Annotated in this window: 59 protein-coding genes and 12 tRNA genes (1 of these 71 only partly in view); 37 read left to right on the forward strand and 34 right to left on the reverse strand. The window is 45.1% G+C overall.

Translation table 11 applies throughout. From position 1 onward, the window contains the following. From HYY55_03105 to rpsO, 7 genes are all read right to left on the reverse strand, one after another. Window positions 1-1,184, reverse strand: partial view of a YifB family Mg chelatase-like AAA ATPase gene (locus HYY55_03105; GenBank protein QQG45945.1) — the 5' portion only. Its footprint begins 334 nt before the window's first position; the window shows 1,184 of its 1,518 coding nt (coding positions 1-1,184); its start codon is at window positions 1,182-1,184; the stop codon falls past the left edge of the window. An 86-nt stretch (window positions 1,185-1,270) separates the two neighbouring features. Continuing rightward, window positions 1,271-1,477 (reverse strand): hypothetical protein, encoded by a 207-nt coding sequence (locus tag HYY55_03110; GenBank protein ID QQG45946.1) that lies wholly within the window; start codon window positions 1,475-1,477, stop codon window positions 1,271-1,273. Between the two features lie 151 nt (window positions 1,478-1,628). After that, window positions 1,629-1,991, reverse strand: coding sequence for a hypothetical protein (locus tag HYY55_03115; GenBank protein ID QQG45947.1), 363 nt, complete (start codon window positions 1,989-1,991; stop codon window positions 1,629-1,631). 84 nt (window positions 1,992-2,075) lie between these two features. Further along, window positions 2,076-2,942 carry a hypothetical protein gene (locus HYY55_03120; GenBank protein QQG45948.1) on the reverse strand — a complete coding sequence of 289 codons (867 nt, stop codon included), beginning with the start codon at window positions 2,940-2,942 and terminating at the stop codon, window positions 2,076-2,078. Window positions 2,943-2,951: 9 nt separating this feature from the next. After that, complete coding sequence (locus tag HYY55_03125; GenBank protein ID QQG46652.1) at window positions 2,952-5,054, reverse strand: polyribonucleotide nucleotidyltransferase; 2,103 nt, start codon at window positions 5,052-5,054, stop codon at window positions 2,952-2,954. Between the two features lie 4 nt (window positions 5,055-5,058). Beyond that, the gene (locus HYY55_03130) at window positions 5,059-5,583 is read right to left on the reverse strand and encodes an NYN domain-containing protein (GenBank protein ID QQG45949.1); all 525 of its coding nucleotides are present in this window, start codon (window positions 5,581-5,583) and stop codon (window positions 5,059-5,061) included. 6 nt (window positions 5,584-5,589) lie between these two features. Further along, a complete protein-coding gene (rpsO, locus tag HYY55_03135; protein ID QQG45950.1) occupies window positions 5,590-5,856 on the reverse strand; it encodes a 30S ribosomal protein S15 in 267 nt (88 codons plus the stop codon). A 91-nt stretch (window positions 5,857-5,947) separates the two neighbouring features. Here rpsO and HYY55_03140 point away from each other — a divergent pair, with 91 nt between their 5' ends. Together HYY55_03140 and clpP are read left to right on the forward strand one after the other, a co-directional pair. Beyond that, window positions 5,948-7,075 (forward strand): hypothetical protein, encoded by a 1,128-nt coding sequence (locus HYY55_03140; GenBank protein QQG45951.1) that lies wholly within the window; start codon window positions 5,948-5,950, stop codon window positions 7,073-7,075. 2 nt (window positions 7,076-7,077) lie between these two features. Beyond that, window positions 7,078-7,686 carry an ATP-dependent Clp endopeptidase proteolytic subunit ClpP gene (clpP, locus tag HYY55_03145; GenBank protein QQG45952.1) on the forward strand — a complete coding sequence of 203 codons (609 nt, stop codon included), beginning with the start codon at window positions 7,078-7,080 and terminating at the stop codon, window positions 7,684-7,686. A 522-nt stretch (window positions 7,687-8,208) separates the two neighbouring features. On the opposite strand, the gene HYY55_03150 is transcribed toward clpP, so the two are convergent. Then, window positions 8,209-9,804 (reverse strand): 2,3-bisphosphoglycerate-independent phosphoglycerate mutase, encoded by a 1,596-nt coding sequence (locus tag HYY55_03150; protein ID QQG46653.1) that lies wholly within the window; start codon window positions 9,802-9,804, stop codon window positions 8,209-8,211. A gap of 102 nt (window positions 9,805-9,906) precedes the next feature. On the opposite strand from HYY55_03150, the gene rny reads away from it, so the two are divergent. The 3 genes from rny to HYY55_03165 all read left to right on the forward strand — a co-directional run bounded on the left by rny (window position 9,907) and on the right by HYY55_03165 (window position 12,289). Next, on the forward strand, window positions 9,907-11,436 hold the full coding sequence (gene rny, locus HYY55_03155; protein ID QQG45953.1) for a ribonuclease Y: 1,530 nt from the start codon (window positions 9,907-9,909) through the stop codon (window positions 11,434-11,436). A 74-nt stretch (window positions 11,437-11,510) separates the two neighbouring features. Further along, window positions 11,511-11,783 (forward strand): HU family DNA-binding protein, encoded by a 273-nt coding sequence (locus HYY55_03160; GenBank protein QQG45954.1) that lies wholly within the window; start codon window positions 11,511-11,513, stop codon window positions 11,781-11,783. A 107-nt stretch (window positions 11,784-11,890) separates the two neighbouring features. Continuing rightward, a complete protein-coding gene (locus tag HYY55_03165; protein ID QQG45955.1) occupies window positions 11,891-12,289 on the forward strand; it encodes a hypothetical protein in 399 nt (132 codons plus the stop codon). Between the two features lie 72 nt (window positions 12,290-12,361). Here HYY55_03165 and HYY55_03170 read toward each other — a convergent pair whose 3' ends face one another. The 4 genes from HYY55_03170 to HYY55_03185 form a co-directional block, all read right to left on the reverse strand. After that, window positions 12,362-12,676, reverse strand: coding sequence for a hypothetical protein (locus HYY55_03170; GenBank protein ID QQG45956.1), 315 nt, complete (start codon window positions 12,674-12,676; stop codon window positions 12,362-12,364). A 253-nt stretch (window positions 12,677-12,929) separates the two neighbouring features. Continuing rightward, window positions 12,930-13,139, reverse strand: coding sequence for a hypothetical protein (locus tag HYY55_03175; GenBank protein ID QQG45957.1), 210 nt, complete (start codon window positions 13,137-13,139; stop codon window positions 12,930-12,932). Window positions 13,140-13,267: 128 nt separating this feature from the next. Then, window positions 13,268-14,572 carry an exo-alpha-sialidase gene (locus HYY55_03180; protein QQG45958.1) on the reverse strand — a complete coding sequence of 435 codons (1,305 nt, stop codon included), beginning with the start codon at window positions 14,570-14,572 and terminating at the stop codon, window positions 13,268-13,270. 268 nt (window positions 14,573-14,840) lie between these two features. After that, entirely contained in the window at window positions 14,841-15,227 is a 387-nt protein-coding gene (locus tag HYY55_03185; protein QQG45959.1) for a hypothetical protein, read from the reverse strand. 24 nt (window positions 15,228-15,251) lie between these two features. Here HYY55_03185 and HYY55_03190 point away from each other — a divergent pair, with 24 nt between their 5' ends. After that, a complete protein-coding gene (locus HYY55_03190) occupies window positions 15,252-15,440 on the forward strand; it encodes a hypothetical protein (GenBank protein QQG45960.1) in 189 nt (62 codons plus the stop codon). Between the two features lie 95 nt (window positions 15,441-15,535). Here the strand turns inward: HYY55_03190 and HYY55_03195 are convergent, their stop codons facing one another. Both HYY55_03195 and HYY55_03200 read right to left on the reverse strand, forming a co-directional pair. Continuing rightward, window positions 15,536-16,003, reverse strand: a complete 468-nt coding sequence (locus HYY55_03195) for a hypothetical protein (protein QQG45961.1) — start codon at window positions 16,001-16,003, stop codon at window positions 15,536-15,538. A gap of 242 nt (window positions 16,004-16,245) precedes the next feature. Next, entirely contained in the window at window positions 16,246-16,554 is a 309-nt protein-coding gene (locus tag HYY55_03200) for a hypothetical protein (GenBank protein ID QQG45962.1), read from the reverse strand. 170 nt (window positions 16,555-16,724) lie between these two features. On the opposite strand from HYY55_03200, the gene HYY55_03205 reads away from it, so the two are divergent. Together HYY55_03205 and HYY55_03210 are read left to right on the forward strand one after the other, a co-directional pair. Next, complete coding sequence (locus HYY55_03205; protein QQG45963.1) at window positions 16,725-17,000, forward strand: hypothetical protein; 276 nt, start codon at window positions 16,725-16,727, stop codon at window positions 16,998-17,000. Window positions 17,001-17,485: 485 nt separating this feature from the next. Continuing rightward, the gene (locus HYY55_03210) at window positions 17,486-18,358 is read left to right on the forward strand and encodes a hypothetical protein (GenBank protein QQG45964.1); all 873 of its coding nucleotides are present in this window, start codon (window positions 17,486-17,488) and stop codon (window positions 18,356-18,358) included. A 251-nt stretch (window positions 18,359-18,609) separates the two neighbouring features. Here HYY55_03210 and HYY55_03215 read toward each other — a convergent pair. From HYY55_03215 to HYY55_03255, 9 genes are all read right to left on the reverse strand, one after another. Beyond that, window positions 18,610-18,680, reverse strand: a tRNA-Gly gene (locus HYY55_03215). Window positions 18,681-19,229: 549 nt separating this feature from the next. After that, entirely contained in the window at window positions 19,230-20,063 is an 834-nt protein-coding gene (locus HYY55_03220) for a trypsin-like peptidase domain-containing protein (GenBank protein ID QQG45965.1), read from the reverse strand. A 240-nt stretch (window positions 20,064-20,303) separates the two neighbouring features. After that, window positions 20,304-20,374 (reverse strand) — tRNA-Pro (locus HYY55_03225). A gap of 46 nt (window positions 20,375-20,420) precedes the next feature. Continuing rightward, window positions 20,421-20,816 (reverse strand): YraN family protein, encoded by a 396-nt coding sequence (locus HYY55_03230; protein ID QQG45966.1) that lies wholly within the window; start codon window positions 20,814-20,816, stop codon window positions 20,421-20,423. Window positions 20,817-21,051: 235 nt separating this feature from the next. Further along, window positions 21,052-21,122: transfer RNA gene (locus HYY55_03235), tRNA-Ala, on the reverse strand. A 78-nt stretch (window positions 21,123-21,200) separates the two neighbouring features. Next, window positions 21,201-22,076, reverse strand: coding sequence for a hypothetical protein (locus HYY55_03240; GenBank protein ID QQG45967.1), 876 nt, complete (start codon window positions 22,074-22,076; stop codon window positions 21,201-21,203). 234 nt (window positions 22,077-22,310) lie between these two features. Continuing rightward, window positions 22,311-22,381 (reverse strand) — tRNA-Pro (locus HYY55_03245). 19 nt (window positions 22,382-22,400) lie between these two features. Then, a complete protein-coding gene (locus HYY55_03250; GenBank protein QQG45968.1) occupies window positions 22,401-23,861 on the reverse strand; it encodes an HD domain-containing protein in 1,461 nt (486 codons plus the stop codon). Between the two features lie 31 nt (window positions 23,862-23,892). Beyond that, on the reverse strand, window positions 23,893-24,654 hold the full coding sequence (locus tag HYY55_03255) for a class I SAM-dependent methyltransferase (protein ID QQG45969.1): 762 nt from the start codon (window positions 24,652-24,654) through the stop codon (window positions 23,893-23,895). Between the two features lie 168 nt (window positions 24,655-24,822). Here HYY55_03255 and HYY55_03260 point away from each other — a divergent pair. The 3 genes from HYY55_03260 (at window position 24,823) to HYY55_03270 (ending at window position 26,076) form a co-directional block, all read left to right on the forward strand. Further along, a tRNA-Arg gene (locus HYY55_03260) sits at window positions 24,823-24,895 on the forward strand. Then, entirely contained in the window at window positions 24,869-25,171 is a 303-nt protein-coding gene (locus tag HYY55_03265) for a hypothetical protein (protein QQG45970.1), read from the forward strand. Before HYY55_03260 ends, HYY55_03265 begins: the two co-directional genes overlap by 27 nt. 59 nt (window positions 25,172-25,230) lie before the next feature. After that, window positions 25,231-26,076: a hypothetical protein gene (locus HYY55_03270; GenBank protein QQG45971.1), complete on the forward strand. Its 846-nt coding sequence runs from the start codon at window positions 25,231-25,233 to the stop codon at window positions 26,074-26,076. 38 nt (window positions 26,077-26,114) lie between these two features. On the opposite strand, the gene HYY55_03275 is transcribed toward HYY55_03270, so the two are convergent. Both HYY55_03275 and HYY55_03280 read right to left on the reverse strand, forming a co-directional pair. Continuing rightward, a complete protein-coding gene (locus HYY55_03275; GenBank protein QQG45972.1) occupies window positions 26,115-27,026 on the reverse strand; it encodes a tyrosine-type recombinase/integrase in 912 nt (303 codons plus the stop codon). Between the two features lie 97 nt (window positions 27,027-27,123). Continuing rightward, window positions 27,124-27,399, reverse strand: a complete 276-nt coding sequence (locus HYY55_03280) for a hypothetical protein (protein ID QQG45973.1) — start codon at window positions 27,397-27,399, stop codon at window positions 27,124-27,126. A 757-nt stretch (window positions 27,400-28,156) separates the two neighbouring features. Here HYY55_03280 and HYY55_03285 point away from each other — a divergent pair. Beyond that, complete coding sequence (locus HYY55_03285) at window positions 28,157-28,753, forward strand: hypothetical protein (GenBank protein ID QQG45974.1); 597 nt, start codon at window positions 28,157-28,159, stop codon at window positions 28,751-28,753. A gap of 132 nt (window positions 28,754-28,885) precedes the next feature. On the opposite strand, the gene HYY55_03290 is transcribed toward HYY55_03285, so the two are convergent. Next, window positions 28,886-29,500, reverse strand: a complete 615-nt coding sequence (locus tag HYY55_03290) for an NYN domain-containing protein (protein QQG45975.1) — start codon at window positions 29,498-29,500, stop codon at window positions 28,886-28,888. A gap of 206 nt (window positions 29,501-29,706) precedes the next feature. On the opposite strand from HYY55_03290, the gene HYY55_03295 reads away from it, so the two are divergent. Then, on the forward strand, window positions 29,707-30,141 hold the full coding sequence (locus tag HYY55_03295; GenBank protein QQG45976.1) for a hypothetical protein: 435 nt from the start codon (window positions 29,707-29,709) through the stop codon (window positions 30,139-30,141). An 85-nt stretch (window positions 30,142-30,226) separates the two neighbouring features. Here HYY55_03295 and HYY55_03300 read toward each other — a convergent pair whose 3' ends face one another. After that, entirely contained in the window at window positions 30,227-32,260 is a 2,034-nt protein-coding gene (locus tag HYY55_03300) for a sodium-translocating pyrophosphatase (protein QQG45977.1), read from the reverse strand. A gap of 82 nt (window positions 32,261-32,342) precedes the next feature. Then, a complete protein-coding gene (nusA, locus tag HYY55_03305; protein QQG45978.1) occupies window positions 32,343-33,587 on the reverse strand; it encodes a transcription termination/antitermination protein NusA in 1,245 nt (414 codons plus the stop codon). 119 nt (window positions 33,588-33,706) lie between these two features. On the opposite strand from nusA, the gene HYY55_03310 reads away from it, so the two are divergent. From HYY55_03310 to HYY55_03420, 23 genes are all read left to right on the forward strand, one after another. Next, window positions 33,707-34,651: a HAMP domain-containing histidine kinase gene (locus HYY55_03310; GenBank protein ID QQG45979.1), complete on the forward strand. Its 945-nt coding sequence runs from the start codon at window positions 33,707-33,709 to the stop codon at window positions 34,649-34,651. A 39-nt stretch (window positions 34,652-34,690) separates the two neighbouring features. After that, window positions 34,691-35,077 carry a response regulator gene (locus HYY55_03315; GenBank protein QQG45980.1) on the forward strand — a complete coding sequence of 129 codons (387 nt, stop codon included), beginning with the start codon at window positions 34,691-34,693 and terminating at the stop codon, window positions 35,075-35,077. Continuing rightward, window positions 35,074-36,825 carry a Flp pilus assembly complex ATPase component TadA gene (tadA, locus tag HYY55_03320; GenBank protein QQG45981.1) on the forward strand — a complete coding sequence of 584 codons (1,752 nt, stop codon included), beginning with the start codon at window positions 35,074-35,076 and terminating at the stop codon, window positions 36,823-36,825. Before HYY55_03315 ends, tadA begins: the two co-directional genes overlap by 4 nt. Before the next feature lie 7 nt (window positions 36,826-36,832). Beyond that, complete coding sequence (locus HYY55_03325; protein ID QQG45982.1) at window positions 36,833-38,044, forward strand: type II secretion system F family protein; 1,212 nt, start codon at window positions 36,833-36,835, stop codon at window positions 38,042-38,044. A gap of 18 nt (window positions 38,045-38,062) precedes the next feature. Continuing rightward, entirely contained in the window at window positions 38,063-38,512 is a 450-nt protein-coding gene (locus tag HYY55_03330; GenBank protein QQG45983.1) for a hypothetical protein, read from the forward strand. Next, window positions 38,505-39,023 carry a hypothetical protein gene (locus tag HYY55_03335; protein QQG45984.1) on the forward strand — a complete coding sequence of 173 codons (519 nt, stop codon included), beginning with the start codon at window positions 38,505-38,507 and terminating at the stop codon, window positions 39,021-39,023. Before HYY55_03330 ends, HYY55_03335 begins: the two co-directional genes overlap by 8 nt. Beyond that, window positions 38,995-39,528, forward strand: a complete 534-nt coding sequence (locus HYY55_03340) for a prepilin-type N-terminal cleavage/methylation domain-containing protein (protein QQG45985.1) — start codon at window positions 38,995-38,997, stop codon at window positions 39,526-39,528. The genes HYY55_03335 and HYY55_03340 overlap by 29 nt, the downstream gene beginning before the upstream one ends. Window position 39,529: 1 nt before the next feature. Further along, window positions 39,530-40,780: a hypothetical protein gene (locus tag HYY55_03345; protein ID QQG45986.1), complete on the forward strand. Its 1,251-nt coding sequence runs from the start codon at window positions 39,530-39,532 to the stop codon at window positions 40,778-40,780. A 57-nt stretch (window positions 40,781-40,837) separates the two neighbouring features. Then, a complete protein-coding gene (gene pilM / locus HYY55_03350) occupies window positions 40,838-41,956 on the forward strand; it encodes a type IV pilus assembly protein PilM (protein ID QQG45987.1) in 1,119 nt (372 codons plus the stop codon). A gap of 1 nt (window position 41,957) precedes the next feature. Beyond that, window positions 41,958-42,515, forward strand: coding sequence for a hypothetical protein (locus tag HYY55_03355; GenBank protein ID QQG45988.1), 558 nt, complete (start codon window positions 41,958-41,960; stop codon window positions 42,513-42,515). Beyond that, window positions 42,508-43,020 carry a hypothetical protein gene (locus tag HYY55_03360; protein QQG45989.1) on the forward strand — a complete coding sequence of 171 codons (513 nt, stop codon included), beginning with the start codon at window positions 42,508-42,510 and terminating at the stop codon, window positions 43,018-43,020. Before HYY55_03355 ends, HYY55_03360 begins: the two co-directional genes overlap by 8 nt. Before the next feature lie 6 nt (window positions 43,021-43,026). Next, the gene (locus HYY55_03365; GenBank protein QQG45990.1) at window positions 43,027-43,353 is read left to right on the forward strand and encodes a hypothetical protein; all 327 of its coding nucleotides are present in this window, start codon (window positions 43,027-43,029) and stop codon (window positions 43,351-43,353) included. A 64-nt stretch (window positions 43,354-43,417) separates the two neighbouring features. Beyond that, window positions 43,418-43,492: transfer RNA gene (locus HYY55_03370), tRNA-Arg, on the forward strand. Window positions 43,493-43,657: 165 nt separating this feature from the next. Then, window positions 43,658-43,731: transfer RNA gene (locus HYY55_03375), tRNA-Val, on the forward strand. Window positions 43,732-43,759: 28 nt separating this feature from the next. Then, complete coding sequence (locus HYY55_03380; GenBank protein QQG45991.1) at window positions 43,760-44,389, forward strand: hypothetical protein; 630 nt, start codon at window positions 43,760-43,762, stop codon at window positions 44,387-44,389. Further along, entirely contained in the window at window positions 44,374-45,108 is a 735-nt protein-coding gene (locus tag HYY55_03385; GenBank protein QQG45992.1) for an RluA family pseudouridine synthase, read from the forward strand. The genes HYY55_03380 and HYY55_03385 overlap by 16 nt, the downstream gene beginning before the upstream one ends. 86 nt (window positions 45,109-45,194) lie before the next feature. Then, window positions 45,195-45,265, forward strand: a tRNA-Gly gene (locus HYY55_03390). 254 nt (window positions 45,266-45,519) lie between these two features. After that, complete coding sequence (locus HYY55_03395; protein QQG45993.1) at window positions 45,520-46,596, forward strand: hypothetical protein; 1,077 nt, start codon at window positions 45,520-45,522, stop codon at window positions 46,594-46,596. 545 nt (window positions 46,597-47,141) lie between these two features. Then, on the forward strand, window positions 47,142-47,822 hold the full coding sequence (locus HYY55_03400; protein ID QQG45994.1) for a methyltransferase domain-containing protein: 681 nt from the start codon (window positions 47,142-47,144) through the stop codon (window positions 47,820-47,822). Between the two features lie 274 nt (window positions 47,823-48,096). Next, complete coding sequence (tsaD, locus tag HYY55_03405; GenBank protein QQG45995.1) at window positions 48,097-49,200, forward strand: tRNA (adenosine(37)-N6)-threonylcarbamoyltransferase complex transferase subunit TsaD; 1,104 nt, start codon at window positions 48,097-48,099, stop codon at window positions 49,198-49,200. A gap of 32 nt (window positions 49,201-49,232) precedes the next feature. After that, window positions 49,233-51,464, forward strand: a complete 2,232-nt coding sequence (locus tag HYY55_03410) for a valine--tRNA ligase (GenBank protein QQG45996.1) — start codon at window positions 49,233-49,235, stop codon at window positions 51,462-51,464. Further along, window positions 51,452-52,165: a PrsW family intramembrane metalloprotease gene (locus HYY55_03415; GenBank protein QQG45997.1), complete on the forward strand. Its 714-nt coding sequence runs from the start codon at window positions 51,452-51,454 to the stop codon at window positions 52,163-52,165. Before HYY55_03410 ends, HYY55_03415 begins: the two co-directional genes overlap by 13 nt. Window positions 52,166-52,194: 29 nt before the next feature. Continuing rightward, entirely contained in the window at window positions 52,195-52,650 is a 456-nt protein-coding gene (locus HYY55_03420; protein QQG45998.1) for an Hsp20/alpha crystallin family protein, read from the forward strand. A 167-nt stretch (window positions 52,651-52,817) separates the two neighbouring features. On the opposite strand, the gene HYY55_03425 is transcribed toward HYY55_03420, so the two are convergent. Next, window positions 52,818-52,890 (reverse strand) — tRNA-Phe (locus HYY55_03425). Further along, complete coding sequence (locus HYY55_03430; protein ID QQG45999.1) at window positions 52,856-53,563, reverse strand: LAGLIDADG family homing endonuclease; 708 nt, start codon at window positions 53,561-53,563, stop codon at window positions 52,856-52,858. Before HYY55_03430 ends, HYY55_03425 begins: the two co-directional genes overlap by 35 nt. 424 nt (window positions 53,564-53,987) lie before the next feature. Between HYY55_03430 and HYY55_03435 the strand changes: the two genes are divergently transcribed. Beyond that, window positions 53,988-55,235, forward strand: coding sequence for an aminotransferase class I/II-fold pyridoxal phosphate-dependent enzyme (locus HYY55_03435; GenBank protein QQG46654.1), 1,248 nt, complete (start codon window positions 53,988-53,990; stop codon window positions 55,233-55,235). A gap of 61 nt (window positions 55,236-55,296) precedes the next feature. Here the strand turns inward: HYY55_03435 and HYY55_03440 are convergent. The 4 genes from HYY55_03440 to HYY55_03455 all read right to left on the reverse strand — a co-directional run bounded on the left by HYY55_03440 (window position 55,297) and on the right by HYY55_03455 (window position 56,184). Beyond that, window positions 55,297-55,371 (reverse strand) — tRNA-Val (locus HYY55_03440). 15 nt (window positions 55,372-55,386) lie between these two features. Next, window positions 55,387-55,470: transfer RNA gene (locus HYY55_03445), tRNA-Leu, on the reverse strand. Between the two features lie 154 nt (window positions 55,471-55,624). Next, a tRNA-Leu gene (locus tag HYY55_03450) sits at window positions 55,625-55,707 on the reverse strand. Then, window positions 55,708-56,184, reverse strand: a complete 477-nt coding sequence (locus tag HYY55_03455) for an HNH endonuclease (protein QQG46000.1) — start codon at window positions 56,182-56,184, stop codon at window positions 55,708-55,710. Between the last annotated feature and the right edge of the window lie 97 nt (window positions 56,185-56,281).

Below are 56,281 nucleotides of genomic sequence, written 5' to 3' on the forward strand. Positions count from 1 at the left end.
TGGTCAATGTTAGAAACCTCCATCCAGAGATCAATACGGTCGGCTATGGGTCCGGAAACCTTTCTTTGATAGCGGAAAAGCGAAGAGGGGGTGCAAAGACACATTTTGTTTTTGGAGCCGAGATTTCCGCAGGGGCACGGGTTCATTGCCGCGACCAGCATGAATCTGGCAGGAAACCTAACAGTGCCCCTGGAGCGGGCAACGGTTATTATTCCGTCTTCAAGCGGTTGGCGAAGCGATTCAATGACTCGGCGTTCAAACTCGGGAAACTCGTCGCAAAACAGCACTCCGCGATGGGCCAGCGTTATTTCGCCCGGTCTTGGCCACACGCCCCCGCCGACCATAGCGACATAAGACGCGGTATGATGGGGAGACCTGAAGGGCCTGTATCTGGCAAAAGAGCCGTCAAGAGAGCCGGCAATGCTGTGGATGGCGGTCACTTCAAGCGCCTCTTCTTTTGAAAGGGGAGGAAGAATTGACGGCAGAGCTTTAGCCAGAAGGGTCTTGCCGGTTCCGGGCGGACCCGACATTAAAATATTATGGTTGCCGGAGGCGGCAATCATTAAGGCCCGTTTTGCGGTTTCTTGGCCCCGTATGTCCGATAGGTCGTGGCTCGCCGCCTCTGTTTGCGGCGAAAGTTTTGTTTTGGGCAGGATTTCAAGCGCGGTTTCTCCTTTAAGATGCAGAAGAACTTGATTCAGATTTTCGACTTCCCGCGCGGATATGTTTTCAATTAAGGCCGCCTCTTCTCCGTTGCCTTTGGGCACATATATTTCTTTAAAGCCCGCTAAAGACGCTTTTTGCGCAAGCGCCAGAACTCCTTTAATCGGACGCAATGTTCCGTCTAAAGCCAATTCGCCCAAAAATATTTTATCTTTTGTTTCAAATTCGGCTTGATGTGAAGCCAGAATATATCCAAGAGCGATGGCCAAATCAAAAGCCGACCCCTCTTTTTTAAGGTCAGCCGGCGCGAGTGACACGATCACTTTTTGGTTTTGTTTGTGCGGGGGCTTGAGCCCGATATTTTTAATGGCGTAAGATATTCTTTCTTTGGCTTCATCCACGGCTTTATCCGCAAGCCCGACAATGGTAAAAGACCGCAAACCCTTTGAATAATCAACTTCAACGTCAATTATTTCGCCGTCAAGTCCCATTATTTCGGCCGCGTGCAATTTTACCGACATAATGGCTAGATTCTAGCGCATCTTTAATAAAAAGAAAATCCCACCCTCTCCCCGAAAGGAGAAGGTGGGCGGCTTGCCCGTGTTGTTCAACGCTTCTTGAGGTCCTCCAGGGTCTTGACGATTTTGTCGGTGGCCTCTTTGATCTCGTCGATGAAGGGTTGGAACACAAGGGCCATCATGATGATGAAGAGGCCGAAGAACGCCACCGCCAGGAAAACCCCGATTGAGTTGCTGGCGACCGACGCGAAAAAGGTGGAGACAGTGAGACAGACAGCGGCCAGAGGTAGCCTCATGTGAATTCTCCTTTTCTGTTGGGGGTTTCAGAAGCGCCTGCTTCATAGTCCTGAAGCAGGAAAACACCTGTTTTTAACTTACTCCCTTCATTATATCAAATAAGAATATGCTTGTCAATACCTTCGTAATGGTTCAACAGTGTGTAAAATTCTATTTCCCGGCGTGCTCCACGCAGGTTTTTGCCGCGGGGTTGGCTTCAAGGCGCCTTGGGTCAATAGGTTTTTGGTCGATCGCGCAAAGGCCGTAGGTCCCCTTTTCAATACGCTCAAGCGCAGAATTTATTTCATTGAGTCTTGTCTCCAGTTCAACTTCGCGCGCGGCGCGATTTCCCATTTCTTCAAACAAGTCGGCCATTTCGCTTTGCTCTGACGCCTGGGTATTTAAATCCGGCGGAGTCGGCTGCCAATCCTTGGGGTTGTCCGGCGATATTTTGGCAATAGTCTGGAGCTCGCCTTCCACACGCAGGCGTTCTTCGTCAAGTTTTTTTCTGAAATAATTTAGGTCTAAAGACATGTTTGCATATTAGCATTATTTTTTATCTGCCCAAACTGTCCGACTCCAAGTCCGAACCGAGTTCGGATCCGAACTCGGTTCGGACTATTGCGGGGGCAGGGTGCTCATTATTCTGATAATCGCTCCGACGGCTTGTTCTGATTGGGCGATTATGAGAAATTGTTTATTGAATATGGAATATCCGATTATGGGTTTTCCGGTGCGGTTTCGCAGAAAACGAGCGTCGTTATTTTCCACGACCGAATCCAGAAAGACGTTTTCTCCGCGATCGTACGACAAATCCGGTTTAAGAAGTTTCGCGAAGTCCGCGGTCATTTTTTCTTCCCATTGAAGCAGGCCGGCGAAAGCCGAAGAATACAAATTGATTTCAATTATAAAAACGGGTTCGTTCCCCAAAGCAGTGTCTATGATTCCGAAAGTTGAACGCGGCCCCATTCCGTTTTCAAATAAAGGCGGCGGCGTAATTTCGACCAGATTAAAAATATCTTTCGCGTCCAAAAATTCATTTTGGCTCTGGTCAAAAGTTTTCACATAAATAAATTCTCGCGGCCGAAGCTGGGAGTCCAGAAATTTCTGCCATAAATCCAAAAATGTTTTTTGGTTCCGCGTTTCCAGCTCTATGGCAACTTCGCGGTCCGCGCGGATTATGGGCGGCGGGGATTCTGCCGCCGTCCCCGCGCTGGGCCCCTGAATTGTTCTTTTGAGCCAAAATGCCCCGAAAGCCGCGACAATTATTATAAGCAAAGCGATAAAAACATAAATGGCCGGCCTTATCTTTGACATTGGAGATTCAAATGCGGCCGCGGTTTTTCTTTCCTGCTTCGCGCTGACGAGTTCACCCAGGGAGAATTTTTTTCCGCTGGCATATTCCCGGACGTCCGAAATCATGGTTCTTATGCCGGGCTTTTTAGGCTCGTTTTTTTCAGGAACATTTTGACTGCCGCCGTTCATTTTTATTTTTTATTTTGTTTTTTCGCGGTATTGGGAAGATTGTTTGATTGAAAGATTGACTCTGCCGAGCTCGTCAATGCTGATTATTTTCACCGGCACTTCGTCGCCGATGTTGACTATATCGCGCACTTTGTTGACCCGATACGGCGCGAGCTCCGAAATATGCACCAGTCCTTCCTGTTTCGGTCCGATTTCAACCATGGCTCCGAATTCAAATATGCGGCTGACTTTACCCATAAATTCCTCGCCCACTTCGTATTCACGAGTCAGATTTCTGATGGCTTCGGCTGCCCTTTCGGCCGATTCCTGATTTTTGCCGGTAATGAATATCTCGCCAGTCTGTTCAATGTCTATCTCGGCTCCGGTTTCGTCAATTATTTTATTTATGGTCTTTCCTCCCGGACCGACCACGTCTCTTATTTTGTCGGGATTTATGTTGATGGTTATGATTTTCGGAGCGTGGGGCGAAATGTTTTCGCGCGGTTTGGGCAGGACTTTAAGCATCACTTCCATTATTCTGATTCTTGCCTCCCTCGCGTCTTCAAGGGCTTTTTTAAGCATCTCAAGCGTTACTCCATCCACTTTGACGTCCATTTGAATCGCGGTTATTCCATTTTTAGTGCCCGCGGCTTTGAAATCCATATCGCCGTGATGGTCTTCGGGACCCTGAATATCGGTCAGAACTTTGAAGCGGCCGTCACTGTCCATCATTAAGCCCATGGCAATTCCGGCGACAGGCTCTTTAATCGGCACGCCCGCGTCCATCAAAGACAGGGTTGAAGCACACACCGATCCCATTGAGGTTGAGCCGTTTGAAGACATTGTTTCCGAAACCAGACGAATGGTGTAGGGGAAAATTTCTTTTGGAGGAATGACGGCTTCCAGCGCGCGCTCGGCCAAAGCGCCATGTCCGATTTCTCTTCGGCCGGGCGAGCCCATTCTCCCTGTTTCACCGGATGAAAAAGGCGGAAAGTTGTAATGATGCATAAAGCGTTTTTTGGTTTGCGTTTCCATTCCTTCTATCAGCTGAACATCTCCGGGAGCTCCGAGCGTTGTGACGGATAAGATATGGGTTTCCCCTCTGAAAAATAAAGATGAGCCGTGATTGCGTTTAAGCAAACCGATCTCGGCGTATAAAGAGCGTATTTCATTGAGTTTGCGGTGGTCCGGCCTTTTTTCGCGTTCAAGTATGTTTTTATGGACTATTTCGTCAATTGCTTTTTCATAAAGGTCGTCGGCTTCGTTTACAAGGCCGCTGAATTGTTCCTGAACCGCGTCCATCCATTCTTTTTTGAGCTCTCCCAGTCGCGTGTTGCGCACGGGCTTTTCGGTTATATATATGTAATCTTCAAGGCGCGGCTTGATGTGGCTGGTAAAAAGTTCCAGAAATTCCGCCGGCTCTTCCGGAAATTCAAGTTTCATTTTTTCTTTGCCGACCTCCGCGATTATATCCCTCTGGAATTTTTCAATTTTCGCGAATTCCGGCAGAGCGCTCTTGAGAGCCTGCATTATTTTTTCTTCAGGAATTTCTTTGGCCCCTGCTTCAATCATATTTATTTTTCCATTTCTGGCACAGGCGACAAGATCCAATCCCGATTCTTCTTTTTCGGCGTAAGTCGGGTTGAAAATAATTTCGTTGTTTTTAATGCCCAGTCTTAACGGGCTGACCGGACCGTCCCAGGGGATGTCCGAGGTTGCCACAGCCAAAGAGGCCGCGAGTATTCCGGGAACATCGGGGTCATTTTCGCCGTCTATTGAAAGAGCCATAATCACCACGTGTATTTCGTTTCGCGATTTTTTATTGAAAAGCGGGCGGAGGGTTCGGTCAATCAGCCGGCCGTTAAGCACTGCTTCATCAGACGGCCGGCCCTCTCTGCGAACAAAGCGGGAACCCAGAATTTGCCCTGCGGCGTAGAATTTTTCTTCGTAGTCAACCGAAAGCGGGAAAAAATTTATTCCGGTTCGCGGGCTTTTGGCCATTGTAGCCGTGGCGAAAACAGTGGTTTCGCCGTAACGCACCAGAACCGAGCCGTTAGCCTGGGCAGCCAAATCCGAAAACTCCACTTCCAATTTGCGTCCGGCTATATCGGTTGAGTATTTTTTGCCCTGCATTTTATTATTTTGTTGATTTATGCGGAAGATCCAATAAAAATTTTGACGATTCTCCCAGGTCAGTAAATTCATCGGCTTCCTCCTTGAGTTTTCCTGAAGCCGAGCGGCCAAAGGCCATGATTTCGACTCGCATGCCGTACGTTCCTTTTAAATAATCAACAAGCGGCATGAAGTCTCCGTCTCCGGTTATTAAAACTACGGCGTCTACGCTCGGGGCGAGACATACGGCGTCAATGGTTAGTCCGACATCCCAGTCGGCTTTTTTCATTCCGCCGGCGAAAATCTGCAAGTCTTTGAATTTCGGCTCAATTCCTATTTTTTCCAGCGCTTCAAAGAAGGCCGATTCCTCTCCGGATTCCGTTTTTATAACATAGCCGATAGCGCGCACCAGCTTTCTGCCGGCAACGGCCGCTTTCAGGACCTCTTTAAAATTGACGCGCTTGCCAAAGAGGTTGCGCGCCGAGTGATACATGTTTTGAACGTCAATTAAAATCGCCACTCGCTGTTCGCGATGTTTTATCACTGCCATGTTCTTTTATTTTTTTAAACCTATTTTTTTAATAATATTTGAATAGCGCTTCTCGTCTTCTTTTGAGAGGTAGTCCAATAGGGATTTTCTCTTTGAGACCATTTTTAAAAGCCCGCGCCTTGAATGAATATCTTTGGGGTGGTCTTTTAAATGCTGGGTCAGGCGTTTTATTTCTTCGGTCAAAAGCGCGATTTGGACCTCCGAAGACCCGGTGTCCTTTTCGTGCAGTTTATATTTTTCCACCACTTTTTGTTTAGTCTTTACAGCTAACATCACCTACATCCTAGCATATATCTGTTTTTTATTCAAGCGCTTCTTTACAAGACAAAGAAGGCGTGTTAATTTTTAAAACTAACCATTAATTATGGATGTTCAAATTAAAAAATTGCCGAAATCAGAAATTGAAATATCCGGAGAAATTCCCGCGGACGAATTTGAGGCGCATTACCAAAGCGCTCTTAAAGAACTGAACGAAAAATCATCCGTTGCGGGGTTCAGGCCCGGGCATATTCCGGAAAATATGCTTGTTGAAAAAATAGGCGAAGATTCGGTTTTGGAACACGCGGCCGAACACGCGCTTGAGGAGGCATATCCGAAAATACTTGAAGAAAATAAAATTGATGCCTTGGGACAACCGCGAATAACCATAACTAAAATAGCGCGTCAAAACCCCCTGGGTTTTAAGATTCAGACCGCGGTTTTGCCCGAAATAAAACTTCCCGACTATAAAAATATCGCCGCAGGCATTAGCGCCCGCATAGATGAGATAAAAGTGGAAGAAAAAGAAATTGAAGAGGCACTTAACTTTTTAAGAAAATCCAAATCCAAAAACACCGAGAACACCGAGTCGCAAAACACCGAGTCACATGATTCGGACGGCCGTCCGAATCAGATTACTGGGACGAATCAGATTACCGAGACGAAAAAACCGGAGGGATTGTCGGAGGGATTGTCGGAGGGGCCGGAAAGCGACGATGAATTCGCAAAAAGTTTCGGACAACAGGACCTTAATGGTTTAAAAAAACTTCTTGAAGAAAACATAAGACAGGATAAAACAACTAAAGCGCGAGAGTCGCGTAGAATGGAAATAATGGATAAAATTTCGTCCTTAGTCGTTGCGGAAATTCCCCAGATTTTAATTGATTCAGAAAAAGAAAAAATGTCAGCCGAACTTCGTTCCTCAATTGAAAATATGGGTATGAAATGGGAGGACTATTTGAATCACATTAAAAAAACAGAAGAAGAATTAAAGAAAGATTGGGCGGGCGAAGCCGAAAAACGCGCCCGTTACGCTCTGATTTTAAGAGAGATCGCGAATGCCGAAAGCATCGCGCCGTCAGACGAAGAATTAAACGGTTTTGTCGTAAGTTCTCTCGCACAATATCCCGCGCCCGAGCGCGCCAAAATTGACAAAGAGCGTTTTAAGGACTATGCTTACGGTATATTAAGAAACGAAAAGGTTTTTAATTTTTTGGAATCCAAAACTAAATAAAAATGGACGAAGAATACTATAATTATTTAATTCCGACCGTAATTGAAAAATCGCAATTCGGCGAGCGGGCTTACGATATTTATTCCAGACTTTTGAAAGAAAGGATTGTTTTTGTTTCGGGGCCGATTGCCGACCCGATTGCCAATACCGTAATAGCCCAGCTTTTATTTTTGGAATCGCAAGACCCCAAAAAAGATATTTCTCTTTACATAAATTCTCCCGGGGGTTCGGTTTCGGCGACCTTAGCTATTTATGACACTATGCAGCATATTAAGCCGGATGTTTCAACCATCTGCGTCGGATTTGCCGCATCGGGCGCGGCCATTCTTTTAGCCGCGGGCGCCAAAGGCAAGCGTTTTTCCCTGCCAAATTCGGAAATAATGATTCATCAGGTTATAGGCGCGGCCGAAGGGCAGGCGACCGAAATTGAAATATCCGCGCGCCACATTTTGCGAGTCAAAGAAAAGTTAAATAAAATTCTGGCCGAGCATACTAACCAGCCATTGGATAAAATAGAAAAAGACACTGACCGCGACTTTTTTATGGATGCCGATGAAGCCAAAAAATACGGCATTCTGGACAAAATTGTAAGGTCAAAAAACGGAAAATAAAAAATAAAGCCCCCTCCAGCATGCGTCTGCTGGAGGGGGTGCCCCCCCATTGGGGGGTTTTGGGCGGCCCACTCTAGTCGTGCAGCACGGGTTCACCTTCTCTCTCACAAGGATCGAGAAGCTGTGAGATCCCGAGGGCCACAGACAGTTGTGGACGGCCCGATGGTATACTACGCCTGGCCAGCCGCAACGCGATTTAGCCAGGGAAGAGCGGGTGACCGGCAGACCTTGATTTGACTCTGGTCTACGCGACCTTGTTTACAAGGTCTGCCGGTTCCCCCCGCGGCGCCGTGGTCAGGCGGCGGTCATGCCGTCGTGGACGAGGGCGGTCATCTTGGGGTAAATGGTGCCCTTGGCACCGGTGGGTGATCGTGACTGCATTTTTCCTCCTTTTCTCCCCCCGGATTTCTCCTCTTTATAGGGGGATTAGACGGCGTATGGGCCTACTTTCCCTCGCGCAAGGCCTGTCCTTGCGGGGGGTGCTTCATTCCAAGGTACATCATCCATTATACTCCCGGGCTTTTAATATGTCAAGTCCTTGATATTTTCCATTTTATCCGCTAAAGAAATGCCGGTCATCTCCGCGGGTTTTGCCAGACCCAAAAGTTCAAGCGCGGTTGGCGCGACATCGGTCAAAGTCCCTTTTACCTCATTATATTTTTTCAAAATTTCTTCGTTTGAACGCTCTTTTTTGGATTCAAAATCTTTTATCGCGATAAAAAACGGCACGGGATTTGACGTATGTTTGGTTCTTTTTTCTCCGGTTATCCGGTATTGTTTTTCTTCCGCGTTGCCGTGATCTCCGGTCACAATAACCGCTCCTCTAAGTTCCAAAACGCGCGGAATGATTTTTCCAAGCGCTTCATCCAGCGTTTCAACCGCCTTTACGGTCGCCTCAAAGTCTCCGGTGTGGCCGACCATATCGGCATTGGCGAAATTAACCAAAATGAAATCGTATTTTTCAAGAGATTCCAGAACTTTGTCGGTTACGGCCTCGGCCGACATTCGCGGGAATTCGTCAAAGTGGGCGGTTAAAACCGAAGGAATTAAAATTCGGTCTTCTCCCGGAAAAGCTTTTTCCCGGCCGCCGTTGAAAAAATAAGTAACATGCGCGTATTTTTCCGTTTCGGCTATATGAACCTGCTTTAATCCGGCGTCAGCAATGATTTTAGCCAGCGAGAGTCTGATATCGAGCGGAGAAAAAGCAACCTCGGCTTTAAAAGCCGGATCGTATTGGGTCATTGTTACAAAAAAAAGATTGTTTATTTTCGTCCTCGGAAATTTGTCAAACCCGTCGGCGATAAAGGCGCCGGTCAGTTCCCGCGCGCTGTCTTCGCGGTAGTTGAAAAATACGGCGGCGTCATTATCCTGAATTCTGCCCGCGGGCCTTCCGGCTTCAGCTAAAAACCCGGGCTCAATGAATTCATCGGTGAGGCCCTCTTTGTAGCTTTTTTCTATGTAGAGAGGCGCGTTTTCATAAGGCCGGCCTTTGTCCAAAGCCAAGAGATTATATGTTTTTTCAATAAGTTCCCATTGGTTGTCGCGGTCCATCGCGAATCTCCGGCCGATAACTGAAGCGATTTTGGCCTCGGGATAATTCTGAGCCAATCTGGATTCCAGAAACGCAAAAAGTTTTGAGGCTTCCTGCGGCGGAGCGTCTCGGCCGTCAGTAAAAAGATGGAGATATAGCTCATCCAGTCCGTTCTTTCGGGCCAGCTCCAGGAGGGCATAAACATGGTCAATATAGGCGTGCACTGAACCCGAAGAAAAAAGCCCGATCAGATGCAGGCGCGAATTATTTTTTTTGACGTGACTTACGGCTTTTTTAAAAGAGGGATTTTCAAAAAAACTTCCGTCGCGAATTGCCATTATGATGCGCGGGAGATGAGTGTAAATAACGCGGCCGGCCCCGATGGTCAAATGTCCAACTTCAGAATTGCCTTCTTCACCCCACGGAAGTCCGACGGCGGCACCCGAGGCCTGCAGGGTGGTGAAAGGGTAAAATTTTTCAAGATGTTCAAAATTAGGCCGCTTTGCCAGACGTAAAGGCGACTCGGAAGTTTTGGCGTTCACGCCGTAGCCGTCAAGTATTATAAGTACGACGGGCTTATAGGTCATCATTTAATTTTAACGGGGCGCTGGACAAATTCAAAGGACTTTGATATATTGTAAGTATTCTTTATAAGCCCATGGTTTTAGAGCCAAAAACAAAAAATTATTATGATTTTACCTTCAACAGCGCTTATCGCGCTGGCGGCAGGAGCGTTCGGTCTTGTGGCCGGATACGTTTTACGCCAGATTATCGCCCAACAGCGCCGAAACTCAATAGAGTTAAAAATTAAACAGATACTTCTTGACGCCAAATCCGAAGCCCAAAAAACATTAGACGAAGCGAAACTTAAAGCCGATTCCGTACTTGAATCGGTAAAACGCGAAGAAAAAGAAAGGGAAACGGCGCTGCGCAGGCTGGAAGAAAGGATCGGCCAAAAAGAAGAGTCGGTTGAAAAAAGGAGAGCCGACATAGAACGCGAAACAAAAGATGTCGTCAAGCAGAAAGAAGACCTCAAGCGCCGCTATGAGTCGCTGGAGTCGGTTGAAACCGAGCGTCGGAAAGAATTGGAAAAATTATCAGGGTTATCGGAAGAAGAAGCAAAGTCTGCTCTGATGACGAGCGTTGAAAAAAAATACGAATCGGACATTTTGACCCGTATGCAAAAACTTGAAAATTTCGGACAGGAAAAGCTTGAGCAGCGCGCCCGTGAAACCATTGCCTCGGTCATTCAGCGACTGGCGTCTTCAACCGCATCCGAAATAACCACGACCTCGGTCGCGATACCGTCGGACGACATCAAAGGAAAAATAATCGGAAAAGAAGGCCGTAATATCCGCGCGCTTGAAAAAGCGGCAGGAGTTGAGGTGATTGTTGATGATACTCCGGGTTCAATCATCATTTCAAGTTTTGATCCGGTCCGGCGCCACGTTGCCAAAGTAGCTCTTGAGAATTTAATTCTTGACGGCCGGATTCAGCCGACCAGAATTGAGGAAATGGTTGAGAAAGCGCGGGCCGAAGTTGAAAAGATAATGAAAGAAGCGGGCGAAGCGGCCATCTACGAAGTCGGCGTTTTTGATATTGATGCAAGACTGGTTAATCTTCTCGGCCGCCTGCGTTTCCGCACAAGTTTTGGGCAGAATGTTTTACAGCATTCAATTGAAATGACGCATCTTGCCGGAATGCTCGCATCCGAACTGGGCGCGGACGTTCAAATATCCAAAAAGGGCGCCTTGTTTCACGATATAGGCAAGGCGATGGACCATGAAATACAGGGAACGCATGTTGAAATAGGGCGCAGAATTCTTCAGAAATTCAATGTTGACGAAAAAATCATAAAGGCGATGCAATCGCATCACGATGAATATCCGCATGAATCTCTTGAGGCTATAATCGTGCAGATTGCCGATAACATTTCAGGAGCCCGGCCCGGCGCCAGGCGCGATACGGTTGAAAACTATCTTAAACGGCTTGAGGAACTGGAAAAAATTGCCAATTCTTTCAGCGGGGTTGAAAAATCATACGCGATTCAGGCCGGACGCGAAATACGCATATTCGTTTCGCCCGAAAAAATTTCGGATTTGGAAATGAAAAAAATGGCCCGCGACATTGCCGATAAAGTAGAGCAGGACTTGAAATATCCGGGCGAAATCAAGGTGCACGTAATTCGCGAAAACAGGGTAGTGGAATACGCCAGGTAGTGAGGATTCGCGCGGGAGTTGAGTTATGATATTATATGAATAATAAATTATTGGCTTAACTTAAAAAATAAAATATGAACAAAACCGGTCTTGTGGATGTCGTCTACGAAAAAATGGGCGGCACAAAAAAATCAGCCGAAGATATGGTTGATTTGATTTTTGCTACAATAGCGGGCGAGCTGAAAAATGGCGGCGAAGTGACTATTGCCGGCTTCGGCTCGTTTATCGTTAAAGAACGTAAGGCGCGCGAGGCGCGAAATCCGCGCACCGGAGAAACCGTGCATGTTCCGGCAACCAAAGCGCCGAAATTCAGGCCCGGCAAGGCTTTGAAGGAGGCGGTCAGATAAGACAGCGCCGAATAACAAAATCACCACGATAACCTTCGGGGTGATTTTGTTTTTGTGATATCATAAAACAAGATAACGGGTGTTAATAAAGTTGGGAGACGGGACAAATGACGCGAGAGAAAAATAAGAGGTCCCGGCGTCCTCGTTCCGGAGATCCGTTGGTTGACGCTCTCTTTGATATTTTAATAGATTTGTTGGAAGGCAAAATTAAAGTAAAGATGAAAAAGAAACTTCTTGATCCGGCCAACAGAAAAAGGAAATTGGAAGGCCTTCTTATATTTGAGGACGGATGGGGAGAAATATTTTTAAAGAGAAGCACCAAAATAACCAAAGGAGTAATCTCATCGCTGGTTCACGAAATTCTGCACTACTATTCACCCTTTGTCCGTGAACACAGAATAATAAATCTGGAAAAAGCGTTTGTGTCCCGATTGAGCGACAGGCAAAAAAGATTTCTTCGCGATCAACTTCCGAAGCACATAGTCAAAAAGAATCCCGAATCTTGAGAAAAGCGGAAGAATCCAAGCAATGTAAAAACCGCCCTGCAGTTGCGGGGCGGTTTGTTTTTTTGCCGTAACTTACTTTAATTTTTTTATGTTGAACATGGCGGCCAGAATTTGCCATTTTTTAGCGGCTTTTTCTTTTTCTTCACAAGCAAGGTCATAGGCTTTGTTTAATTCTTTTCTTTTCAAAACTTCAATAAATTCCCAGTCAAAGAAAAGCTTATTTTCTCCTTTATCCCAGGCGCCGAAGCGCGAACACCATTTTTCCAAAGCCCGTTTGATATTTTCATCAGTCCAATTATGCGGAATTTCAAATATTGCTTTTTCGTCGGTTCCCCTGGAACTTTTTACCCAGAATAAAATGTGTCTAACGCTTCTTTTTTTGTCCACCGTGACGGTTCCTTTTCAAATTTCATTTTCTCTTTTTAATTTTATCAAATCCGGCGTTCAAAACAAAATTTTATTAAAGTGCACTTTTATAGACGACCCGCCTTCGCCAAGGGCTACAGCGGGCAAGTGTTACTGCGTCCTTCGTAGCTTTAGCGAAGGAAGAGGACCTGTTGGCGGACCGCTACCGAGCGTTTCTTCATCCCGGAACTATCACTCAACGCCGCTATTATCAAATGAAAAAGCGTAGAAAAATCTACGCTTCAGTTTGCACCGTAACCTCGAGTTTTTTTTCCTCATCAAGTGATCTAATTCGCTCTGCAAAGTCCTGGGCAACCTCAATGGGTATGATTTCGGAAAATAAAACGATTTTATCCCCATCAATCCTTACAGAACCACCCAACTGGCGAAATCTCTTGAACTCACGTTGTAGAGACGGATGACCAATTAGTTTCTCGACTTCCATTACGCACCCTCAATGATTTTCAGTCAAGGGACTAAACCTAAAATAGCACAACTGGACCGCTTTTACGACTTTTAGTTAGAGCCTCTCTTAAAGTGTTAGTCGCGCTCTAGAAAACTGCCAGACGCCGATTATTTTTTTATCCAGCCTTCAATATTGATGCAGTTATCCGGGCCGGGTTCTGATCTGGAAAGATACATTCTAAACCAATCATCGGTTTGAATAATGGCAGCATCTCCGCCCGAAAGAAGGCGTTTATTTATGATGCTGAAATTTAAACCGTCTTTTGATACCGCCTCATAAATTCCTCCCCATGCCCAGCGTTTCCACGGCTGCAAATCCTCCCACGGAGAAAAGCCCGCGTTAAAATACATATGATACTCATCGCCGATTTTAACAATCGCAGAACTGCTGACTCTTTGCATTTCAACAAGCGGCTGCTGTTCAACATCTATTCTCGCTCCAGAATCAAGAGTCCAGCGCAATCCGTCTTGAGAAGTTATGCTTCTGACTCTCACTAATGGCCAGGCCTTGTTGCCGTATTTCCTCACGTCAGCCCGCATTCCTCCTTCATCAAAAAAAATCCGATAACCGCCCTGTTCAAGTTTAATAATATTCAAATGAGCCATCGTGGTAATATCTTTCGGATCGCCTTGCCCCGTCACCGCGTAAAACGGCTTGAATCCGCTTACGTCTTTGGACGCGCCTCCGCCAATGACAAATCGGTGTCCGTCTTCAACGGAAAAATGAAGTCCGTCAGCAGAAGATACGGCGCTCATCATTCCGCTCGCCTCCGCTGTGTTTCTGACAAAATAAAGCCGGATTCTTCCGTCCGCCAGCCGCACAGCGGCTGGCATTGACGCTTTTTCAATGAGCATTCCCTCGGCTTTCCAGCGCAACCCATCACGCGATGAATATCCGTAGACATCGTTCCTGCTGTCATCTTTCCTTGGCCATCCGTGGGTATACATCATCCAAGTTCCGTCGGATAATTGAACAATTTCCGGATTTGCCATCATATTACAATACTCTGAAGTAATCACTATTCCTTCATATTTCCAATCAGAAGAATAGGAAAACGGCCGCCAATAGCCCTTAAAAACCAGGAGCCCGCTCATCACGAATAAAAATGCTATCCCGCCAGCCACAATCAGAGGCACACTAAAAGTTTTTTTGGAAATGTTGGCCTCGCCGCCAGCCTTTCGGTAAGAGTCCGCAATGGCGTAAAAATAAACAAGCGTAAACCCCAACCAAAAAATATATGATCGCAGCGAGTTAAAATTCAAAGCTTGAGAATTTTGTGGGAAAAGCATTACATACCACAAAAAGGCGGTTGCGACGATAAAAACAACTCCGTCGGCGTATTTTTTTATATACAGATGGCCCAGTCCCGGAAATAACAAAGAAAGAAAAGCGGAAATTTTTTTATTTTTCATGATCAAATTATACCAAATTATGGTATAATGATAAAAGTATATTGATTCTGTTAGAATCTCCGGCCAGCCACCAAAAAACCTTTTAGTTTTCAGAAAATCTTATTCTTCATCAACAAAAAATTCCATTTCCCTATACGGGTAATTAGACGACTTGCCTTTGCCAAGGCTACGGCGGGCAAGTGTTACTGCGCCCTTCGTAGCCTTGGCGAAGAAGGAGAACCTCTCTTAGGACACCAAACTAAATAAAAAAGGCAGCCGCGCCGCCTTTTTATATAATCCACTTCCACCAAAAGTATAGAAATAAAGCGTAATAGATGAGATAAACAAATGTTCTGTGAGAATGGCGCCATTCTATCAAATCTTGGTAGTGCTTTTTACAGTATTCATCGCCGCGGAGATGAATAAGGATGTTGCCATAGATATGCCACGGGAAAGAAAGTAAAACATAAAGGAAAAACCACCATCCCATCCACATTGTGAATCCGTTTTTTCCAACAAAATAATCAAAGAGAAACGCAGACACCAGCATTATGGGTTCGCCATGAGGTCTTCTGTCTTTGCCAACAAATACACCGGGAAGCAGCTTGTCAATTAAACGAAGTCCCCAAAAACCCACAACAGCAATGATAATACTGCCAACTACGGCGTAAATCATTTCACGTACCTCCTATTTCGGAGAATGAAAGAAGCTATTTATTTTTTACCATACAAAAAAGAACGACACAAGACCGCTCTTTTTGTTTTGTGCACTTTAGGAGAACAGGCTTGCCCCGTACCGAGCTTTGCTCTGGTACTGGGGTTAGAAACTCTATTTTGGCAGTTTTTGATTCCGTGGATTGCAATTTATAACGCTTTAGAAACGCTGTAAGACGCTGGTGGAAAACAAAATAGGAGTTTTTTGATATACGCCTTGGAAAACATACACAACGTACACAAAGATGACATTAGAACGCTGCAATGGGGTTATGTTTGTTTTTTCTTTTTAAACTTTATTGGCAGAAATGTTTCGATGTCCTCAACTGAATAACCTTTGTTGTGAAAATATTCCGCAACGTTCAAATTGGCGAGCTTTTTTTCTTCCTCCGTATATTCTTCTGGTTTTTTAAGACTCAAGGCTTCCAGCTTCGCTTTGAAATCTAATACTTCTAAAACTACGTCCTCGTCAAAGTTGTCCCAGAGCTCTGACACGAGATGGGTGGGATCACCAACATCTTCTTCGTCTTCACTTCCTTCAATTTTTTCTGCGATTCTATTCTCTGCGTCAAAAAGTTCGGCAAAAGTAGCACCTTGCTTTAATCGTATAGTTTTTGCTCTCTCTTGTTTTTCTAAGTCTTTTTCTTCTCGTTTAATTTCCGCTAATCTTTCCGGCGGAATAGGTTTCATTTCTCCGCTTTCTGGATCAAGAAATTGTGGCACAAATTTTTCTTTCATATTTTCCTCTCTTTTGTTTAGATGTAACTAATTCAACTTTATATTAAAAAACAGCAAAAATCGATGAGGTTGAGTCATTTTGTTAGAACCTCTACGAAATTACAGAAAAGTTGTTAAATTTTCAGAAGATTTCGTGTGTGACACAAAAAACTTTTTATTTCCCTATACCCGCCTTCGCATCCTCCTTCGTATGAAAAGAGCGGCGTTGTTTGGCCGCTCATACGAAAATTGCGTTTTAAATACTAATCGCTATCGCTAAATCCATCAAAGGAGGACTTCTTACGATTCTTAGCTGTATTAATCCTCTTCCATACGTTATCCGGGACTGCCACGCGGTTGTATTTACCGCAACAGGAACACCTTACCGCCGGATAGTGGTGGGTAAGAAATGCTCCTCTGTAATGTCTCAAAACAAGGTCTTTCGTGGTAACTTCCAAAACGGCACCGCAAGGTTCACTCTTATCATACTTATCATCTCTCTTGCATTTCACTTCGGCTTTCCAATCGAGCGGAACAAGCGGAACAGAGCCCTCTTTCTTTACCTTCACCATTGCAATTCCTCCTCTCCTTATTTCTTTGTTTAGGAACCAAAATACAAAACAATCTTAACACGGTATAGAGTTTTTTGCAATACATGGATATGGCCACACTTGCTTGACAAATTGCTGGCAATATTTAACATATAGTTCAGTACCTAAAACATAAGGAAAGGAGGTGGCCAATGGCACAAATAACGCTAGTTCAAGAGGCCAAACTTTGCAAGTTGATTAGAGAAATCGTGTCTTCCTTAAATGTCAGAAACGGTGTGGTGGGTCAGAATATGCCAGAAATAGAGGCGGAACTACATAGATTGCGTGTAAGTTATCATGCCTATGAGTTATCTGCTGCCGTCAATAAACTTATAAAACAAGGAGTTCTCACAATTGATTTTGCCACAGACGGTTCCACAACGACTAGATACGATAAATACTTTGTAACTCTTATGAGCAAAATATAAGAAATTACAACAGATAAATATCAAGTCCGACATTGTCGGACTTTTTTGTTAGAACCTCCAAGATTTCTGAAATCTAAATACTTTGGGCGTGGCGATAACGCTGAAAGTCCACTATTGTGCACTTTAGGAGAACAGGCTTGCCCCGTATCGAGCTTTGCTCTGGTGCTGGGGTTAGAACCTCTCTCCAAGCTCTAACAGAGCCATTTATGATTAATATTGTATCATCTTTTACCTAGTTTTAGGCGTCCAGATGACACTAAGACACGGTTTTGGAGCACTTTTTGCAAAACTAAGGTAAAATCCCATCCAATGTTAGAACCTCTGTAAGACAGTGCATTTCGGTATGCCACCTTCGGCAACGTACACAACGTGCATAACGTACACGAAACACTTTTTGCAAATCATTTACTTTTGTTGGATAATATGTTATCTTCTAAACAGCCCAGTCGTAAACCAGTGCCTTAACTTTGAAGGAGGCTAGAAAAATGCAGAAATTGGCGGGAATTTTGGAGTTCAGTGGAAGTTGGCTCAACAGGCCGTGGGCTCTTATCCAACAAGACGGATCCACGATTGACCTTTACCCACTCATCGATGAGATGCTCTTGAAGATGAACGGAAAGTCTGCTGAGCACGATCAAGGCCGCGAGTCGTATGGTCTCATGCTCAACGATTCTGCAGAAATGGTTGTCAAATATGAAAGCGACGGTGTTGCTGTACTCGAGAAACCCGGGGGTTTCGGCATGTCTAACATCGGAGCTTATCTACCAAGTGCGTTGACCTGGCTCTCTGGTCGAAAGGTCGAAATCGAATTCAATGACAATGGCTTCAAGATAGCTGCAGATCCGAGCGAGCAGGTCTTTGGCGTCAAATTCTTCGGCCGCGGCAATAGTTGTCGAATACCCGAGGGTGTTGAGGATTCGATTTGCAAGGTCGGCACTTCGGATTGCTGTATTTTCGCGGCAGCAGGCTCAGACGGCTTCACGTGCGAAAAGTTCAGCGGCAGCACGGCTGAAATGTTGCTCAATCGGCACTTCAAGGGCACTATGCGTGCTTCACGAGTTGGCAACTGTGCTCTCGTCGGTCGTGAGGAAGACGACACGCCGAAAGATCCCATGACTCCGTCGATGGATCTCGACACCAAACCAGGAGAAAAGGTGCTTTTCGATAAGCCCAACTCTGGCTATGAGCACGATAGCGCAACTGCCAGGAAGCATCTGAATATCGGTGATACATACACAGTCGAACGTGTCGAGGTCGCAGACTGGTCAAGCGAAGTGTTTCTCAAGGAAGTGCCGGACGTCGGCTTCAATACTACGCATTTCCAGAATGTCCACGAGGCGGCTGCTTCAACAACGTAGACAAACATGGCATCAACATAGTCCTGTCAGGAAAAACCTGACAGGACTTTTTATTTTTAAGGCTTCCACAACATGTTCGAACCGCTCCAAAAACCGAAAAACTCACTATTTATAATGTAAATCTGAGGCAATGATTCGTAAGTGAAATTCCCTGTATCTTGCTCACGCCAAAATAGCGTATGTTAGAACCCGCAAAAGTTGTGAAAAGAGAACGGTCTAAGCGTTGCCGAATCGATGAAGTTGAAATTCTGTGCGAGCGGCGAGAATCGAACTCGCATCCCCTGCTTGGAAGGCAGGTATTTTGCCACTAAACTACGCTCGCAAATATTTTTAAATTTCAAAACTGCGCTCTGTATTCACGGGATCCTCGCAAAACATAATCGCTCAAACTGCGTTTTCGCTTCTTGTTTTGCGGGAGAAAACTCTTATTCTGCCATTAAACTAATCCCGCTACCTGACAAACAATTTAAATCTTAATAAAAAATCCTTTGAAATACAAACCGCCCCGCAGTTGCGGGGCGGTTTCAATGACCAAAAGCCAAACTATAAAGGTCAGCTGAATGGCCAGGATGAATTATTGGTTTTCTCCTTCTGACGGCTGTTGGGCTCCTTCCTCGGCAGGATGAGTTTCCGCGTCGTGCTGTTCCAAGTTATCCACCTCGGTGTTGCATTTTGGACAATTCATAAATAAATATAAATGCGTTTAAACTGGCAATCTATAGAACACCGACCTTTGTCTATCTATTATACTACCTATGGCGAAAAAATCAAGGTTGTGTAAGGACTTGCCCAAAACAGCTAAGTTTTTGTAAAAAAGATTGAGCCCTCGGACTTCTGTCCGAGGGCTCACCGTTTGCCGGGGTGTTTGTGTTCATTGCAACCGAAAACCTTGCTGGGCCAACCGATTTTTTATTACCTCCATCATGATAACCCAGCCTAGCCTTTGGGCTTTTGTGAACGAACCTTGGGAGAGTCCCACCAGCTCGTAGTCGCCGTCCCGAATGGCGATGACCGGCGCCCCGCTGTCGCCGGGGTTGAGGCCATTTGAGACCATGAAGGCATTCCGGGCGACAGAGTTCACCAGGGAGACGGCCTGTGGCGCCCTCAGCGAACTCACGATTCCCTCACGGACGTTGACCCCGAAATTCATGGGGTTTCCGATGAGATAGACGAAATTCCCCACTTGGAGGTCGTCACTGTTCCCGATGCGATACGGGAAAGACTTCAGGCGGAGCTCCGCGGGAATGCGGAAAAGGGCCACGTCCACGTTCTTATCGGCCACCAGCCGCTCGAGCGCATAACTCCGGCCCCCGTGCTCCAGGTAGGTCCGCTCGTCCACTTTCGTGGCCCGCAACGCCACCTCGCCTAATGGCGTGGTGATGGCCGCGTTCTCGACGGAAACGACATGCTCCACCGTCAGCAGATACTTCCCGAATAGCGCAATGCCTGTTCCCCTCAGGCTCCGATTCAGGACTTTCCCTTCCTCCCCCCGGAACTTCACCTCTGTGCGGAGAGAATACAGGGACTCGATGATCCGGGTCAGGTTCATACGCCGCGGATTGACCAGGAAGGTATTGTAGTCATACTGCCCGTCGTGCATGAAGAGCAACGGCGGGGACGAGGTCGGTGTGGTTGTACTCCGGGCGCCTGTGCACCCCGAAATCACCAATAGAGACGCCAAAACAACCGAAAACCGTTTGTTCATGTTCTTTCTCCCCTTTTTCAAGGAACGGAGGACATCCGTTCGGATTGTGAGATTTGATTCTTTGCTCGCCCCTTAACAACCTTTAGGTCTGCTTGGGGTAAACAAAAATCCGGCGCCAACTCAAATTCCCTAGCCCAGGAATAGAGTCGACGCCGGATTTTCCGGTTTGCCCTTTTCTTTTTAGCTTACGTTTCCATTATACTCCTCCCACAGAAAAAGTCAATAGCGTCTTATGTATAGTCGGGGTGCCGAGAATTGAACTCGGTCTACCTGCTCCCAAAGCAGGTGTACTGCCGGTATACTACACCCCGATGAATTTTACTGGATATGTTTCACGTTTTACATTTATAAAAGAGGTTAAAGTCCTATGTCATTTGTAATCCTAATTTTAACCCTTTTAGCCCCAAAATCAAGAAAGACGGCCACGATATTAACTTGCCATTCAATATCATCGTCTATATTTTTTTCTATTAAATATGTCTGGATAGCTCGGGAAAGTCTTTTTAACTTCCAGGGGTGAACATTATCTTCAGGTTCATATTCTTCCCAATCCCGAACCGAGTTCGGAATGGTTTCATGTGAAACAGTCTTAACTTCAAAAAAATGAATAATAGAACCTTTTTGGGCTACAATATCTATTTCTCCCCATTTTCTTAAATAATTTCTATCTAAAATCTTAAATCCGTGTTTCACAAGATGTTTCACACAATATTTTTCTCCAACATCTCCGATTTTTCTTTTTTCAGATGGCATTTTGTTTCACGTTTTACATTTTTACTTAGTTTTCTCTAGCGCGATTTATTTATTATTTGCTCGCGCAAATACATTGTCAAGAAAAGGATGCTTTGTTTCACGTTTTACACTATTGGACATTATAATAATATCAGACACATCAGTTTTAAATTATGTCCGTTATATATTTATGCAAATAAAAAATGTAAAACGTGAAACAAATTTTGTTTTTAACAAGATATGTAAGTTACGAATGTGGACCTGAGGGAAATCGAATCCCTGTCTCCGCAATGCGAATGCGGTGTATTACCACTATACTACAGGCCCAAAAATCTCGAAGAAAAACGGATTTCTATGAGATGGACAAAATTAACTCTAACAAATTTTTGGATAAAATAAAATCGCCTAAACTAGGCGATTCCATTTTTTCTCTTTTTGCCGGTGTTTTACGGCTAGCGTCGGAAACCACGGATAAGCGATAAAAACCGAACCAAAACTGTGAGCAGAGGCGCCGATTTCTTCATTTTTTATTATATCTTCATAATCCCAGACAGGCACGATGATCGGAGTATTACAGTAATTCATCAGTTTTTTCGCCATATCCTCATAAAACCATCTGACGATTTTTCCGGAAACCCCTCCGCCGCCGTATTTTTTAAAATAACCGGAGCCATCGGGAAAAATTAAATTCCAAGGCACCGTGTTGAAAGAAATCGCGGCAACATATCTTTCTGCCTCGCGAGCAATTCGGCAAAAATTTTGGGCATAAGAGAGTTTGAGTATAATAGGGTGGCGGCAATTTTCGTAAAGCCGGCGGCAAGAGTCAATGGTTGATTCGGCATTTTCAGTCATTTCTTCTTCGGTGTTGGGACAGCTGGCATTAAGCTCCACCGCGGTCAGGGGGAGGGAATTAAACTCGCGCGTTATAGATGATAATTCAACGCCATATGAAGCAATTGAGAAAACGACGTCTCGATTAAAATCAATTTTTGCTAAATATTTTGTTTTCCATCCTAAAAAGCCCGGGTTCGGCAGGCCAAGACAATTTACAAAACCAACCAGCTCGCCATTTTCATAAATCGGCCTTACTTTAAACCATGGTATTCTGCCGTTTCCTTGGCGTTCGTCCGGCGTTATTGTTTTTAAAACGACGCAAAAAAGAGACGGATCAAAATATTTCTTCGGCAGGCATTTTTCCCAAGGCCATCCGAGGCCGTCAAAGCCTAGAGAGCCGGAAGAGGCAAAAAATTCAAATTTTTTATTCCCGAATTTTATAGCCAAATTTCGTCTCCGCTTTTAAGAAGATCTCTGATATTTATTTATATCAGAAAACGAAATTTTAGCAAACGCTTTTTAAAAAATGTTTGTGAGAAATTATCTGGTATTTCTCTTTCCAAAATTTGAAATGTCTAACTTGGTCGGGATGCTGGGAATCGAACCCAGTCTTTGCCTCCTTCGGAGCCACGGACTTCCGCAGGAAGTCCGGAAATTTTTATTGTTGTTTTACGAATCCTGTCGGGATGCTGGGAATCGAACCCAGTCTTTGCGCACCCGAAGCGCACGTACTGCCGGTATACTACATCCCGCTTTCGCCTTGCTGCAGATTTATTTCACATAATACCTTTGTTTAATTTTACCGACCTCCTCTTCTTCCAGGCCGATTTTTTTATGTTTGGCTGACTCGCGTAATTTCCCTAATTCTTTCTCCGACACGGCGCAGAGTTTTTTGATTCGGCCTTCGAGGTAATCTTTGCTGTTTAATTTCGGGTCGTCAAGCACTTCTTCAAGCAAAACATCAAGTATCGCGCCTATTTTAGGACCGGGCTCAAATGCGCAAATCCGCATAATGTCGTCGCCTTTGATTTTGAGCATTTTAACCGAGATCGGGTCGCGCTGGACCTTGTCAACCATAAACTGGAAGTGGCGCAGTTTGTAGGGCTCGGCTTTGGGCACGCCCGACCCCACGCGGTCGCAAATCCGGACTTTAATTAAATCATTCATATCTTCAGCGCCAACTCTCGCTACAAGCCGCCTGACCGAGGACTCCGTAACCTCGCCGACATTGTAATAAAAAAGGTGATAGCGCACCAGTTTGGTTACTTTATCAATAAATTTTTTGGGAAAGCGCAGGCGCGACAAAATCGCGGCAGTCATTTTCGCGCCCACAATTTCATGATTATAAAAAGTTGAATCCTTGCCGTCGCCATGCTTGGTGCGCGGCTTGCCGACATCGTGAAGGAGCGCTGACATTCTGATATCAAGCGGCCATTTTTCTTTAACCGCTCGGTCAAGCGAGCGCAAATTATGCTCCCAAACGGTGTAAATGTGATGTTTATTTTGAGTAACATTCCAGCCCTCTTCAAGTTCGGGCATAACGAATTTCAAAATGCCGAGTTCCCGCATAGCTTCCAAACCTCGCGAGGCATTATCCGATTCAATCGTTTTTATGAGTTCGTCGCGAATCCGTTCTTTGGATATGAATTCCAGAAGCCCGCGCTTTTCGCGAAGCGCTTCCAGCGTTTTATCTTCAATTGAAAAACCGAGTTCGGCTTCAAAACGCAGAGCCCGCATAATGCGCAAAGCGTCTTCTCCAAATCTTTCTTCCGGATTGCCGACCGCGCGAATAATTTTATTTTTCAAATCTTTCTCTCCGCCGAAATGGTCTATCAGTTCTTGGTCTTTAGTTTTTAGTTTCAATGCCAGCGCGTTTATAGTAAAATCCCTGCGCTTCAAATCGTCTTCAAGTTTGTCGGTGAACTTAACCGCGTCGGGATGGCGTTTGTCGGTGTACTTTTCTTCAATACGATACGGAGTTATTTCAACTACCGCAAGCGTTGGGTCGTCAGAGCCGGTCTTGACCCCGACTGTTCCGAAATCGTTTTCATAAAAACTATCGGCAGGGAAAATTTTTTGAATTTCTTCCGGCTTGGCGTTTGTGGTTATGTCCCAATCCTTTGGCGCTCGTCCCAACAGCAAATCTCTTACGCATCCGCCGACCAAATACGCCTCGTATCCGGCGCCCGTAAGCGCCTCGTAAACCTCTTTAATTTCTTTCGGGATTTTCATTTATTATCTGTAATAATTTATATTACAAGCGCTATTTGATTTTTCTTGCGGCAAAAATAATCGTGGCCGGGATTTTTTTAGCAAGCATCAGCCATTCGTTGTAATACTTCGTTGAACGAACGGCCGGCTTTGGTTCAAGCATTTTTTCTATAAAAAATTCGTTTTTTGCAAGCGCGTTGATTATACGTCCCACGGTTCTATGATAAATATAAAACGGAGCTTCTTTTTTTCCGCCGGACATAGTGAAATGAACTTTTCTCTCGGTAATATAATCCAAAGATTTGTCGCTGCGCTTTTCGCCATCCGAACGCGTCCCCGACCAGACAGGATGATTCAGGCTGAAAATGAATTTTCCGTCCTTTTTTAAAAATCGGCGAACCTCGGCGAATAAACGGTTTAAGTCCTTGATATACTGAAACGCGTAATTGGAAACGACTAAATCAAAAGTATTTTTGGGAAAGTCTTTTGTATTTATCTTATTTAAATCCTTTTTCAAAAAATTTGCCTTCAGACGCGCTTTTTTCATTCTGTTTTCAGCCAATTCAAGCTGTTTTTCTGAAAAGTCCGCCGCTGTAACTTTAGCGCCTTGTTTTGCCAGCCACCAAACATCCGGCCCGGAACCGCATCCCAAAACCAAGACCCTCTTGTTTCTTAACGGCGGGAGTAACTTCGCGTCTTTTTCCCAAGGGCCATAGGGACCCCAAATCAAACCGCGCTTAAAAAGCGGCTCCCATTCTTCAAAAAATGTTTTCGCCGCGGCATCCCAGCTTTTTTCTAAAATAATTTTAGCCACTGATTAATTATACTCTTTTTATGCCATTCGTTTTTCTTGACAAAATTATTATTTGGGTGTATAATAGAAGATGGTAGAATAAACAAACGAAGAAAAAAGCCGTCGCGCGGAGCGCGGCGGCTTTTTTCTTTGGTTTCCATCGTTTTTATGGGACAATGGCTGTATTACGCGCCCGTAGCTCAACGGATAGAGCGCCTGGCTTCGGACCAGGAGGTTGTGGGTTCGAATCCTGCCGGGCGCGCCGAAGCGACAGCGAGGCGCGAACGGAGCGAACAAACTGCTTTGTTCGCGTCAGGATGAGAAGGATTTTCTGATGTCTCTTGACCAGAAAATCCAGGCCCGAAGGGGAATCCTGCCGGGCGCGCCGAAGCGACAGCGAGGCGCGAACGGAGCGAACAAACTGCTTTGTTCGCGTCAGGATGAGAAGGATTTTCTGATGTTTCTTGACCAGAAAATCCAGGCCCGAAGGGGAATCCTGCCGGGCGCGCCGAATCTAGATAAACTACGCGTGTATTGAAAAAATACTGCTTGTGTGTTTATATCGGTTTAGATGGAAATAAGCCAGGAGGGACGACGATGGAGTTGTTTCTTGACACCTGTGAAATTGAAGAGATAAGAAGGGCGGTCGCGACAGGACATATTTCGGGAGTCACCACGAATCCAACGCTTGCCAAAAAAGCGAACAGACCGGATTACAAAACGCTCATTCAGGAAATTCGCGATGTTTTTGCCGCAAATAATCTGCCGGCGGCTATAAGCGCCCAGGTAACCGAGAATCAGCCTCCTGAAATAATGTATAAAGAAGGCATGGATTTTTGGATGATGGATGCTCGAAGAATAGTTGTCCAGGTTCCCGCAACCAGAATCGGCCATAAAGCTATGGAAAGATTAAAACGGCCCGCGGATCTTGAAGTCAGAACTAACGTCACCCTAATTTTTGATCCGTGGCAGGCGCGCCAAGCAATGCTGGCGAGAGCGGATTTTATAAGTCTTTTTCTGGGGAGCAAAGAAAAAGAGGCCATAGATCAATACGTGGCGGATAGAATGTTACAAAAATACGGCAGCACAAACCTCGATTGGCAGGTTTTTAACAAAAAAATTGCAGAAGAAAATGAAAGATTTTATGAAGAAGAGATCGTGAGAACAGGAACGCCGGAGGATTTTATCTGCAAAACACTCGCTTTGATAACACAGATAAGAGACGTGGGCCGTTTCGCGACAAAAATTGTGGCGGCCAGCATAAGAGAAATGAGACACGTAGAAATCGCGAAGTGCCATGGGGCGGATATAGCAGCGGTGCCTCCTGAAATTTTTTGGGAATTATACGCGGAAGGATTTAAACTTCTTGATAAAGACGACCTCGGTCTTACTCTTAAAGGAGTTGAAAGATTTTTGGAAGACAGGAAATTTTTAATCTCGTAATCTTTCGCGCAGCTTGGCGGTCCGACCGCCAAGTTTTTTTATTTTCTCTTGCGCGCGTGAAATGTTTTATGGATTTCGCTAAGCTGGCGGTTAGTGATGTGAGTATAAATTTGCGTGGTTGAAATGTTGGAATGCCCCAGCATTATCTGGACCGAACGCAAATCCGCGCCGTTTGTCAGAAGATCGGTGGCAAAACAATGGCGCAAAGTGTGCGGAGTAACTTTTTTGGAAATGCCGGATTTGAGCGCGTGATATTTTATAATTCTTTCTACCGAACGCGGAGTGAGGCGGGAATAGCTTATAGCTTTTAGCTTGTGGCTTTTAGTTCTTGGGAGGCGAACAAAAAGGGCCTCTTCAATGTCGGGCCGTTTATTCAGCCAATTTTCAACGGCTGACTTCGCGTCATCGGACAAAAAAACCAGGCGCACTTTTTCTCCCTTGCCTCTTACGCTGAACTCCCCCTTTTTCAAATTGACAGAATCGCGATTAAGCGAGCAAAGTTCGGACACACGAAGTCCCGTTGAAAATAAAAGCTCCAGAATCGCGCGGTCCCGCAAGCCCTTGGCGCCGTCTCCGGACGGAGAGACGATTAAACGCTCCAATTCGTCTTCCGATATTAAATCAATTTCGCGCTCCCCTGTTTTAGCCAATTCTATTTTCTCGGCAGCTAAACTCGCGATTTCGCGCCTGGCCAGATATTTTAAAAAACCGCGTAGCGCGATTAAATAATAATTTTGGGTCTTTTTCTTTAGATTTTTGCGATTGAGCCACAGCCGGAAATCGCGTACAGCGTCATCAGTAATGTCGGCGGGTGCTGCGATTTTGGCAAAATCAAAAAAGGCGGCAAGATACCTGTCGTAATTATCAAGGGTCTTCAGGCCTCGGCCTTTTTCAATTTCCAGATATTCCAAGTACTGCCTTAAAAAATCATTTTTATCCGAATGTCGCACAATTTATAATAACACGATTTCTCTTACAAAAACCTGTATTTAAATAAAAAAACGGCTCGAGCAGGGCTCGGCCGTTTTCGTAAGCAACGACTTGTCTTTAAAGTGCGAGGTTTCCAATGCGCTTGGAGGCAAGAGAAAGAATCTCTCCAAGCGAATTGACGCCAACATTTGGGAGAAGATTGCTTGCGAGAAGAAGCTTTGATGCCACTCGAACCAAGTTATCATTCGAGATATCATGCCGCTGATCTTCAAGCAGCTTCAGCGCCGCTCCAATCTTCTCGCGCGATTCGATATGGTTAGGCAAGAGTATCGCGCTTTCTAAAATCCCGCATAATTTTCCGATTTGAAATGCCCTTTCCAGCATCTTTTCCATCGCTTCCTCCTTCCGTTACTTAATTGAATCGTGTCCCTTTATTTTCATGTTATATTCTCCGCCCACGCCTATAAGGTTTCGACCCTTTTAACCCAGATTGACTTACTCTCCTACTCTACACTTCTATTATGGCCGATGAGGCCCAGATGTCAACGCCTAACTTTCGTCCTGAGAACAGAGCGAAAACCAGGCAAAACTCCCTATTCAAGATCTGCCATCTAGTTCCCGGCTATCTCCCGTCAACCCCGTCGGGTAAATGACGCTTTTTATTACTGGGTCCCCAATCGTGAAATGTGATCGGCGGCGGAAGCGATAATAGTCGAGACATTAGTGCTGGGAAACGAGGATCTATATGAGCTAGAGAGCCCCAATCTATTTATGCCATGAGCCGTGAGTTCACTTATTGCGTCCAGAAGCTTTGATTGTGCACAGGCATTGATTTTGTTTAAGTCGGTTCGGCTCCTGATGTAATCTTGCTGCAAATTCTCAGATACAATTCCAAACATCGTCAGCGCTTCTCTAACCCGTTGGTGCGGTCGGCCCTCGGGGTCAAGCAACAAGATCGCGGCCTTTAAAAGTCCGCATACTTCCCCGACTCTAAATGCTAACATTACCGTTTCCTTTCTAGCCGTTCGGCTGTTAGGATTTGTTGCCCGTACTCTTTCGCTATTTTATACGATTAAGTATTTTTTGTCAACCCCATGTAATGGTTCAATAGCTTATTTTCTTTTTCAAAATTAAAAGCTATATTTTAAACATGAGAAGATACGAATCAGCGCCGCCGATGGGGGGAGGAAGAATAAATGAGATTTTTCTTGTTGGCCGGCCGGAGTGGGAAAAAGGAATCCCTCCGGAAGTGAAAAAAGCTCTTGATACTAGAAGTCAGGAACGAACCGGATGTCTTTTTGATTATGTTGAAAAATATTTTGACGGCGACCCGACAAATCCGAAAAGAAAGTTTTTGAGGGATTTGCGCGAAAAAATTGCATCGGAGCTCGGATTTATAAAACCAGACGACCAGAAACGGCTTAAGGTTTTTCCGGTCGTGGGAACGGAGCTAGACAGACGCGGGGCGGATTTTTTCTTTTCAATACATATTCCGGGAGCGGAAAAGGCGGCTAGAATAGTAGGCGATGTTACGAACGCGCCGGAACACGAAAAATTAAAAAGGGGCGAAGGACTAATGGAAAAAGTTACAATTTATGGCGACATTGCTGACGCGGAAATAGAAGGGGAAGAAGAATACCAAAAAACTTTGCAAAAGTACGCCCGCGAGTTTGCGGAAATGGCTAGAGAAAAATCCGCCCAATCCGCCAGCCAGCGGACCGAAGCATCGACAGAAAAAGCCGCGTGATTAACGAGCATTCTTTGAACATAAGAAACTGACTGTCAGCAGTGTGTTGTGGATAACCTTGACTTTCATTTCTGTGGGGTGTATACTGAAAACATCATTCAGAAAAGCCACGCGAAAGCGGGGCTTTTCTATTTATGTGGTGGGCAATTCTTTTTTTATGGCGTGTTTTATATCTAAAAGAGAGGTATAAAAAACTCTTTTTGTATCTACGGCTATAAGATTGCGAAGTTTTGTCGAAAATCTAGAAATCGTTATCCCAGCTTTTGAGTCTTTGCCGGAATAAGAAAAAATATAAACCCTTTCAACGCCTTTTTCCAAAGCCTTAATTATTAAGTATTCAAAATCGCCATCGCCAGTAAACAGCATCAGCTCAACCCCAGGAGCAGATTTTTCAATTGCGTCTATTGACAACTCAACGTCGCAATTCGACTTTTTCTTGTACCCCATATCAACAATAAATACGTTTTCTTCTTTACAGCGCACGCAGCGTTTAGATATCTTTTTGTCCTTATTTTTATAAGCAAAAATCGGCTTACTTTTTACTGTGTACCCATCATTTTTTAAGGACTCAAATTCGTTGGCGGTTTCAACATCCCCATTGTCAATTCCTGTGTAAAAAGAAACTTCCGAACACGACCTCTTGTTCATTAAATAGTCGGCAAGCCTTCTCCAATTAATTGAAAAACCAAGCATTTGCTCAGCGGAATTTTCTGTATTTAATACATCTATAAAAGCGTATCGCTTCATTCCAAAAATTTATCATATTTTTTAACACCTTTCAATTTTTTTTATTTAAAACACAAATTTTATATCAGGGCGTTGCAAAGCTATTGAACCATTACGCGCCTATTGACAGATTGGATTTCGGGTGCTACAATTGAAGAGTAATAATGGCTGGGGCGGGATTGGCCCGTCCTAGACATGCACCTTAAATCCCCCGACGAGGAGGAATGATGATGAAGGGGACAATCGTGGTGGAACAGTTCGAAAATCCGTTTTGCAACTGCAAGCAGTATCACCTCACGGAGGAGATTTCTGCACTTCCAAGACCCAGCGCTTTCTACCGGCCGATCGGCAGGCCAGAATGTGTCGAGCACCTGAGCGCTCTGGGCACGACAGGAGCTCTGATCGTCAGGCAGATCATGGAAATTCCCGGCGTTACGGAGGTTTCTGTTGATCAGTACAGCGTCACGGTTCACATCGGCAGGGCGTTCCTGTGGGGCTCTGATGGCGTGGGGTATTCGGCGAGCGGCATCCACGCCCGCATTCTGAATATCCTCTGTGCCCAGGTCTTCGGGTGCCTCGACTGGCTCACCGCCAAATATCCCGATGTGGATATTGTTGACGGAAACAAAGCTCTCCATCGGCTCGAGGGGGTGGAGCGCTAGTCGAAGGACTAACCACATCAAGCAGCAAGAAAAGACACCTCAAGGAAGAGGTGTCTTTTTCGTTTCACTTTGCTGAATAAATAACTTAAACAAATAGCGGAGCGAGTACCAGTGTCAGCGTGGCAAGAAGTTTTATTAAAACATGAAGCGAGGGACCGGCCGTATCTTTAAACGGGTCGCCGACGGTGTCGCCGGTTACCGCGGCCTTATGCGGGTCCGAACCCTTGCCGCCCATATTGCCTTCTTCAATCCATTTTTTAGCGTTATCCCACGCGCCTCCGCTATTATTCATAACGGTTGCGAGTAAAACCCCGGCAATAGTTCCAATCATCAAAAGTCCTGCTTCGGCTTCGGCTCTTAACAAAAGTCCGACCGCAACCGGACCGACAATGGCAAGAACTCCGGGCAAAATCATTTCTTTCAAAGCGCCTCTGGTTGTTATGTCAACCGCTTTTGAGTAATCCGGTTTTTCGGTTCCGGCCATAATTCCGGGTCTTTCGCGAAACTGCCTGCGGACTTCGTTAATAATATAGTAGGCGGAGCGGCCGACGGCGCGGATGGCCAAAGCCGAAAAAAGAAAAACAATCATAGCGCCGAGCATCCCGCCGACAAACACCTCAACTTTAGCCAAATCTACGACGGTTAAATGCACCTCTTCAAGATATGCCGAAAAAAGCAAAAACGCCGCAAGCGCCGCCGAGCCGATAGCATAGCCCTTGGTCAGGGCCTTGGTGGTGTTTCCGGCAGAATCCAATTTATCCATCACGTCGCGATATTCTTCCGACTCTCCGGACATCTCAACAATGCCCGCGCCGTTATCGGTAATGGGGCCGAAAACATCCATAGCCAAAATGTAGGCGGCAGTGGCAAGCATGCCCATTGTGGCCACGGCCGTTCCAAAAAGTCCTCCGCCGGGAATTCCCGAAAGTTTTCCGAAATAAAATGAAGCAAGGAGAGCCGCGCTTATAGCCAGCACCGTCAAAGCCGTTGATTCAAGGCCGACGGAAAATCCGGAAATAATATTTGTCGCGGGCCCCGTTTCAGATGATTGAGCGATGGAGCGAACCGGCCTGTGGCGCGAATCGGTATAATATTGAGTGATGTAAACGAAAACCAAACTGGTCAGCATGCCGACGAGCCCTGCGGCAAAAAACCACATATTGCCCAGCAGATATTTAGTGGTGAAGAAAAAAGCGATTACGGCAAGTCCCAGGGTCAAATAATATCCTCGGTTTAATGCCGCCATAGGGTTTTCATTTTCTCGGGCGCGAACGGCAAAAAGTCCGATTATACTCGCGACCAGTCCCAAAGCCCGCAAAACCAGAGGAAACATTATTCCGCCGATGCCGAAAAAAGGAAAGAGCGCGGCGCCCAAAATCATGGCGCCTATGTTTTCGGCCGCGGTTGATTCAAAGAGGTCCGCTCCGCGCCCCGCGCAATCGCCGACATTATCGCCGACAAGATCGGCTATAACCGCCGGATTTCTGGGGTCGTCTTCGGGAATACCCTGTTCAACTTTTCCGACAAGATCGGCTCCGACATCCGCGGCTTTGGTGTAAATCCCGCCGCCCAGCTGCGCGAAAAGCGCGACTAAAGACGCGCCAAAACCATAGCCGACTATGAGCGTGGGAATTTTTACGACATCGTAGCCGAGAAATTTATAAAAAAGAAACAATCCCGAAATTCCAAAAAGCGAAAGAGCCACGACTATAATTCCGGTTATGGCCCCCCCGCGAAAAGCCACTTGCATAGCCGAATTAAAACCGCTTTTGGAAGCCGCGGCCGAACGAAGATTGGCCGTAGTGGACATTTTCATCCCCACAATGCCCGCGATAGCCGACGAAAGCGCGCCTAAAATAAAAGCGAAGGCGGTCTGCCACCCAAGCTCCGGATCGCCCGTGAAAGTGTAGACCAAAAAAAGAGCCAGAGCCAATAAAAGAGAAATCCAGCCGATGGTTTTATATTGCCTTTTGATAAAGGCGTTCGCGCCCTCCTTTATGGCCGAAGCCACCTCGCGCATTTTGTCCGTGCCCAGCGGCTGTTTTTTTATCCACGAAACAAGCCACCAGACAAAAAAGAGCGATACAAACGCCACTATAATAGGAAAGGATTCAAGCATATGCTTTAAAATTTTAAATTAAGCTGATAAACCGATAATTTATAAATAAAAGCATAAACAAAAAATTCGGCATCGGCAAGGCCTATTCGCCTTTTTCAATATTTTCTCCCGAAACTTCCCCTTCTTCCGAGGCCTGGGCTACGGATTCGCCTGCTCGCGACTGAATGTCTATTTTCCATCCGGTAAGCCGCGCCGCGAGCCGCACATTCTGCCCCCCCCGGCCGATTGCCAGCGACAGCTGGTCTTCGTCCACAATAACCTTCGCGGTTCGGCTTCTTTTCTGTATTTCAACGTCAAGAATTTTAGCAGGCGACAGCGCGTTTTCCACAAAATCTTGCGGTTCATCCGACCATTCTATAATGTCTATTTTTTCCCCGCCGAGCTCCGCTATAACAGTTGAAACCCGGACTCCTTTTTGGCCCACGGCCGAACCGACCGGGTCAATCCCTTCGGCTGAAGAAGCCACAGCGATTTTTGACCTTGCCCCGGGCTCTCGGGCAACGCTTTTTATTTCAACAGTGCCCGAAGCCATTTCCGGAACTTCCATTTCAAAAAGTTTTACCAGAAATTGCGGGTGAGTGCGCGAAAGATACAGGTTCGTTCCGCGCGGAGTTTTTTCCACCAGATACAAAAGCGCTTTTATTCTTTCTCCTATCCGGTAGCGTTCGCCTCTGATTTGTTCTTCAGAAGGCAGAATGGCCGTAATTCTTCCGAGGTCCATAAAAACATTACGGCCCTCTATTCTCTGAACTATGCCGGATATAATTCCGCCCTCCTTCTTTTTAAATTCGTCGTAGACCGACTCGCGTTCAGCTTCGCGTATTCGCTGGATTATGACTTGCTTGGCGGTCTGGGCCGCAATCCGTCCGTAATCGTCTTTGGCTTCAAGGACGAAAGTCAATTCTTCTCCGGCCTTCACGCCCTTTTTTATCTTCTTGGCTTCGTCAATCATCATATGTCGTTCGGGATTAAAACGGACTTTATGTTCTTCAGTCGGAGTTTCTTCTTCGGGTTCCTGGGGTTCAAAAGACCGTCGGATTTCCGGGACCTTTTGGTTTTCCGGTTCGGCTGTTTCAGCCGTTTCCTCGTCAGACTCCTCTGGTTTGAGCATTGATTCATCAACGACTATTTTTACCTGCCAGAAATCGGAGCGGCCGCTTGCCGGGTCAAATTTGGCCCGTATAATCTGCCCCCTTTTTCCGTAGTCTTTTTTGTAGGCCGCCGCCAAAGCCAGCTCTATTGTTTCCAATATTTTTTCTTTGGGTATGCCGCGCTCGATTTCAAGTTGTTCAAGCGCCGATTGAAATGTTTTTGTGTCTGATATCATATTTTATCCTCTATTTAGTAAAGATGCCCGCCGGAGGCGGACAATAAAGGGTATTCATATAATAATTCCTGCGTTATTTCGTGTCAAGTCCGGCTGTTTTTGTGTTAATATAATAATATATGGGAGAGGCGCGGATTTTGGATTCGCTTAATATAAAAAAAAGATGCGGGGCGGTCGGTGTCGGATTTTGGCAATGCCCGCATTTTCTTTTTCCGGTTACCGGGCTGATTATAATTATTTCCATAATCGTCACCTATTTGGTCGCCAGCCGCGTTACCGAGCCGGAGATTGCCGCTTTGATAGTGCTCGCGGTGACAGCTTTTCTTTTTATAGTCGGCCACACCATTGTCAGGTCTTTTGAAAATATTGTTGAGGCCTCGCGACTTAAATCGGAATTCGTAAGCATAATTTCGCATGAATTGCGTTCTCCTTTGTCAGCAGTCAAATGGAGCCTGGATCTTTTGAAGTCCGATAATACCCGCATGAAGGCCTCGGATTCGGCCGAGTCCGTTATATCTTCAATTGGCGAACAAAATGAAAAGATGATACGCATCGTCAACGGTCTTCTGGAAGTTGAGCGAATTGAAGAAAAAAAGATGAGTCTTGCGCCGGAGAAGATTTTTTTAAAAGAGCTCACTGAAAAAATAATCGGGGATTTGTCTTTAGTCGCGCGGGACTTGAATGTTAAAGCGGATCTGGAAACAAAAACAGACGCTCCGGTTTTTGCCGACCCTCAAAAAATCAGCTTCGTGATTTTCAGCATTTTAGAAAACGCGCTGCGTTACAGCCCCGCGGGCAGCTCGGTAAAAATAGAAATTTATGAAAAATCGGGCAGTATTTTTTGGAGCGCGGCCAATACCGGAGCCGGTATCCCGAAAGAGGACCGGCAAAAGATATTTGAAAAGTTTTTCCGTTCGCGCGACGTCTATCGGTACCGTTCCGGCGGACTGGGCATCGGCCTTTTTTTGTCCAAAGCTTTCGTAGAGGCCTCCGGAGGCAAAATAGGTTTTTTGTCCGAAGAAAATAAGGGCAGTGTTTTTTGGTTTTCCTTGCCGCGAGTTTGAAAACAAAAGAGAACAGAGATTATAATATAAATAATAATTATGGCCAAACAAAAAATAGCAATACTGGAAGATGACCCGATTTTAGTTAAAAGCTTGTCTCAAACTTTGATTGCCGCGGGCTATGAAATTTTTTCGTCTTTAGACGGCGAAACGGGCCTTGAGATTATTAAGAAGCAAAAGCCGGATTTGGTATTATTGGACATTATTTTGCCCAGAAAAAGCGGTTTTGAGGTTATGGAGAATTTAGCCCTAGATCCGGAGCTTAGGCGGATTCCGGTAATGGTTTTGACGAATCTGGAATCAAGTCAGGATATAAACCGCATGACCGAGCTCGGCGTCAAATCTTTTTTGGTTAAGACCAATTATTCGCTTGACGAAGTCGCCGCTAAAATAAAGGAAACTTTAAATAAACTCGGCAATAAATGAAAATAGATCCGGAACGCTTAAAACTTTTTATTCTTGATTCGGAACTTATCTCAAAAGACGATTTTGAACGGGCTCAGAAAAAGGCGACCGATTCCGGAAAAGACATCGCCGATGTTTTGGTTGAGTCGGGAAAAATTTCCGATGACGACCTGCGTCGGCTCCACGCTTATATTTTAGGAGTGCCGTTCGTTAATTTGGAGCAGGAAAAAATAGACCCGCGCGTTTTGGGAATCATACCCGAACCGATAGCCCGCAGCCATAATATCGTGGCTTATCGCCTGGAGGGGGGCAATTTGGAAGTGGCGATGCTGGACCCTCAAGATTTGGCGGCCATTGATTTCATAAAGAAAAAAGCAAATCTTAAAATAAAGCCGCGTCTGACCAGCCAATCTTCCATGACCAATGTTTTGCGGCAATACCAAAAAAGTCTCGCGGCTGAATTCGGCGAGATAATAAAAAAAGAAGCCGGAGAAATTAAGCAGGTACTTGAGGTGGGAGTAAAAGACGCGAGCGGGGAAGACCTGAAAAAGGCGGCTGAAGAGCTGCCGATAATCCGTATTGTGGATACGCTTTTGCGTCACGCTATAGTCCAGCATGCTTCAGATATACATATAGAGCCCCTGGAAAAAGAACTTTTGATGCGTTATCGCATTGACGGAATTCTGCGGGACGCCATGGTTTTGCCTAAGCAGGTCGCCACGGGCATAATCGCCCGCGTGAAAGTTTTAGCCAATCTCAAGCTTGATGAGCATCGTTTGCCGCAAGACGGAAGATTTATGATTGAAACGGATGAAGAAAAGGTTTCTTTTAGGGTTTCAGTCCTTCCGGTTTTTGACGGCGAAAAAGCGGTTTTGCGGCTCTTACCCGAAAACAAGCACGGTTTCACTTTAGAACAGCTCGGTTTTCGCGGCGAAGGCCTTGAGCGCATTGAACGCGCCATAAGAAAACCAACCGGAATGATTCTGGCTACCGGCCCGACCGGTTCCGGCAAGACCACGACCTTGTACACGGTTCTTGAAATACTCAACACGCCCGCGGTTAACATTTCAACCGTGGAAGACCCGATTGAATACAGGATTCCCAGAATAAACCAATCTCAAGTCCGTCCGGATATCGGATTTTCATTTGCGAACGGCTTGCGTTCTCTTTTGCGCCAGGATCCGGACATACTGATGGTCGGTGAAATAAGAGACAACGAAACGGCCTCTCTTGCCGTAAACGCGTCTTTGACGGGGCATCTGGTTCTTTCAACTCTGCATACCAATTCGGCAGCCGGCGCCTTGCCGCGTTTGCTTGAAATGAAAGTTGAACCGTTTCTTATATCTTCAACCGTAAATGTCATTATCGCTCAAAGATTAGTTCGAAGACTTTGCGAAAGAAACAAATCTTACAATATTACGGAAAGCGAAGTGCGAAGTTTCGGCCAGGGAGTTGACCCCGATAAATTAATTGAACTTTTAAGAAAGGAAAAGATAATTAAACCCAAAGACGGCTGGAAGGATATAAAATTTTACCGGCCCGCGCCGACTGCCGACTGTCCCGACGGCTATAAAGACCGTATCGGTATTCATGAAGTGCTGGAAATGTCGGAAACCATAAAAGAAATGACCGTGAGGCAGGCGACTTCTGACGAAATTGCCAAACAAGCGCGCCTGGAAGGCATGGTAACCATGTTTGAAGACGGCATCATTAAAGCCGCCCAAGGGATTACTTCTTTGGAAGAAATAATGAGAGTGACCAGCGAATAAAATAATCGTGGCCGTTTTTTCATTCAAAGCCAAAAATCTTGCGGGCCAAGTCATTGAAGGCCGCAGAGAAGCCGCGGATCGTTTTGATTTGGCGAATGCCCTGAGAAAAGAAGGCTATTTTTTAATCAGCCGCAAAGAGGAAAAAGCCGAGTCGTCCTTTTTAAAGTTATCTTCAATATTCGGGCGAGTATCAATACAGGAAAAAATGGTTTTTGCCAGAAATCTGGCAGTTATGGTGGGCGCCGGAGTTTCCATGATCAGGGGGTTGGACGTGCTTTCGCGTCAAAGCGACAACAAAAACTGGAAAAAGACTCTTGAAAATATGGGGCAGATTATCAAGCAGGGGAGCTCTTTGAGTCAATCTATGGAAAATTATCCGGGCGTTTTTTCGCCGCTCTTTCGTTCAATGGTTAAATCGGGCGAGGCTTCCGGAAAACTGGAGGAGGCACTGCGTCTGGTGGCCAATCAGCTCGAGCGGGAGTATGAACTGAAAAGAAAAGTGCGCGGAGCTCTTGTTTATCCGGCAGTAATAATTATAGCCATGGTGATAATAGGGATTTTGATGATGGTCTATGTTGTGCCGACGCTGGTCTCCACTTTTGAAGAATTGGGTGTTGAATTGCCCGCAACCACTTCCATTATTATAGGCATCAGCGGATTTTTGACCGGACACTGGTTTTTATCATCGGTTTTAGGCGTCGTGATCGCCGCGATTTTTTTGCTTTTGACGCGCAGCGCTCCGGGAAAAAAATTTCTATCCGCGTTTTTTTTGAAGCTCCCCGTAATTTCGGGGATAGTAAAAAAAGTTAACGCGGCTAGGGTCAGCCGGACTCTGTCGTCCTTAATCAGTTCGGGCGTTGAAATAGTTGAGGCTCTGCAGGTCACCGAAGACGTAGTCCAGAATCCCAGATTTAAAAAAGTGCTTAATTCAGCCAGAGGCGAAATACAGAAAGGCAATCCGGTGTCGCGCGTATTTATTGAAAATGATGATTTGTTTCCGCTTTTGGTCGGCGAAATGATGGCGGTGGGCGAAGAAACCGGAAAATTTTCAGACATGCTTTTGCGCGTAGCCTCTTTTTATGAAGAAAGCGTGGCCGAGTCCACCAAGGCGCTGTCGACCGTAATAGAGCCGGTTTTGATGATTATTATCGGAGTTTTTGTCGGTTTTTTCGCCGTTTCAATGATACAGCCGCTTTATTCAATATCCGGCGGACTGTAATCGGAATAAAAAATAAATATGACGCAAAAAGGGCTGACCTTGCTGGAAATTTTAATCACAATCGCGGTTTTGATTATCCTTTCGGTAATTATTCTTGGGGCTTTAAATGAGTTTCGCGATTCACGGGCTTTATCCGGAGCCCGCGAAGAAATTATCGGAGCTTTGCGCGAGGCTCGTTCCAGAACTCTGGCTTCCGAAAATGAAAATCAATTCGGAGTCCATTTTGAAACTTCGCGGATTATTGTTTTTGTCGGCCCCGATTTTATTCCGGACGACCCGAAAAACGAAATTCGCGCCATATCTTTGCGGACGGAGATTTTTAATATAAATTTTTCAGGTTCGGACACTGTTTTTAAACGTCTGACCGGTGAGTCCGACCCGGAGGGCAATGTTTCGGTCAGATTGAAAAAAGATCCGTCAGAATTATTTACGGTTTATCTAAATTCCAGCGGTTTGGTCCATGATTGACGATTTTTATAAATGTTTCAGGCAAACGCCGACGAACCAAAAACCGCCATACACGGTTGCGGGATTCGGTTTACTGGAAGCGGTTGTCGCGGTATCGCTTGTTGCCGTTTCGCTTTTTTCTTTGGTCGCGGTCGGGCAGATCGCTTTTAAATCGGCTACAGAGAGTCTGGACGGCATTGAGGCGGCTTATCTTGCCGAAGAAGGCGTTGAAGTTTTGCGTTTAATGCGCGACGATAATTGGTCAAATATTTCAGCTCTTGCGCCGGACCAGACTTATCAGCCGGTTTTTTCCGCGGGCTCTTGGTCTGCCACTACGGCTCCCCAGCTTATTGACGGAAAATTCTCCCGGACCTTTGTTTTGCGCCGAGTTTATCGAGACGCCGGCGACAACATAGCCGTTTCCGGGACGCTGGACACCGATGCCGTTAAAGCCGAGCTTAATCTTGACTGGAGTCAGAATGAAAATATCGGATTAACAAGTTATGTCGTTAATTTATTTCGTGATGAATAAAAAAAGCGGAGTAAGTTTAATAGAGACCGTTATATATGTGGCAATTCTTGCGGTCTTGATTGTGTTTACGGTTAATACGATTTTAACTATGTCTTCGGTCTATGCCAGGGCGCGGCTTATCAGAAGAGTTGCTTTTGACAGCGAAACCGCGCTTGAGCGCGTAACGCGCGAAATCAGACTGGCATCAAGCGTGGATGACGGCGCGAGTTCGTTTGACGTTAATCCCTCGCGCGTTGTTTTAAATACGATAAAAAGTTTTGAAGATCCGACTCCGGAAATAAAAGAGTTTTATCTGTCGGGCTCCCGTCTGGCGTTTCGCGAAGGAGCCGGAGCCGAAAAATTTTTGACATCCGATGATACCGACGTTTCTTCTTTTGTCGTTAATAAAATTCAGACGCAGCATTCGCAGGCTTTAAAAATAACTTTGATTATAGAGGCTTCCGGAGGTAAAAATCAGATTTCGCGTAATTTTTATCAGACCGCGATTTTAAAAGGAGGATACTGAAATGAAATTTTCAAATCAAATAAGAAATAATTCGGGGCAAGCGGCGCTCACGGCAGTTATCTTTTTCTTATTCATTTCGCTCGCGCTTGCCGGAGCATTTGCCGGTTCGGCTTTGTCTGAACTTAAGAGCGTTAAGAATCTTAAAAATTCCAGGCAGAGCTACGTTTATGCCGAGGGTGTTCTTGAGGACGCCGCGTATCGCTTGATTTCGGGTAAGAATATGCCGAATCAAGTTGTTTATTCTGAAGGCGATCTTACGGCCACGACCAGCGTAAATGATGTTTTAGATTCTAAAGAAATTGAAACCTTGGGCGAAAAGAATAATATTTTTAGGAAAATAAAAACCGCTCTAAGTCTTGGGACCGGAATTTCTTTTTATTACGGCGTACAGGTGGGGGAGGGAGGAGTTGTAATTGGCAATGATTCGGTTGTGGTCGGCAATGTTTTTTCAAATGGCGATATAATCGGTAACGGCAAAGACAAAACCACTATCACTGGCACGGCTAAATCCGCCGGCGCGCATTTAGTGAAAGACATACGCATTGAAGAAGATGCCTGGGGGTATGATTTTGACAACTGCATAGTGGTGGGCATAGCACATTATGCCGGCAGTTTTTCCGCTAACTGTTCAGCCGCCTCCACGGAAATTCTTGCCTTGCCTCTTGAACCGGAGCAATTCCCGATTCCGGAAAGCTTAATTGACAGCTGGAAAGCAGATGCCGAGGCCGGCGGCGTCATAAGCGGGTTTTCCGTGGGTAACAACAGTTCCGAGACCCTGGGTCCTAAAAAAATATCCGGGGACCTTACGTTGGGGAACAGCGCCACTCTCATTCTTACGGGCACTATCTGGGTGACCGGCACGATTAATTTCGGTAACAACCCCATACTTAAGCTTGATGCTTCCTACGGCCAGCTTTCCGGGGTTTTGGTTGTTGACGGTTCGGTGGATTTTGGAAATCAGGCAGCGGTGTTCGAGGGGTCGGGTGAAGAAGGGAGCTATTTGATGCTCCTCTCAACTTTCGGACCCGAGGACGCCATTAAACTTGGCAACAAAGCAGAGGGAGCAATTTTTTACGCTCCTAACGGCATTATCAACGCCGGGAATAATTTGAATTTGAAAGAAGCGACGGGATATGGATTGAAAGTTGGCAATGGCACCACCATTACTTACGAGTCTGGCTTTGCCGATCTTAATTTTTCTTCCGGCCCATCCGGCGGCTATGAAATAGAGTCTTGGCGGGAAACGCAGTAATATAATTTCTAATTCACCTGGTTTCTAATTAAAAATTAGTCATTGTATTATAAATATATGTTGCATCTATCCAAATTTTTTCCGCCGCCGTCCTATCTTGATTTTCCGATTACGGGATTGGATATTTCGGATCGCTCAATAAAATATGTTGAGCTCAAAAAAAACGGAGCGGGGCTACGTTTAAAAAGGGCCGGCAAAAGGAATTTGCCTTCGGGTTTGATTTTGGCCGGAGAAATAAAAAAACCTGATGAGCTTGCGGCAAATTTGGCGGAATTTTTAAAACCCTTGGGGGTTGACCATGTAGTCGCGGCTCTGCCGGAAGAAAGGGCTTATATCAGCGTTATGTCTTTGCCGAAAATGGAAAAAAATCAGATTCGGGAAGCCGTGGAATCGGGTTTGCCTGAAAAAATTCCGTTGCCTGCCGGCGAGTCTGTTTTTGATTTTGAATTTTTGAAACCCGCGGCCGCTGCCGTTGACGGCGTAAAGATAAATGATAACCAAGTTCCGCATCAAGACGTCGTAGTCTACGCTTTTTCCAAAACGATGGTTCAAAGTTACTTGGATGTTTATCTTAGCGCCGGCCTGTATCCGGTTTCTTTTGCGATGGAGACCGCGGCTTTGAGCCGGGCCTTGATGCCGGAGAGTCATGAGAATCCGCCGACCATGATAGTTGATTTTGGCAAAACCCGGACTACTTTTGTCATAATCGCCGGCGGATTGGTGCGTTTCAGTTCAACTGTTAATGTTGCCGGCGAATCTCTGGATCAGGCCATTGCCAAATCTCTGAATATTCCGGTAAACGCCGCCGAAAAAACCAAGAAAGAAAACGGAATGTCGCGAGCTTCCGAGAACCGCGCTGTTTTTGAATCCATACTGCCGGTGATTGCGGCGGTTTCCGATGAAATAGAGCGGCATATTTTATTTTGGAACACTCACGCCGAACATGTGCACCAATCTGAACCGCAGATATCAAAAGTTATTCTTTCAGGGGGGGATTCCAATCTAATCGGTTTTAGCGAGTATCTGGCGGCCAAACTCGGGCTGTCGGTTGAGCTTGGAAATCCGTGGGTTAATGTCGCTCCCTTTGAAAAATATATACCGGAGATAACTTTTAACGAATCTCTGGCTCTGGGTTCGGCGATAGGTCTTGGTTTAATGGCGTTGGATACAAATTAAAATGAGCATAAATTTATTGCCCGAAGATTATCAAAACGAGGTTAGAAATGAGCGAATCAGACGTTTGGCGGTTACGATTGGCGTTTTCGTATTTTTAACCGTGGCCGTGAATATAATTTTACTTTCGCCTTTGTGGTTTTTATTTAATGCCCGGGAAGCGGAACTAACGCGGGAGCTTGATGCTGTCAAACGCGGCCCCGCTTTTTTACGCGCGACCGATATTGAGTCTGAAATAAGGGTTTTAAACGCCGAGATAGCGGTTTTTAATTCCGGGGAAAAGAAATTATTTGAGATATCTCCCGCGATAAAATCAATTTTGAGCCGCAGGCCTTCCGGCATTGGAATATCCGGCATATCTTTTTATTCCGCGGGCCAAAAAGGACAGGGGTTAACTCAAATTTCAATATCGGGGGTTGCCAAAAATCGGGAACTGCTTTTGAATTTCGCCAAATCCAACGAGACTAATGAGTTTTTCAAAAAAGTGAATTCACCCATATCAAATCTTCTGAAAGAAAATAATTTTGATTATTCTTTGGTTTTTGATTTAGATTATGAATAAGGGAGCGCTAAAAACAATAATTATTCTTTTTCTTCTGAACGCGCTGGCAATTTTCGGCTGGTGGTTGTTTTATCGCCGGCTGGATGACGCTGGTGGACGTATCGGAGTTTTGCGGGAAGAAATTTTTGCGGCCGACGCCAAACAGAAAAACATTAAACTGCTGGAAGAAACACTTCAGTCTATCGGCGACGACAGGTCTAAAATAGAGGATGTTTTTGTTGATGAGAAAAGCGTTGTCGGGTTTATAGAGAATTTGGAGAAGGTGGCTGCTGATGCCGGAGCGTCTTTGGAAATATCTTCGGTTTCGCTCCAAGCAAAAGTTGAGGATGGCGGTCCGAGTTTTAATTTAAACCTTGAGGGCAGTTTCGGCCGCCTTTTGAAGTTTTTGACCTTGCTTGAGAACATAAATTATCAGGTGAAAATAGGAACTGCGCGTTTCAGCGTTTTAAATTCCGGAATCTGGGACTTGCAGGTTAAATTAAATCTTTTAAGTTATAAATTTTAAACTATTATGGAATCCGATTTTTTTAAAATTAATTTATCTGATTTTGGAAGGGGGTCGGGGAGACGGATTTTGGACGCGTTTGCGGCTCCGGCCAGAAAATACTGGGGATGGTTTTTGTTTTCAGCCTCGATTTTATTTTTAGCGTCAATAATTTTCAGTATTTTTATGTTTTTGTCTTTAAGCGCCGAGCGCGCGTCCGATGTAATTGTTTCGGATAAATTTTCCGAAATTAATTTATCCGGTTTTGAAGAAGCAGTAGAAGCGATGCGGGATAGGGAGTCCGATTTTAATAAAGCTTTTAGCGAACCATTGTTTGGCGATCCGTCATTGTAATAGGAACCATCGTTGTAAAGTTTGTTTTTTCGTAGTATAAATTATTGAGTTGTTTTAAAAATCAGCCCCCGTAGTTCAACGGACAGAACGAAGGACTTCTAATCCTTAGATCGAGGTTCGATTCCTCGCGGGGGCACCAGTGAGGAAATTGCAAGTTTGATAAAAAAAAGAAAAATTGGAAATTGTTAGCGGTGCGGCTCCGCAAGCGGATTGTCTATCGGTAAAATAGAGAGCCGATTGGGTATATCGCGAAGCCGAAGGGTTGTTGATAAAGCTTTTAAATTAAAGTAATAATATGAGTTATGGGCTCGTAGCTCAGTTGGTTAGAGCGTTCGCTTGACATGCGAAAGGTCTCCAGTTCAAGTCTGGACGAGCCCACAAAAGGTTTGTGTTATGATATATTCATATGGCAAAAATAATTTTAAAAACAATTTTGTGGGGAGTGGCCTCGTGGGTGGCATTAAGCGTTATTCTGTTTTTTGGCGTCGGTTTTTATGAAAGTTTTGTAGCTAAAAACGCGGAAGTTGAGCTATCCTCATCCTTAATTACCGGTTTGAGATATATTGTTTTGTTTTTGGCTCTGGGAGTCGCGTCAGCCGTCTTTCTTTATGAAGACAAAAAACAAAAACCCTTTAAGCATATAGTGGCTGAACCTGAAAAAGATGAAAAAGTCCACGGAATTATTTGGTCTGAAAGCAAGCCGACCGAAGTTTCTAAAAAACCATCTGATTTTCCCAAGCCCTTTGAAGTTCAAAAGCCCCCGATAAAGCCGACCATTCAATCTCCGCCGGTTTCCGCTTCGTCTCAGCCGCCGCTCCCGCCAGCGCCCTCTATTCCATCTCCGCCAAAACCTCCGCTTGCGTCTTCGTTCACCCAGCGAGGCGCGCCGATTTCACAATCCGTGCCTCTAACTCCGCCTCCACATCCGCCTCCGCCTCCGCCTCCGCCTTTGTCTCCGTCGTCTCCGCTTCCCTCGGCATATAAACCTTTGGATTCAGAACAAAACAAAAAACAGCCGCCGTGGAGCCGGACATAATATACGAAGATAAAAATTTTCTGGCCGTTAATAAGCCGTATGGTATTGTAGTCCATCCGGATGAGAGGCATCGCGACGGAACTCTGGCGCAAAGCATTGTCCAAAAATATCCTGAAATCAAAAACGTGGGAGACCGTTCGGCAAGATCGTGGCAGGAAAGGCCCGGAATCGTACATCGTTTGGATAAAGACACTTCGGGGCTCTTGCTTGTCGCCAAAAATCAGCCGGCTTTTGATTTTCTGAAAAATTCTTTTCAAAAACGCCTTATTAAAAAAACTTATTTGGTTTTGGTGATGGGGGAGCTCAAGAAAAAAGACGGCCGGATAGACCTTCCGATCGCCAGAAGCAGAAAAAGCCCGATGCGGCGCGTCGCGGGCCGCGGTTTGGCCGGCAAGGAACGCGAAGCCGCTACCGAATACAGGGTCACTAAAAGTTTTAACGATTTTACTCTTTTGGAGGCCAGACCCTTAACCGGGCGTACTCATCAGATTCGGGCGCATTTCGCCGCTATCGGCCATCCCGTGGTTTGCGATAAAATTTACGGAGGGAAAAAACCGGTTTGTCCTGCCGGACTCACCCGTCAATTCCTGCACGCGTGGCGTCTGGAATTCGTTTCTCCAACCGGAGCAAAGCTTATGCTTGAAGCGGATTTGCCGGAGGATTTGGATGGGGTTTTAAGATTTCTAGACACACAAATTAACAAAACCTTACGGCCGTAAGGTTTTGTTAATTTGTGTTTACATAATATACATGAAGTTGTTACTAATTGCGGTATAAAATAAAATCTGATAGCATTTTTGGTATAGCGGGTGTAGTTTAATGGCAGAACATCTGGTTGCCAATCAGATAGCGGGAGTTCGATTCTCCCCACCCGCACAGAATTTCAGTTTGAACGCTTCATCGGCGCTTTTGCCGTTTCTGGATCATTACTTTTGCGGGTTATAACATGCGCTATTTGGGCGTGAGTAAGATACAGGGAATTTTAGTTGTAATTTTCCAGTTGAGATTCGCATTGTAAATGCGAAGTTTTTTATTTTTCGGAGAGATTCGAACCGAATAGAAAACCTTTACTTTTTGTAGCCCCCATAGTATATATGTACTAGAACTCAAATCCTCAGGAGGGAAAAGAGATGATTAAAATAGTCTTGTCGACGCTGTTCGCAGCGTGCTTCTTGGCATCATTTTCTTTGACAGCTCAAGCAGCTCAAGATGGCCGCACCTGTTATTTCGGAAACACCGTTTCCGAACTCTTACACGGAGACACGTATATCGGGAACTATCCCATTGGACGTGACGCTTCCGGTTCGTTCCAAACCACAGAGCCGAGCATGAGGGAAATTGCTGCGTATCTCAGTACTCTGCAGTTACCCTCTGCGATAACTAGAGCTCATATTGTATTGCGTAAATCGCTGATCCGATATGAGCCGTTCCATACACTTCATCACGGAAAACCGTGGTATGATGGCTCGGGCAATCTCGTCAACTCCAGTGGCGACGAAAACCTTCTCCAAAACTGGAATAAGGACACGTATCGCGCCGTACGCATAAAGATGCTCGATTTTGAAGAGGAGCATATGTGGGGGCCTTACGTTCTTTACGAGAACGAGGAAAAGGGCAAGGGTGTCGTTGATGCTGAGATTGTTTTGCTCGACAAAAACGATTGCTATCTCAGTAACTTGGAGATGAGCTTCTACCGATTGCCCAAAGAAGGTTCACCGATCAACCTTGATAACATTGACGGTGGCAACGAATATTGGGAGGTTGCACTATTTTCCGATGGAGTCGATCCTTACGTGCGACTAGACGGTGGAACTGCCCCGCTTTATCCGGAACGAAAAAAAGATCTGCGATTTGAGTGGGACAAAATCAACGGGCAAAAGTTTACATCGGGTCATGCAAACAATACTTCTGCACATCACAGTGTACTGGCGGACGAAAAAAAGATCGTCTATAACACTACCGTTGTGTACCCTCACTTGAAGGGTCCGCGTGTTTCCGTCATCAATGACGACAAGAAGGGTGGATATCATCTCGTTGTGGAACTGCCGAAATATTTTCAGGGACGATTTATCCCCGCATTTGTAGGAATCACGTTCTCCGGCAATACAGCCACGGTTCATATGGTCCGTGGGACACAACAACAAACGTTTACGGTTCCAATCACCGATAATCCGCTACCGACTTCGGTGGATTGGGACAAAAACTAGGTTATTCGAACAGCCGAGGCGTAGACATCCTCGGCTTTTTCTTTTTTAAAATATAAATCTTACTCGATATATGTTATGCACGTTGTGTATGTTGCCGGAAAGGGTATACCGAAATGCACTGTCTAGCAGAGGTTCTAACATTGGATGGGATTTTACCGAAGTTTTGCGAAAAGTACTCCTAAACCGTGTCTTAGTGTCATCTGGAGTGTAAAATCAGACAAATGATAATAGGATATTAAGCATAAACGGCTCTGTTAGAGCTTGGAGAGAGGTTCTAACCTGTTCTCCTAAAGTGCACTTTATGAGACTTTTCGTACTCTTGCGCCTCAATCGCCGTTTCTACTTCAGAAATCTTGCGGGTTCTAACATCGCTTTATTGCCCGTATAGGGAAAGAGAATTTTTTATTGCTGGATAATAAAATCTTCTGAAAAAGAAACGGTTTTTTAATAGTTAGGAACGGGTTCTAATGAAATGTTGCAAAGAGCGCAGAGATGTGTTACTTCTGATTTAGATTGATTTTGTAAACTGATAAGGAGATTAAGTGATGGACGGCGTGACATTTCGTACAAAATACGATATCCGTGCCCACACAATCGAATTTACCGAACATTACGTTGCTCTTTACAAATTTGGTGTAAATCCAATTCCAGAAAACTGGAACAGAAGCGAAGCGGATGTCGCGATACGCTATTTTTTGGATCTCGAACTTAATCCCAGCGATTTCAACGATAATGATGTAATTGATATTGGATGCGGTCCAGGGTTCTTCAAGAAAACTATCTTGCGAATTGGCTCTCCAAAAACGTATATTAATCTGGATATCAATCCCTTTTTAGAAAATCTCGATATTATAGCTGATGCGGCGCGTATGCCGTTTAAGGACAATAGTTTTGACTTGGTCCTTTCTTTTGGTTCAATTGCTGGCGTACGTTGGAATGATTTTCAGACACGCAGTTATCTTTGCGTAAACCCTCTCGATTCCCTCTGGGAAGTCGCGCGAATACTTCGAAGCGGCGGAGTTGCAAAAATTGGACCCATTTCGTTGCTTCGTTCTTGTTGGAAAAACGAAAATGATGGTGTTAAGTATGAATCCGTGAGGCATGAATTTTTTAATTTCGCTACGTTATTGAAAGAAAAGTTCCCTTGCTTAGAAATTGAATTTTACAGGATTATTGATAGTGGAACCGGCCGGTTTGATGAATGGATGACGTTTCGGAAACAATAAAAACCAATATTGACCACATAGGAATTAAGTTTCCATGTGGTTTTTGTTTTTCTATCAGTATCTGGCAACTTTCTAGAGCGCGACTAGCGCCTTCAGAGAGGTTCTCCTTCTTCGCTAAAGCTTCGAAGGACGCAGTAACACTTGCCCGCCGTAGCCTTGGCGAAGGCGGGTCGTCTATAAAGTGCACCACTTCGCCCACTCCGCGCGCAGCGCTTAAATGAAAATCTACGGCGCAAGTGTGGTAATGAAAACATTGCTGTGTTATACAAATTAAATGGTAATACTGGGCATTGAAACATCTTGCGATGAAACCGGCGCCGCGCTGGTTGAGGCGAGCGGGGGTTTAAAAAACACCCGTTTTCGCGTTTTGAAAAATCTGGTCGCTTCGCAAATAAAAATCCACGCGCCTTACGGCGGCGTCGTTCCCAATTTAGCCAGGCGCGAACACGAAAAAAATTTACCAATTTTATTTAGACAAATTTTTGGAAATTCCAAATCACAAATTACAAAACATAAACAAATTCCAAATTCCCAATTTCACATTTCAAACTTTGACGCCATCGCCGTTACGACCGGACCGGGGCTTGAACCGTGCTTGTGGCGGGGGATTACTTTTGCGCAAGAGCTTGCAGAAAAACATAATAAGCCGATTATCGCTATGAACCATATGGAGGGGCACATTGCCTCCGTTTTACTGCCGCAAAATGGAGGGATTTCTAAATCCGAATTTCTAATTTCTAAACAAATTGAATTTCCTGCTTTAGCTCTTTTGGTTTCCGGAGGGCACACCGAATTGGTCTTAATAAAAAATTGGCTGAATTACAAAATCATCGGCGAAACTTTGGATGATGCCGTTGGCGAGGCTTTTGATAAAGTCGCGCGCCTGCTTGGCCTTCCCTACCCCGGAGGCCCGGCTTTATCCGCTTTAGCCGACAAAAAAACTAAACACTCGGTGTCTAGTAAAATTAGTTTGCCGAGGCCGATGATAAACTCAAAAGACCTGAATTTCAGTTTTTCGGGGCTCAAAACCGCGGTTTTATACGCGCTTCGTGATAATCCGAAAACAAATAAAGCCGCCCTGGCTAAAGAATTCCAAAACGCCGCAGTTGATGTCTTGGTTTCAAAAACCATGCAAGCGGTAGAAATTCATAAGCCAAAAACTTTAATCGTTGCCGGCGGAGTCGCTGCCAATAAACATCTGCAAAAAGCAATCAAAAGGGCTATGGAAAAACTCTCTAGCTCCCAGACCCTATTCCCCAGCCCCCAATTTGTTGGTGATAACGCCGCAATGATTGCGGCCGCCGGATATTTCCATGCGTTTAAGAAAAATTTTACGAAGCCCTCAAAACTGAAGGCTGCGGGCCGCCTGCGCCTTTAGTTTCAGAGAAATAAATAATAAAATAGATTCATATGGCGTTGGATTTTTCAAAACCCTATAACCCCAAGGGCGTGGAGGAAAGAGTTTATAAACGCTGGGAAGACAGCGGTTATTTTAATCCGGATAAACTTCCCCCTCGACTACGTTCGGGACAAGCCGGGAAAAGAACAAAAACTTTTTCTATTAGTATGGCGCCGCCGAATATCACTGGCTCGCTTCATATGGGGCACGCTCTTGAGTACGCGTTGTCGGACATTTTGGTTCGTTTTAAACGAATGTCGGCCCATAAAACCCTTTGGCTTCCTGGCGTAGACCACGCCGGAATTGCTGCTCAAAATGTCGTTGAAAAAGATTTGAAAAAAAGGGGATTGACCCGTCATCAGCTTGGCCGAGAAGAATTTTTAAAACAAATATGGCAGTGGAAAGAAAAATACGGTCACATAATCATTGGCCAGCTTAAAAGTCTGGGGGTTTCGGCTGATTGGTCGCGGCTTCGTTTTACCATGGATGAAGAATATCAAGCGGCAGTGGCTGAGGCCTTCATCCGCTATTTTAAAAAAGATTGGATTTATCGAGGCGAACGCGTCATAAATTGGTGTCCAAAGTGCCAAACCAGCCTTTCTGATTTGGAACTAGAATATGAAGAAGAAAAAGGAAATTTGTGGTTTATAAAATACCCGCTAATAAATCTAAATGATAAAATTTCAATTTCAAATTATATCGTTGTTGCAACTACCCGGCCGGAAACAATGCTCGGCGATTCGGCCGTGGCGGTTAATCCCAGGGATGCGAGGTATAAAAGCATTATCGGACAAAAAGTTTTACTGCCTATCAAAAACAGAGAGATTCCCGTGATTAGCGACAAGCGAATTGAGCAGGATTTCGGCACGGGTGCCGTAAAAATAACGCCGGCTCACGATCTTTTGGACGCTGAGATTGGCCGAGACCATAAATTGCCTGTTTATAAAGTTATAGGCGAGGACGGCAAGATGACTTTTGAAGCCGGTTCAATTTGTTCCGGATTGAAAACAGATGAATGTCGGCAAAAAGTTGTTGACACGCTTGAACATGAAAGTTTGATTGAAAAAATAGAAGAGTTTGCGCACAACATAGCCCGGTGTTATCGCTGCCGAAGCGTTATTGAGCCGATGCCCTCAATGCAGTGGTTTTTGAAAATGGGTGGCTTGGCCAAACTCGCGCGCTTAGCGGTAAAAAGCGGCCAAGTAAAATTTTATCCGAAAAGATTTGAAAAAACCTATTTTGACTGGCTAAAAAATATTAGGGATTGGACCATATCGCGCCAAATCTGGTGGGGGCACCGCCTGCCCGTTTGGGAACACGACAAGATATGCGTTCCAAAACCGGGGAGTGAAAAAGATATTGAGAAATGCGTTGAATTTGTGATTGCCAAAAAAGAGCCGAAATGCCAATACTGCGATGCCGGCTATAAGCAGGTTGCTGACGTGCTTGATACTTGGTTTTCTTCGGCCCTTTGGCCCTTCGCGACTCTGGGCTGGCCCAAGCCGACAAAAGATTTAAAAACGTTTTATCCGACAGACGCTTTAACAAATGATCGCGGCATTATTAATCTTTGGGACGCGCGTATGATTTTTTCCGGCCTGGAATTCATGAAAAAATCCCCGTTTCGAGACCTTGTGATTCACGCTACGGTTTTGACTAAAGAAGGCAAACGTATGTCGAAATCCTTGGGCACCGGTATTGACCCGATAAATTTGATTGAACAATACGGCGCCGATGCCGTGCGTTTCGCTTTAGTCTGGCAGGCTATGGGCGGGCAGGACATTCGCTGGTCCGAAGAAGCGCTGGTTGCCGGAAAAAAATTTTTGAATAAAATATGGAACGCGACCCGCTTCGTTCTGGAACGAAGCGGGTCGCCCGGTCGGATGACCGGACAAACTTCGCGAATAACATCCAAAACCGACGCCGACAAAAAAATTCTCACATCTCTAAAAAAAATAACCGCGAACACATCTAAAAAAATAGATAAATACGAATTCGGTTCAGCCCTTCACGACATTTACGAATTTTTTTGGCACGATTTCTGCGATATATATCTTGAAGCGTCTAAAAAACAAATGGACGACACAATCCCTCAAGATAACACGGCGCGTATTTTAAGTTATGTTCTTGAAACTTCTTTAAAGCTCTTGCATCCGTTTCTGCCTTACATAACCGAAGAGATATGGTCGGCTCCGCAATTTAAGAAAAAAGACCTTTTAATGGTTGAAGCATGGCCCAGGTAATTGCTAATCCTTTAGCCGGTTTATCGGCCGCGGTGGGCGGTTTGGTCACTTCTTTGATTTGGCTTTGGTTTTGGCTGCGTGAAGACCCTCATCCCGAACCGAGGAAAGCAATTTTTTTAGCCTTTGGCGCCGGAGCCGCGGCGGTTTTTGCCGCCCTGCTTTTGGAAGAATTAAGTTATTATTGGGGTTTGGATTTGGGATTATGGCCGATCGGCAAGCCGTCTTTGAAGCTTTTTTTGGTTTGGGCGGCCATCGAAGAACTGCTTAAATATTCCGCGGCTTACTGGGCGGCTTTGCGTAAAGATGTTTTTGATGAGCCGGTTGACGCGCCCATTTATCTTATCACCGCCGCTTTAGGATTCGCGGCTCTTGAGAATATTTTGATGCTTTTCGGAATTTTTCGGGGCGAAATCGCAAGCGGTTTGGCTGCAGCCCACCTTCGTTTTGTTGGAGCAACGCTTTTGCATGTTTTGGCTTCCTCCATCGTCGGTTTATCCATTGCTTACGATTTTTTCCACAAGCATCATAGGTGGCGAAACGCTCTTGGCGGTCTGGTTTTGGCCACTTTGTTGCACGCCGTCTTTAATTTTTTTATACTGAAAGGAGGAGCTGAAGGAATGATTTATGTTTTTTCAGTGGTATGGCTCGGAATAATAATTTTGATATTGTCTTTCGAGAAAGTTAAAAAAGAAAGACCCTGATTTATTAAATAAACCAAAGAAAACACAATATGCCAAAAGACAGGCGATCGTTTTTAGAAAGACTGACCGGCTCTTTGCCGGCCTCGGAGGAGGAAAAGACTTTTCATTTTAAGGGTGAGGGCGGCGAGAAAGCTCCGTTGCCACAGGCAAACGATGAGGGCCAGCTTTTGGTTGATGTTTATCAAACGCCCGAAGACGTGGTGATACAGTCGGTTGTTTCCGGTGTTAAGCCCGATGAACTGGACGTCGCCATCACTCAAGAGATGGTTACTATCCGCGGCAAGCGCGAAAAAAGCCATCATGTTTCTGACGACAATTATTTTTATCAGGAACTTTATTGGGGATCGTTCAGTCGTTCAATTCTTTTGCCGCAGGAAGTTGACGTTGAAGCGTCGGAAGCGACTCTCAAAAACGGCTTGCTTACGGTAAGATTGCCGAAACTGGATAAAGCCAAAATTCAGAAATTAAAAATAAAACAGGAGTAAAAACACACCATAACAAAAAATTTAAGACCAGCAACAATTGCAATCGTCGGTTTGATTTTCTTTCCCCCAATCGAAACCGCCAATTCGTTTTTGCCCCCAAAATGCCGTACAAAATAATCGCCGAGCGAAGCGAGGCGAACCGAAATCGCTTGCAAATTCCTTACTGATGCCTGGGGAGGGAATCGAACCCCCGACGCCTGCCTCTTCAGGGCAGCGCTCTAACCACTGAGCTACCCAGGCTTCTTGGTTTTTGCAGATATCTTAAACCAAAAAATTTGTCTTTTTCCAGAGCACTTTTGATTTTATAGTATTTTCTGTTTAAAAACAAGACATCTTTAGAACGATACATTACAAAGAAAAGTTTTTTAGAATCTCCCTTTGTGTATTCTAAATTCATGACCCCTTTTCCTTTGTGAAAAAAACCGCTTACACCATAAAACCTTACCAGACTGTCTTTAAGCCATTCTAAAAATGGTAAACTCGCAGAAGCAAAGGACAATCTAAATCCAAAACTATTTGGCCATCTTTTATCCCAAAATGTATAAAATGAACCGTCTCCATCAAACAATCCTCTGACAAAGTCGGCGAAGAATTTTTTGGGCACGTTAACTTTTTTAATAGATTTTGATTTTGTCTGTGTAAGACCGATTTCATTTAAAAATTTATAAAACACTATATCACCAAAAGTTATCTGAAAATACCTTTTTTCGGAAACACCCCCGCGCCCACCTTTTCCTATTTTGTTTTTGATGTTGAGTGCTATTTTAAATTTTTCTACCAATTCTTTATCTGCCGATTTTAAAAATATGTGTCTTTTATCACGAGACAAACACCCATCGGAGGTTATAACACCAATTGCATATGCAAAGTTTGACGACCATTCTATTTTTACTTTTTGCTGTGGCAGACCCACTAAATCAATTTTACTATATTTTTAAGTTTACTACCACCGAGCTAAAATAAAAAGAAAACCCCGCTGATAGCGAGGTCTGTTTTTTATTTACGCAGTAAGAACAAAAAGGTTAGGGCGGAGGAAAGCGCTAGAACAAAAAATGTCAACTCCCACACTTTATTGACCGAAAAAATATGAAAAGAATAAAAGAGTGCCCCAAAGACAACCGTAAGCTTGCCGGCCCAAAAAAGCATTGCTCGTTCCTCCATCATAAAAGAATATCCAAGGTTATTATGCGTTAAGAGGCGGACAAGTTGCAAACCCGTCCTATGCAATTTATAATTGTAGTGGTTTTTGATAATGAACTTTGAACAGAGCCGGAGGAATCAGCGTGCCCCGCAAAAAACATCAGCCCAAATTGTCCGCTTTAGACCCCGATAGTTTAATGACGAGTTATGATTTTCTGCCCGAATTATCAGAGGGCGCCGTAAAACCGCCCGTTTTTCTCACTTCAACATTTGCTTTCAAAGGCGCGGGAGAACTAGCTGCTTTAATTCAAACCGCCCATGACAATCGTGGCGGAAAATCCAACGAAGCATTGCCGTTAATTTACAGCCGTATTAATCATCCGAACGCCGAGATATTTGAAAAACGTTTTTCTTTATGGAACGGCTCGGAAGAGGCGGCGGTTTTTGCCAGCGGTATGGCCGCTATCGCTACCACCTCTTTTGCTTTTTTGCGTCCGGGAGATATTTTACTGCACAGTTCTCCTTTATACGGCGGCACAGAGGATTTTTTTGCGCGGGAGTTAAGAACTTTTGGCATTAAGACTGCGTCCTTTTCGGCGGAAAGCGATTATTCTGAAATAAAAAAAATCGCAAAAAGAGCTTGTCGTCGCGGGCCCTTGAGAATGATTTTCGTTGAAGCCGCGGCTAATCCCACCAATGTTCTGGCAGACATTGAGGCCTGCGCGGAAATCGCCGAAGAATTTTCTTCCGGAAAGCGAAAAGCTATCACCGTCGTTGATAACACCTTTCTCGGTCCGCTTTGGCTCAATCCCTTCAAACACGGCGCCGACTTGGCCTTATACTCGGCTACTAAATATATTGGCGGGCACAGCGATCTTCTGGCTGGTGTTGTTGAAGGAAAAGCCAAAATGATTTCGCGGTTAAAGAGCGCGCGTACGCGTTTCGGCAACATTGCCGGAGCGTTTACTTGCTGGCTTTTGACCAGAAGCTTGGAAACATTGAAATTACGAATGACCGCGCAGGTGAAAAACGCAAGGCGCGTTGCCGATTTCTTGCGCGATGACCGGAGAGTGGAAAAAGTTTACTATCCGGAATTTTTTGAAGAAGACAGTAATCAAAACAGGCTCTATGAAAAACAGTGTTCGGCGCCAGGCGCAGTGGTTTCTTTTGATATCAAGGGCGGTCGAAAAACGGCCTTTAGATTTCTTGACGCCCTCAAGTTCTTTAAGTTGGCCGTAAGTCTGGGCAGTACCGAGCCGCTGGCCGAACATCCGGCCACGACAACACACTATGGTATTCCTCGCGAAAAAAGAATCCGCCTGGGAATTACTGATAAAATGATCCGTTTGTCCATTGGTCTCGGTTCTCCGTATGATTATATTTTTGATTTAAAACAAGCGTTAGACGAAGCGGTTCGCGATCGCCGCGCGCGACAGCTTCGTTGAAGAGCTTTAAAAAGCCCGTTCAGGGAAAATGAACGGGCTTTTGCGATGGAATTTTTTATCTTGGTGGGCGACGTAGGGATTGAACCTACAGCCTTCTCGGTGTAAACGAGACGCTCTGCCATTGAGCTAGTCGCCCATTATTTTTTTAAAGTGGGCGGGGGGAGATTTGAACTCCCATGATCTTGCGATCGCTGGCTCCTAAAGCCAGTGCGTCTGCCGGTTCCGCCACCCGCCCGAAACTAAAAAAATTTTACCGCACTTCAGCATTTCATTCCATGTGCCCGGGGTGGGAGTTCTCCTTGTTCGCCCCGCAACAGCGGAAGTCGGAGCCGCGGCTGCCACAGGCAGCCGTTCAAATCCCACCCCGCGCCATTTCGCTTCGCTTCATGTGCCGAGAGTGGGATTCGGACCCACATGCCCTTTCGGGCACATCATTTTAAGTGATGCGCGTATACCATTCCGCCACCTCGGCTTATTTCTTAAGTCGTCTTCGTCCTCTGTACGACGATTTAAGACTATGACAATTAGGACACAATATTTCTAGATTCTCTATTCTGTTATCGTGCCGGTTGCCATTAATATGGTGTAGTTCTAAGGGCAGATATCCGTCTATGGTTTTTCTTGCCCATTTACACCTTTCGCAGTGTTTAGGTTTAAGGTTTGCTGAAAAAAGACGGTTTTTTAATTTATAACTTTGAAAATAACTTTCTGCAATAAGGATTTTTTCAAGAGGGATTATGGGTTTTCCAATACCTCGCAACCCCGCATTCCACCCTCGTCCTTTGAAATGGCTGACGTCAAGATTCAGTTCTCTTATATACTTTTTTAGTTGGTCGTAATTTCCGCCGGCTTCACGAAGCTCCAGTTTGGTCAAAACTTGTCTGTAGCTGAATGAATTTTTGACAGACCTCTTTAGCTGATCTGTCGTCCATTTTCTTTTCCTACTCATATATATAATTGATATTTTATCACGAAATGGAAAACGCATCAATACTTAAGTACTTACGCGTCTACCATTATAGTTACATATGAAATTTAAAAAGAAC

Source organism: Candidatus Niyogibacteria bacterium (genome assembly GCA_016432485.1).
Lineage (GTDB): Bacteria > Patescibacteriota > Minisyncoccia > HO2-45-28 > HO2-45-28 > HO2-45-28.

Bases quoted from the DNA above. Each gene is read 5' to 3' on its own strand.
- HYY55_03195 (QQG45961.1), bottom strand. From the start codon at position 16,003: ATGAAAGAAAAATTTGTGCCACAATTTCTTGATCCAGAAAGCGGAGAA.
- HYY55_03130 (QQG45949.1), bottom strand. From the start codon at position 5,583: ATGGCAGTGATAAAACATCGCGAACAGCGAGTGGCGATTTTAATTGAC.
- HYY55_03205 (QQG45963.1), top strand. From the start codon at position 16,725: ATGGCACAAATAACGCTAGTTCAAGAGGCCAAACTTTGCAAGTTGATT.
- HYY55_03435 (QQG46654.1), top strand. From the start codon at position 53,988: ATGACGAGTTATGATTTTCTGCCCGAATTATCAGAGGGCGCCGTAAAA.
- HYY55_03415 (QQG45997.1), top strand. From the start codon at position 51,452: ATGGCCCAGGTAATTGCTAATCCTTTAGCCGGTTTATCGGCCGCGGTG.
- HYY55_03185 (QQG45959.1), bottom strand. From the start codon at position 15,227: ATGATTTACGCCGTAGTTGGCAGTATTATCATTGCTGTTGTGGGTTTT.
- HYY55_03355 (QQG45988.1), top strand. From the start codon at position 41,958: ATGAGCATAAATTTATTGCCCGAAGATTATCAAAACGAGGTTAGAAAT.
- HYY55_03150 (QQG46653.1), bottom strand. From the start codon at position 9,804: ATGACCTATAAGCCCGTCGTACTTATAATACTTGACGGCTACGGCGTG.
- HYY55_03115 (QQG45947.1), bottom strand. From the start codon at position 1,991: ATGTCTTTAGACCTAAATTATTTCAGAAAAAAACTTGACGAAGAACGC.
- HYY55_03330 (QQG45983.1), top strand. From the start codon at position 38,063: ATGACGCAAAAAGGGCTGACCTTGCTGGAAATTTTAATCACAATCGCG.
- HYY55_03455 (QQG46000.1), bottom strand. From the start codon at position 56,184: ATGAGTAGGAAAAGAAAATGGACGACAGATCAGCTAAAGAGGTCTGTC.
- HYY55_03285 (QQG45974.1), top strand. From the start codon at position 28,157: ATGAGAAGATACGAATCAGCGCCGCCGATGGGGGGAGGAAGAATAAAT.
- HYY55_03210 (QQG45964.1), top strand. From the start codon at position 17,486: ATGCAGAAATTGGCGGGAATTTTGGAGTTCAGTGGAAGTTGGCTCAAC.
- HYY55_03335 (QQG45984.1), top strand. From the start codon at position 38,505: ATGATTGACGATTTTTATAAATGTTTCAGGCAAACGCCGACGAACCAA.
- HYY55_03295 (QQG45976.1), top strand. From the start codon at position 29,707: ATGATGAAGGGGACAATCGTGGTGGAACAGTTCGAAAATCCGTTTTGC.
- HYY55_03140 (QQG45951.1), top strand. From the start codon at position 5,948: ATGGATGTTCAAATTAAAAAATTGCCGAAATCAGAAATTGAAATATCC.
- pilM (QQG45987.1), top strand. From the start codon at position 40,838: ATGTTGCATCTATCCAAATTTTTTCCGCCGCCGTCCTATCTTGATTTT.
- HYY55_03230 (QQG45966.1), bottom strand. From the start codon at position 20,816: ATGCCATCTGAAAAAAGAAAAATCGGAGATGTTGGAGAAAAATATTGT.
- HYY55_03250 (QQG45968.1), bottom strand. From the start codon at position 23,861: ATGAAAATCCCGAAAGAAATTAAAGAGGTTTACGAGGCGCTTACGGGC.
- tsaD (QQG45995.1), top strand. From the start codon at position 48,097: ATGGTAATACTGGGCATTGAAACATCTTGCGATGAAACCGGCGCCGCG.
- rpsO (QQG45950.1), bottom strand. From the start codon at position 5,856: ATGTTAGCTGTAAAGACTAAACAAAAAGTGGTGGAAAAATATAAACTG.
- HYY55_03220 (QQG45965.1), bottom strand. From the start codon at position 20,063: ATGAACAAACGGTTTTCGGTTGTTTTGGCGTCTCTATTGGTGATTTCG.
- HYY55_03120 (QQG45948.1), bottom strand. From the start codon at position 2,942: ATGAACGGCGGCAGTCAAAATGTTCCTGAAAAAAACGAGCCTAAAAAG.
- HYY55_03360 (QQG45989.1), top strand. From the start codon at position 42,508: ATGAATAAGGGAGCGCTAAAAACAATAATTATTCTTTTTCTTCTGAAC.
- HYY55_03160 (QQG45954.1), top strand. From the start codon at position 11,511: ATGAACAAAACCGGTCTTGTGGATGTCGTCTACGAAAAAATGGGCGGC.
- HYY55_03270 (QQG45971.1), top strand. From the start codon at position 25,231: ATGGAGTTGTTTCTTGACACCTGTGAAATTGAAGAGATAAGAAGGGCG.
- HYY55_03345 (QQG45986.1), top strand. From the start codon at position 39,530: ATGAAATTTTCAAATCAAATAAGAAATAATTCGGGGCAAGCGGCGCTC.
- HYY55_03290 (QQG45975.1), bottom strand. From the start codon at position 29,500: ATGAAGCGATACGCTTTTATAGATGTATTAAATACAGAAAATTCCGCT.
- HYY55_03420 (QQG45998.1), top strand. From the start codon at position 52,195: ATGCCAAAAGACAGGCGATCGTTTTTAGAAAGACTGACCGGCTCTTTG.
- tadA (QQG45981.1), top strand. From the start codon at position 35,074: ATGAAAATAGATCCGGAACGCTTAAAACTTTTTATTCTTGATTCGGAA.
- HYY55_03110 (QQG45946.1), bottom strand. From the start codon at position 1,477: ATGAGGCTACCTCTGGCCGCTGTCTGTCTCACTGTCTCCACCTTTTTC.
- clpP (QQG45952.1), top strand. From the start codon at position 7,078: ATGGACGAAGAATACTATAATTATTTAATTCCGACCGTAATTGAAAAA.
- HYY55_03380 (QQG45991.1), top strand. From the start codon at position 43,760: ATGGCAAAAATAATTTTAAAAACAATTTTGTGGGGAGTGGCCTCGTGG.
- HYY55_03175 (QQG45957.1), bottom strand. From the start codon at position 13,139: ATGGAAGTCGAGAAACTAATTGGTCATCCGTCTCTACAACGTGAGTTC.
- HYY55_03190 (QQG45960.1), top strand. From the start codon at position 15,252: ATGAAAGAAGCTATTTATTTTTTACCATACAAAAAAGAACGACACAAG.
- HYY55_03410 (QQG45996.1), top strand. From the start codon at position 49,233: ATGGCGTTGGATTTTTCAAAACCCTATAACCCCAAGGGCGTGGAGGAA.
- HYY55_03340 (QQG45985.1), top strand. From the start codon at position 38,995: ATGTCGTTAATTTATTTCGTGATGAATAAAAAAAGCGGAGTAAGTTTA.
- HYY55_03315 (QQG45980.1), top strand. From the start codon at position 34,691: ATGGCCAAACAAAAAATAGCAATACTGGAAGATGACCCGATTTTAGTT.
- HYY55_03365 (QQG45990.1), top strand. From the start codon at position 43,027: ATGGAATCCGATTTTTTTAAAATTAATTTATCTGATTTTGGAAGGGGG.
- HYY55_03400 (QQG45994.1), top strand. From the start codon at position 47,142: ATGGACGGCGTGACATTTCGTACAAAATACGATATCCGTGCCCACACA.
- HYY55_03280 (QQG45973.1), bottom strand. From the start codon at position 27,399: ATGGAAAAGATGCTGGAAAGGGCATTTCAAATCGGAAAATTATGCGGG.
- HYY55_03180 (QQG45958.1), bottom strand. From the start codon at position 14,572: ATGAAAAATAAAAAAATTTCCGCTTTTCTTTCTTTGTTATTTCCGGGA.
- HYY55_03300 (QQG45977.1), bottom strand. From the start codon at position 32,260: ATGCTTGAATCCTTTCCTATTATAGTGGCGTTTGTATCGCTCTTTTTT.
- HYY55_03200 (QQG45962.1), bottom strand. From the start codon at position 16,554: ATGGTGAAGGTAAAGAAAGAGGGCTCTGTTCCGCTTGTTCCGCTCGAT.
- HYY55_03310 (QQG45979.1), top strand. From the start codon at position 33,707: ATGGGAGAGGCGCGGATTTTGGATTCGCTTAATATAAAAAAAAGATGC.
- nusA (QQG45978.1), bottom strand. From the start codon at position 33,587: ATGATATCAGACACAAAAACATTTCAATCGGCGCTTGAACAACTTGAA.
- HYY55_03395 (QQG45993.1), top strand. From the start codon at position 45,520: ATGATTAAAATAGTCTTGTCGACGCTGTTCGCAGCGTGCTTCTTGGCA.
- rny (QQG45953.1), top strand. From the start codon at position 9,907: ATGATTTTACCTTCAACAGCGCTTATCGCGCTGGCGGCAGGAGCGTTC.
- HYY55_03125 (QQG46652.1), bottom strand. From the start codon at position 5,054: ATGCAGGGCAAAAAATACTCAACCGATATAGCCGGACGCAAATTGGAA.
- HYY55_03165 (QQG45955.1), top strand. From the start codon at position 11,891: ATGACGCGAGAGAAAAATAAGAGGTCCCGGCGTCCTCGTTCCGGAGAT.